Origin of the sequence: Salmonella sp. SJTUF15581 (assembly GCF_043356775.1) — a bacterium.
Classification (GTDB): domain Bacteria; phylum Pseudomonadota; class Gammaproteobacteria; order Enterobacterales; family Enterobacteriaceae; genus Salmonella; species Salmonella enterica.
Window position 1 is genome coordinate 459,610 of the sequence record NZ_JBEUJY010000002.1, and the last position, 56,720, is coordinate 516,329.

Here is a 56,720-nt window from a genome sequence, read left to right on the forward strand (position 1 = left end):
TTTGATGCTTTTCGTCGCGTTGATGCAACTTTTTATTTGGATAATCATACCGCGCTTTGAAGCGAAAGATCTGCTGGCTTGAACACACTTCAGCCACCATCGCATCATGGTAGAGGCGCACCGTCAGCGACGGCAGGCTCCAGTAGGTGATGGCTGGCGCCGTTTGCTCGATCGTTACAAGCGTAGTGTATCGGGTCGATTCCACAATCGTTAACCGATATTGTACGTTGCCCACCTGATAGCTCACCGTTTCACCGGGGGCGTCATTGCGCGGCAGCAGGCGGCGCAATTGCGAAAAATTGGTTTCGCACAAACGCATCATTTCTGGGAAGTCAGGTGTATAACGCTTCATTTTTTCCACTCGTTTTTTAACTCTTGATGATGCAACTGAAGCCATTGCAAAGCGATGACTGCGGCTGCGTTGTCGATTTTCCCCTCTTCTACCCACTGGTATGCCTGTTCCCGGCTTACCACATGAACCCGAATATCTTCGTTTTCATCCGCCAGACCATGAATACCTGCCGCGGTCGTGGCGTCCACTTCACCCACCAGAATAGATGAGCGCTCGCTGGTTCCTCCTGGACTCGCCAGGTAACTGATGACCGGTCGGGTGCGGCCTACGGTCAGCCCCGCTTCTTCCATCGCCTCCCGCCGGGCGACCGCCTCAATGGTTTCGCCTTCTTCTATCATGCCGGCGACCATCTCCAGCAGCCACGGCGTAACGCTTGTGTCGTACGCGGCAATACGAATCTGTTCGACCAGCACCACCTCGTCGCGTTCAGGGTCAAAGGGTAGCAAGACGGCGGCGTGCCCGCGCTCAAAAATTTCGCGCTTTACCTCGCCACTCATTTCTCCGTTGAATAAACGATGGCGGAATCGATACACATCCAATGAAAAAAAACCGCGATAGCGCGTTTCCCGTGCAATAATTTCTACATCGCTTTTGGTGAAAGTAACTGGCAAGTTGTCTGATTTACGCATTGTGCTGCCCTGCTAGCAATAATGATTAAATGATGAATTTCAAGGGTGGTTGACTGCTGTTTTATCACCCTTGTGGTAAATTGGTGCCAATTAAGGCTCGTATGGCACGTAACGCCAACTTTTTGCAGTGGCGGATTCTGCTAGAATCAGCAATTATTTTTACAAATTGATCAGCGCTAAATACTGCTTCACAACAAGGAATGCAAATGAAGAAATTGCTCCCCATCCTTATCGGCCTGAGCCTGTCGGGGTTCAGCACACTAAGCCAGGCAGAGAACCTGATGCAAGTTTATCAGCAAGCACGCCTGAGCAACCCGGAATTGCGTAAATCCGCTGCCGATCGCGATGCTGCATTCGAAAAAATTAACGAAGCGCGTAGTCCTTTACTGCCGCAACTGGGTTTGGGTGCCGACTACACCTACAGCAACGGTTATCGCGATGCGAACGGTATCAACTCCAATGAAACCAGCGCTTCCCTGCAATTAACGCAGACGCTATTTGATATGTCGAAATGGCGTGGGCTCACCCTGCAAGAAAAAGCAGCAGGCATTCAGGATGTCACCTATCAGACCGATCAGCAGACGCTGATCCTCAATACCGCGAACGCGTATTTTAAGGTATTGAACGCTATTGATGTGCTTTCCTATACCCAGGCGCAAAAAGAGGCTATCTACCGTCAGTTAGATCAAACGACGCAACGTTTTAACGTGGGTCTGGTCGCCATTACCGACGTGCAAAACGCCCGTGCACAATATGATACCGTACTGGCGAATGAAGTGACCGCCCGCAACAACCTGGATAACGCGGTAGAAGAGCTGCGCCAGGTAACCGGCAATTATTACCCGGAGCTGGCGTCGCTTAACGTCGAGCATTTTAAAACCGACAAACCCAAAGCTGTTAATGCGCTGCTGAAGGAAGCGGAAAACCGTAACCTGTCGCTGTTGCAGGCGCGTTTAAGTCAGGATCTGGCGCGCGAGCAAATCCGTCAGGCGCAGGATGGCCATCTGCCGACGCTGAATTTAACGGCCTCAACCGGCATTTCTGATACCTCTTATAGCGGTTCTAAAACCAACTCCGCCCAGTACGACGATAGCAACATGGGGCAGAATAAAATCGGCCTGAACTTCTCCCTGCCGCTGTATCAAGGCGGGATGGTTAACTCGCAGGTAAAACAGGCGCAGTATAACTTCGTCGGCGCAAGCGAACAGCTGGAAAGCGCGCACCGTAGCGTGGTGCAGACCGTACGTTCTTCCTTTAACAATATTAACGCCTCCATCAGTAGCATCAACGCGTATAAACAGGCAGTCGTTTCCGCGCAAAGTTCTTTGGATGCAATGGAAGCCGGTTACTCGGTCGGTACACGTACCATTGTTGACGTACTGGATGCCACCACCACTCTGTATGATGCCAAGCAGCAACTGGCCAACGCGCGTTATACCTATTTGATTAATCAGTTAAATATCAAATATGCGCTCGGTACGCTGAACGAGCAGGATCTGCTCGCGCTTAACAGTACGTTGGGTAAACCTATCCCGACGTCGCCGGAAAGCGTAGCGCCGGAAACGCCAGAGCAGGATGCTGCCGCAGACGGTTATAATGCCCATAGCGCCGCGCCGGCAGTACAGCCGACCGCCGCTCGCGCCAACAGCAATAACGGCAATCCATTCCGGCATTGATAAGTTATTCGCTGGCGCTGCGCTTATCAGACCTGTGCCCTTGTAGGTCTGGTAAGCGCGGCGCTACCTGTCATAAAGCCGCACCTGAACGTAAGACAACGTAAAGATCCTGCTATTCCGCCGCATTCTCGCCTTTTCTCGCTTCAATTTCGACCAGTCATCCTCTATTCTGAACGCATGTTGTATTTACCACTGGGTCCTGGAAGACAAATATGAAACGGACAAAATCCATCCATCACGCATCATTTCGCAAAAGCTGGAGCGCGCGGCATTTAACGCCGGTCGCCCTGGCGGTTACGGCTGTTTTTATGCTGGCTGGCTGTGAAAAAAGCGATGAAACCGTATCGCTGTATCAAAACGCTGATGACTGTTCAGCGGCGAATCCGGGCAAAAGCGCGGAGTGTACAACCGCGTATAACAATGCGCTGAAAGAGGCCGAACGTACTGCGCCTAAGTACGCTACACGCGAAGATTGCGTCGCTGAGTTTGGCGAAGGTCAGTGCCAGCAAGCGCCCGCACAGGCTGGCATGGCGCCGGAAAATCAGGCGCAGGCCCAACAATCCAGCGGCAGTTTCTGGATGCCGCTTATGGCAGGTTACATGATGGGGCGTCTGATGGGCGGCGGCGCAGGCTTTGCGCAACAGCCGCTGTTTAGCTCGAAAAACCCGGCCAGCCCTGCATACGGCAAATATACCGATGCGGCAGGTAAAAACTACGGCGCGGCGCAACCGGGCCGGACAATGACCGTACCGAAAACCGCGATGGCGCCGAAACCGGCCACCACAACAACCGTTACCCGCGGCGGTTTTGGCGAATCCGTCGCCAAACAGAGCACCATGCAGCGTAGCGCTGCCGGTACTTCAACACGTTCGATGGGCGGCTGATACGCATGGAAAGAGTCAGTATTACCGAGCGCCCGGACTGGCGCGATAAAGCGACTGAATACGGGTTTAATTTTCACACTATGTATGGTGAACCGTACTGGTGTGAAGACGCTTATTACAAGTTAACGCTCGCCCAGGTGGAAAAACTGGAAGACGTTACCGCCGAGCTGCACCAGATGTGCCTCAAGGTAGTAGAACGCGTCATCGCCAGCGATGAGCTGATGACGAAGTTTCGTATTCCAAAACATACCTGGGGTTTTGTTCGCCAGTCCTGGCAAACGCAACAACCGTCGCTCTATTCCCGCCTCGATTTGGCCTGGGACGGCATCGGCGAGCCTAAGCTGCTCGAAAATAATGCCGACACGCCAACATCGCTGTATGAAGCGGCGTTTTTTCAGTGGATTTGGCTGGAAGATCAGATCAACGCGGGCAATCTGCCGGAAGGCAGCGATCAGTTTAATAGCCTGCAGGAAAAGCTGATTGAACGCTTTGCTGAACTTCGCGAGCAGTACGGTTTTCAGTTGCTGCATCTCACCTGCTGTCGCGATACGGTTGAGGATCGCGGCACCATTCAGTATTTACAGGACTGCGCGGCCGAAGCGGAAATCGCCACCGAATTTCTCTATATCGACGATATTGGTCTGGGGGAAAAAGGCCAATTTACGGATCTGCAGGATCAGGTCATTGCGAACCTGTTCAAGCTCTATCCGTGGGAATTTATGCTGCGCGAGATGTTTTCCACCAAGCTGGAAGATGCCGGCGTGCGCTGGCTGGAACCGGCCTGGAAAAGCATTATCTCCAATAAAGCGTTGTTGCCGCTGTTGTGGGAGATGTTCCCGGACCATCCGAATCTGTTGCCTGCGTATTTCGCCGAAGACGAACATCCACAAATGGATAAATATGTCGTGAAACCGATCTTCTCCCGCGAAGGGGCGAACGTATCGATTATTGAGAACGGTAAAACGATCGAATCCGTGGAAGGCCCGTATGGCGAAGAGGGTATGATCGTGCAACAGTTCTATCCGCTGCCAAAATTCGGCGACAGTTACACCCTGATTGGTAGCTGGCTGATTAACGATCAGCCCGCCGGAATTGGTATCCGTGAAGATCGGGCGCTGATCACCCAGGATCTCTCCCGCTTCTATCCGCATATTTTTGTCGAAGGATAAATTTTCCTGTAAGCCCGATGCGCGTAGCGCCATCGGGCAATCATTCAGCGCCTTATCCGGCCTACCCCACCTGCACCGACAACATACTTATACTGCCCATCTCAATACCGTCGACCGGGATGGTGATAGGTTCCTTGCCGTCCCAGGCGCCAAGTACATACAGCAAAGGCAAAAAGTGCTCCGGCGTCGGGTTCGATAAGGCGCCCCCTTCATGTTGCAGATAATTCACCAGCGGGTGCTGTTCTACCGGCCCCTGCCACGTCAGGTTAGCTTTCACAAAGTCATTAAATGACGCCGCCCAGGGATACGGTATATTGTCACCGTGCCAACGCACAGTCCGCAGGTTATGAACCACATTCCCGCTAGCCACCAGCATCACGCCTTCGTCACGCAGCGTCGCCAGTTTACGCCCCATCTCAAAATGCCATGCCGCCGGTTTGGTACTATCAACACTAAGCTGCACCATCGGGATATCCGCATTCGGGTACATCTTGATCAATACGCCCCAGGAGCCGTGATCAAATCCCCACGCTTCTTTATCGAGCGCGACGGGAACGGGAGCCAACAGTTCAACCAGACGCTGCGCCAGCGCAGGCGATCCAGGGGCCGGATAATGCGTGTCATACAGCGCCTGCGGAAAACCGCCAAAATCATGGAGAGTTTGCGGCCTTTCCATCGCTGTGACGCCCGTCCCGCGGGTATACCAATGCGCCGACACCACCACTATCGCCTGTGGTCGCGGCAGGGCTTCCCCCAATCGCCGCCAGGCGCGGGTATAATCATTATCGTCCAGCACGTTCATCGGGCTGCCATGCCCCAAAAACAATGCTGGCATACACGTTAAAGACATGATGTTATCCTTACAGGAAAGACATTTTGTTAACATCACCATACGCTTTCTTCACAGAGGAAGAACTCAGATAACTATGATGAAGATCATCAGTTATTTTGAAGGTCAGGTTCGGACGGCAAATTGATAAGGAGTAATGGATGTCAGTACCACTTATTCTGACCTTACTGGCGGGCGCCGCCACCTTTATTGGCGCATTTCTTGGCGTTCTCGGCCAAAAACCGTCTAACCGCGTGCTGGCTTTTTCGCTGGGTTTCGCCGCAGGGATCATGCTGCTTATCTCGCTGATGGAGATGCTGCCCGCCGCGCTTGATACCGAGGGGATGTCGCCTGTACTGGGCTACGGGATGTTTATTATCGGCCTGTTGGGCTACTTCGGGCTGGATCGCCTGCTTCCTCACGCTCATCCGCAGGATCTGGTGCAAAAAAGGCAGCAGCCGCTTCCCGGCTCGATAAAACGCACTGCGATTTTATTGACGCTCGGCATTAGCCTGCACAACTTTCCGGAAGGGATCGCCACCTTTGTCACTGCCAGCAGCAATCTTGAACTGGGTTTCGGCATCGCACTGGCGGTGGCGTTGCACAATATTCCTGAAGGTCTGGCGGTTGCCGGTCCGGTTTATGCCGCGACGGGCTCAAAACGTACCGCGATTTTTTGGGCCGGTATCTCCGGCATGGCGGAAATTCTTGGCGGCGTGCTGGCGTGGCTGATTTTGGGCAGTCTGGTTTCGCCAATCGTTATGGCGGCTATCATGGCGGCAGTCGCCGGTATTATGGTGGCGCTCTCCGTCGATGAACTGATGCCGCTGGCAAAAGAGATCGATCCTAACAATAACCCCAGCTATGGCGTGCTTTGCGGTATGTCCATCATGGGGCTCAGTCTCGTCATTTTGCAGACTATAGGTATCGGTTAAGAGAAACGTCGCGCCGGATGCAGGCCTTTAGCCAGGCAACATCCGGCTTCCCGTCAAGGATATGCGCTATTTCTGCTCATTCATCACGCTGTCGCCTTCGCTCGTCTGGCGAAAACGTTTCGTTCGCGCTTCAAGTAATGCATCTCTGTCCTGCCGAAACGCTCTGCAATAACGCTTCATATGGCAAATATACCCTACTACCACCAGAACGATTAATATTATCCAATACCAGGCAATAAACATCCTTTTTACCCTTAAAATTTAACATCACTAAACATTTAACGTTAAAATTTTACATACCCTTATTTTGACGTATTCATATACTGGCATATTTGTGGAACAAATAAATGATTTTGATCATATAAATCAGTGGTGAAACACAATAATGAAAGAGGTATTAAGCAGAAAACAATGTCGATAAGATCACACTTCGTACTAATTTATATTGTTCTTAAAATATCACACTCCTACTATCGACTCACTCAGGCAATTAAAAAATATTGATACAGAATATACTTTAAAATAAGTAATAGCATTATGACTTATATTTAAAGACCAATCATTTACCTCATTTATCATTCATAAAAACATAGTATATTCAGAAATATTATATTTATAAGTTGTATATAAGGAGATATATCCATGTTTGACCAATACCGGAAAACAATACTTGCCGGTGCCGTCGCACTGACATGCGGACTCACCGCAGCCAGTACGTTTGCCGCAGGTTTTCAACCGGCGCAGCCCGCAGGGAAATTAGGCGCAGTCGTTGTCGATCCTTACGGTAATGCCCCTCTCACCGCACTGGTGGAATTAGATAGCCATATTATTTCAGACGTTAAAGTTACTGTACATGGCAAAGGGGAAAAGGGCGTTCCCGTTACTTATACCGTTGGGAAAGAGTCTTTAGAAACCTATGACGGTATTCCTATTTTTGGCCTTTATCAGAAATTTGCCAACAACGTCACGGTAGAATATAAAGAAAACGGCAAAGCCATGAAGGATGACTATGTGGTGCAGACGTCCGCCATCGTCAACCATTATATGGATAACCGTTCTATTTCAGATCTCCAGCAAACGAAAGTTATTAAAGTCGCGCCAGGATTTGAAGATCGCCTTTATCTGGTAAATACCCATACCTTTACGCCGCAGGGCGCTGAATTTCACTGGCACGGCGAAAAAGATAAAAATGCGGGCATTCTTGATGCCGGTCCGGCGGGCGGGGCTTTGCCTTTCGATATCGCCCCTTATACGTTTGTGGTCGACACCCAGGGTGAATATCGCTGGTGGCTGGATCAAGATACCTTCTACGACGGCCACGATATGAATATCAACAAACGCGGCTATCTGATGGGTATTCGTGAAACGCCTCGCGGCACCTTTACCGCGGTGCAGGGCCAACACTGGTACGAGTTTGACATGATGGGGCAAATTCTTGCCGATCATAAACTGCCGCGCGGGTTCCTGGATGCGTCTCATGAATCCATCGAAACCGTGAACGGCACCGTACTGCTGCGCGTCGGCAAACGCGATTACCGCAAAGAAGACGGCATACATGTTCATACTATTCGTGACCAAATCATTGAGGTCGATAAGTCTGGCCGCGTAGTAGACGTTTGGGATTTAACCAAAATCCTCGACCCTATGCGTGATGCGCTGCTCGGCGCGCTGGATGCGGGCGCAGTATGCGTGAACGTCGATCTGGCCCATGCCGGACAGCAGGCGAAACTTGAACCGGATACGCCGTATGGCGATGCGCTTGGCGTTGGTGCCGGTCGTAACTGGGCGCACGTCAACTCTATCGCTTATGACGCGAAAGACGACTCCATCATCCTTTCTTCCCGCCATCAGGGTATTGTAAAAATTGGTCGCGATAAGCAGGTGAAATGGATACTGGCACCGTCTAAAGGCTGGAATAAGCAGCTAGCCAGTAAATTGCTGAAACCGGTAGACGATCATGGTAAGCCGTTGACCTGTGACGAAAACGGCAAGTGTAAGGACACCGATTTCGATTTCACCTATACCCAACATACGGCATGGCTTTCCAGCAAAGGCACGTTAACGGTCTTTGATAACGGCGATGGTCGCGGCCTAGAGCAACCGGCTCTACCGACCATGAAATATTCCCGTTTTGTCGAATATAAGATCGATGAGAAGAAAGGCACCGTACAACAAGTTTGGGAATACGGTAAAGAACGTGGATATGATTTCTATAGTCCTATTACCTCGGTTGTTGAATATCAAAAAGACCGCGACACCATGTTCGGCTTTGGCGGTTCTATTAACCTGTTCGACGTTGGTAAACCAACAGTCGGCAAACTGAATGAGATTGACTATAAAACGAAAGAAGTGAAAGTTGAAATTGATGTGCTGTCGGATAAGCCCAACCAGACTCACTATCGTGCGTTACTGGTTCATCCAACGCAAATGTTTAAATAAATCACGGGAAGGAATTAATATGTCATCTAAATGGATTACCTCTTTATTTAAAAGCGTAGTATTAACCGCGGCATTGGTCACTCCTTTTGCGGCATCGGCTTTTACCGAGGGCACAGATTATATGGTTCTGGAGAAACCGATTCCTAATGCGGATAAAACGCTGATTAAGGTATTTAGCTACGCCTGCCCTTTCTGCTACAAATATGACAAAGCCGTAACAGGTCCGGTTTCTGATAAAGTAGCCGATCTCGTTACGTTCACTCCGTTCCACCTGGAAACAAAAGGCGAATATGGCAAACAGGCCAGCGAAGTATTTGCAGTCCTGATCGCCAAAGATAAAGCTGCCGGGATTTCGTTATTTGATGCTAAATCACAATTCAAAAAAGCGAAGTTCGCCTGGTACGCGGCTTACCATGATAAGAAAGAGCGCTGGTCAGATGGGAAAGATCCGGCGGCATTTATTAAAACCGGGCTGGACGCCGCAGGCATGAGCCAGGCTGATTTTGAAGCGGCGCTGAAAGATCCTGCCGTTCAGGAGACGCTGGAAAAATGGAAAGCCGCCTATGACGTTGCCAAAATTCAGGGTGTTCCGGCTTACGTCGTCAACGGCAAGTACCTTATCTATACCAAAAACATCAAATCCATCGATTCTATGGCTGAACTCGTTCGGGAACTGGCCACTAAAAAATAAGCAGGGAAACGATTATGGATTTTATTAAGGGATTATGGCGAGACCTGCGCGCAAGACCAGTAGATACGCTGGTGAGATGGCAGGAACAGCGCTTTCTGTGGCTGTTAATGGCCATCGCGATGGGAGGGTTAATTATCCTGGCGCACTCGTTCTTCCAAATCTATCTCTACATGGCGCCGTGCGAACAGTGTGTTTACATTCGTTACGCGATGTTTGTGATGGTAATTGGCGGGGTGATTGCGGCGATAAATCCCAAAAATATCGTGCTGAAGCTGATTGGCTGCATCGCGGCGTTTTATGGCAGCATTATGGGCATTAAGTTTTCTATTAAGCTTAATGGTATCCATCATGCGGTACATAATGCGGACCCCGATTCACTTTTTGGCGTGCAAGGATGTTCGACTGACCCGACCTTTCCTTTCAACTTACCGTTGGCGGAATGGGCACCGGAGTGGTTTAAACCTACCGGAGACTGCGGTTATGACGCGCCTATCGTCCCTGATGGCGTAACGCTCAGTAGCGTACAGCAGTGGTTTGTCGATCTCTACCAGCAGTCCGAAGGCTGGTATCTGCTTCCGCCCTGGCACTTTATGAACATGGCGCAGGCATGTATGTTGGCCTTTGGGTTGTGCCTGATTCTGCTGCTGGTGATGAGCGGCGCCTGGGCATTGAAACTGGCCAGAGGCAAATAACCTGAATAGATAAACCAAAGCAGAGGTCTGCATTCAGGCCTCTGCTTTTCTCACAATAATTTTACCATTCAGCTTATTCGTCGTTCTTTGAAACTGAACAATATGGCACCGAAGGAATACAAAAAAGCCGATGACATCTCATCGGCTTTTTTCAACCATGATCCGTTCGATCAGCTGGCTTTGCGCTCATGCGCCTGGCGGTAAGCCACCAGATCTTCAATCGTGACTACCGCCATATTATGCTGGCCTGCAAACGCGATACACTCCGGCGCGCGCGCCATCGTCCCATCGTCGTTAGTCAACTCGCACAGTACACCTGCAGGTTTAAAACCGGCCAGCGTCATCAGATCGATGGTCGCCTCCGTATGACCGCCGCGCGTCAGCACGCCGCCCGCCTGAGCGCGCAGTGGGAAAACGTGCCCCGGACGGTTAAGATCGGACGGTTTTGCGCCATCCTTAATTGCCGCACGCACCGTAGTGACACGGTCAGCGGCGGAAACGCCGGTGGTCACGCCTTCTGCGGCTTCAATGGTCACGGTAAAACCGGTACCGTAGGCGCTGGTGTTGTTTTCCACCATCATTGGTAAGTCGAGCTGCTTACGACGGTCTTCAGTAATACACAGGCAAACAATACCGCTACCGTGACGAATGGTTAACGCCATCTGTTCTACGGTCATCGTCTCTGCGGGGAAAATCATATCGCCTTCGTTTTCACGATCTTCATCATCAAGCACCATCACACCGCGTCCTTCACGCAGCGCATCCAGTGCAAGTTCAACACGTTCAAAAGGCGTACCAAAAGAGGAAAGTAGCGTCTGATTCATGGTAAAAAAACCTCATTAACATTATGGTTACCAGAATCAGGGCAGTCTTAGGAGTGCCGACAAGCGGCAAAAAAATAACGTGAGCGGGTCCATGCCCGACTGGATCGTTACCCTCTCCCATCCGGACTTTAACCGTCGGCCCCGGAATTACACCGGATCTGCTGACCTTTTCGCTATGGCAAAAAGCGCTCGCGGGCTTTCAACCTGCTCTCCGCGTTCCGTCACGGCGCGCCGTGATGAGAAATGCGTTAAACATCGCTGATTTACCGCCGGTGGGGAATTTCGCCCCGCCCTGAGAATAAGCGGGTTAACTATAACGCTATTGATTACCTTCATCAACGCCTTTACTCCGTATGACGTCACACAATTCTGGTTTATGGCGTCCACATATCGCACTACAATAAGAGCTAACACTTACCAGTTCAGGGAAACCACAATGATTGACCCGAAAAAAATTGAGCAAATCGCACGCCAGGTTCATGAGTCAATGCCGAAAGGTATTCGCGAGTTCGGGGAAGATATCGAGAAAAAAATCCGTCAAACGCTGCAATCTCAACTGACGCGTCTCGATCTGGTGAGCCGCGAAGAGTTTGATGTCCAGACTCAGGTCTTGCTGCGCACCCGGGAAAAACTGGCGCTGCTGGAGCAACGCCTCAGCGAACTGGAAGCTCGCGACAAGCCTGAAGAAGTAAAACCTGCGCCCGCCATCCCGCCAGTCGATCCACAAGAGTAAAAACGTGAACGGGCCTGACGGCCCGCTCATATAAGATCTGAATAATGTCCTGCGCCTGTATAAGGGAGCCTGCATTAGTGTTCTAATTCTAACCTTTTCGCCTGAGTCGCCTGCTGGCAGTAAAGCGCGTAACGCTTGCAAAACCAGTCGCGATGCTCCTCGTCCATATTGCCGGTTACCGCCTGGATATCAACAGGACGCCCCTCCGCCTGCATTCTGGCAAAACTGCGCGCCAGAAAATCAAAATTATTTAGTGAATAGACGTTATTGTTGTTCATCAGCATACCCTCCAGTTATTGAATTCTGTTAAGGCTATATGCTTTTTCTGATTTCAGTATTTCCCTATATGTACGGCGGTTTTATACATAACGTGCGCAAATTTAATGCGCAAAATCACAATATTCACCAAAGATAACGACGGATAAATCGCTTTTCGGACTTAAGGAGATATGGGTCACATGATATTGTAACGCAGTGAAATAACAAGCATGAAAATTATCACGCGAACCCCCTTCTGAAGGCGGCGACAAGGATAGAAAATATGACCTTATTTGCGGAGTATAACAGCCCCTATCTGTTTGCCATTGCGTTCGTTTTCTTTATCGGCGTGCTGGAGATGATTTCTCTGATTTTTGGCCACTTTCTTTCAGGCGCGCTCGACGCCCATCTCGATCATTATGACGCCCTGTCATCCGGCCCTGCGGGCCAGGCGCTTCATTATCTGAATATTGGACGCGTTCCCGCCCTGGTCGTCCTCTGTCTATTGGCCGGCTATTTCGGCCTCTTCGGTATCCTCATCCAGCATGGCGGGATCATGCTCTGGCAGGCGCCGCTCAGCAATCTGCTGCTGGTCCCGTTAAGCATTGTCCTGTCGGTCTTTGCCGTGCATTACAGCGGAAAAATCCTCGCGCCCTGGCTACCCAGAGATGAAAGCTCCGCCCTCAGGGAAGAGGAATTTATCGGCGGCATGGCGATTATTACCGGCCACGCCGCCGTCGCCGGTACACCTTGCGAAGGAAAATTTACCGATAAGTTCGGCCAGATTCACTATTTACTGCTGGAACCCGAAAAGGGAAAAGAATTTAAAAAAGGAGACAAGGTGCTGATTGTCTGCCGACTTTCCGCAACGCGTTATTTGGCTGAGTGTACCTTCTATGTTTAATTGAGAGGAACTTACATAATGGATGATGTTTTTGGCATATTGCCATCATGGATGTTTACCGCCATCGTTGCGGTTATCGTCTTACTAATTATCGGGATCATTTTTGCTCGCCTTTATCGCCGCGCATCTGCGGAACAGGCGTTTGTCCGTACCGGGCTTGGCGGGCAAAAAGTGGTGATGAGCGGCGGCGCTATTGTGATGCCAATCTTTCACGAAATTATTCCGATCAATATGAATACCCTAAAACTTGAAGTCAGCCGTGCTACCGTCGACAGCCTGATCACCAAAGATCGTATGCGCGTTGACGTGGTCGTTGCTTTCTTCGTGCGTGTAAAACCCTCTGTTGAAGGTATTGCCACCGCCGCACAAACGCTTGGCCAGCGAACGCTGTCGCCGGAAGATCTGCGTATGCTGGTTGAGGATAAATTCGTTGACGCCTTACGCGCTACCGCGGCCCAGATGACGATGCATGAGCTACAGGATACGCGTGAAAACTTCGTTCAGGGCGTACAAAACACCGTTGCGGAAGATTTGTCGAAAAACGGCCTGGAGCTGGAAAGTGTCTCATTAACCAACTTTAACCAAACGTCCAAAGAGCATTTCAATCCAAACAATGCCTTTGATGCCGAAGGTCTGACGAAACTGACGCAGGAAACCGAACGCCGCCGTCGTGAACGTAATGAAGTGGAACAGGATGTGGAAGTGGCGGTGCGCGAAAAGAACCGCGACGCGCTTGAGCGCAAGCTGGAAATCGAGCAACAAGAAGCCTTTATGACTCTGGAGCAGGAGCAACAGGTTAAAACCCGCACCGCCGAACAAAACGCCAAAATTGCCGCTTTTGAGGCCGAGCGCCATCGTGAAGCAGAACAGACGCGCATTCTTGCTGAGCGGCAGATCCAGGAGACGGAGATCGAACGTGAGCAAGCAGTACGGTCCAGGAAAGTTGAGGCCGAGCGTGAAGTACGTATTAAAGAGATCGAACAGCAACAGGTGACAGAAATCGCCAACCAGACGAAATCTATCGCCATTGCCGCCAAATCCGAGCAGCAATCACAAGCAGAAGCGCGCGCCAACGACGCGCTGGCCGATGCGGTTCGCGCCCAGCAAAACGTAGAAACCACCCGCCAGACCGCCGAAGCGGATCGCGCCAAGCAGGTCGCTCTGATCGCCGCGGCGCAGGATGCGGAAACCAAAGCGGTCGAACTGACCGTTCGGGCAAAAGCAGAGAAAGAAGCGGCAGAATTGCAAGCCGCCGCCATCATCGAACTGGCGGAAGCAACGCGTAAAAAAGGTCTGGCGGAAGCCGAAGCGCAACGGGCGCTGAATGACGCTATCAACGTGCTTTCTGACGAACAAACCAGCCTCAAATTTAAACTAGCGCTCTTACAATCGTTGCCTGCTGTTATTGAGAAGTCTGTTGAACCGATGAAATCCATCGACGGCATTAAGATTATTCAGGTCGATGGCCTCAATCGCGGCGCGACGGCGGGCGACGTCGCCGCTGGCGGCGCTAACGGGGGAAACCTGGCGGAACAAGCGTTATCTGCCGCGCTCACCTATCGTACCCAGGCGCCGCTGATCGATTCGCTGTTAAACGAGATTGGCATCGCTGGCGGCTCGCTAAAGGCGCTGACCACACCGTTGGTTTCATCGGCAACGGATGAGATTAATCGCGAAGCAACGGTAAAAGAGCAATAACCCCCCGCTATATCTCCTGTCCCTGGCCATAAGGCCGGGGATTTTTTTATCTTTTTTCCACCTTGTCTGTACAAAGCGTTATGACCAGCAGGCCATTTTGCGTGGGCGATCCAGTAACGCAAAATCGGCGGGAGAAAGCCCTTGCGCCAGACAGGCCACTCACCAACAATCGCGATGTCAGCAAGGGGCTGAAACGGGAAAGCCCCTCCCGAGGAAGGGGCTTTAATAAGGAAAGGGTTATGATGCAACAGGTCATCATACTGATTGTTCTGTTACTGATAAGTTTCGCAGCTTACTAACAGCCAATCAGAGGGGGGAGAGATCCCCTCTCACCCTTATTCCTTTACTTTAGGTCGAAAAAAAAGCAGCGTCAACCGCGAGATACGCGTCGAAACAAAATGTCCGACGCGCCTTCAAAATCAGCGCCCGCCGCGTCTGTAACGCCTGATGTCGCGGTTTTACTTCTCGCTCTCGGTCTGGATCTTTTTGATGATATTGGTCGTGGAACAACCATCTTCGAAGTTCAGCACCATGACTTCGCCGCCGTTGGCCCAGACCTCTTCGCTGCCCGCGATCTCTTCCGGCTTATAGTCGCCGCCTTTTACCAGCAGATCCGGCAGAATACCGGCAATCAGTCGTTGCGGCGTATCCTCTTCAAAAGAGACAACCCAGTCGACTGACTCCAGCGCGCCCAGCACGATCATACGCTGTTCGAGCGGATTAACCGGACGGCTTTCGCCTTTCAGACGTTTAGTCGAGGCGTCACTATTGACCGCAACAATCAGGCGGTCGCCCAATTTGCGCGCGTTCGCCAGATAAGAGACGTGGCCCGCGTGCAGAATATCGAAAACGCCGTTGGTCATGACCACTTTCTCGCCACGCTTACGCGCGCTGGCGACGGCCTGTCTCAACTCCTCTTCGGTCATAACGCCGAAGCCGGTATCCGCGCGTCCGCGCACTGCGTTTTCCAGCTCAATAGGGGAAACCGTCGACGTCCCGAGTTTACCTACCACTACGCCCGCCGCCGCATTGGCGAAATAACACGCCTCCTCCAGGGTATTTCCCGCCGCCAGCGTCGCCGCCAGCACGCCGATCACCGTATCGCCCGCACCGGTAACATCATAAACTTCCTGCGCCTGCGTCGGCATATGTAGCGGCGCTTTATTCGGTTGCAGCAGCGTCATTCCCTGTTCGGAACGCGTGACCAACAGCGCGGAAAGGTCGTAATCGGTAATAAGCTTCATGCCGCGTTCAACCAGTTCGTCTTCGCTTTTACATTTCCCCGCAACCGCCTCGAATTCAGAAAGGTTTGGCGTCAGCAGCGTGGCGCCGCGGTAACGTTCAAAATCCGTTCCTTTCGGATCGATGAGCACCGGCACGCCCGCCTGGCGCGCCAGGGAAATCATAGTCTGCACGCTGGTCAGAGCGCCTTTGGCATAATCGGACAATACCAGCGCGCCGATCGATCCCAGCGCCTGGTTGATACGCTCATGCAACGGTTGCGGGTCCACGCCCTCAAAGCCTTCTTCAAAATCAAGACGAATGAGCTGCTGATTACGTGATAGCACGCGCAGTTTGGTAATCGTCGGATGCGTCGGCACAGAAACGAAGTCGCACTTCACATTGACCTCTGCCAACGTTTTGCTCAGCGCGCGCGCGGCGTCATCAATACCCGTCAGGCCGACCAGACGGGCGTTCGCTCCCAGAGACGCAATGTTCATCGCCACGTTCGCCGCGCCGCCCGGGCGTTCCTCAACGGTATTTACCTTAACCACGGGCACCGGCGCTTCCGGTGAAATACGGCAAGTGGGGCCATACCAATAGCGATCCAGCATTACATCACCCACAACCATGACGCCTGCACGTTCAAACGCTGGCAGATTTACTTTCATTCCTGTCTCCTGAGAGATTCAAAATTTGCGCGCGATAATAGCATAATTCAAACGGCTACCAGCCACTTCCGCCAGCTTGCCTGCACCAGTGCGCGCTCTTTGCTAAAACACGTCTGTGCCACATGACCGGGAAGCTCCTGCAACGCCAGGTGGTGCAGTTCATCACGCAGTGTGGTGTAGGCTACCGTCAGCGCCTGCGCCTCGTGTTCATCCATAATGCCGTTTTGCGCCAGAAGCTCCAGGATGCGCACGTTATCAGACCAGCGCGTTAATTTAGGTTTTTCATGAGCGTAGCGCAGTACCAGATATTGCGCGATAAACTCAATATCCGTAATACCGCCTTCATCAGCTTTAATATCAAAACGATCGCGATGCTTATTGCCGAGATGCGCCCGCATTTTCTCGCGCATTTCACGCACTTCAGTCTGCAATGTCTTGCCGTCGCGCGCCGTCGTCATGATAGTGCGGCGTACCGCATCAAACTGTGAGGTAAGCTGCGGGTCGCCATATACCACGCGAGCGCGTACCAACGCCTGATGTTCCCAAGTCCAGGCTTCATGCTGCTGATAATCGGCAAACGCGTCCGCTGAAGTCACCAGCATTCCCGCCGCGCCAGAGGGGCGTAGACGCGCATCCACCTCATACAAAATGCCGGAGGAGGTGCGCGTACTGAACAGATGCATAATGCGCTGCGCCAGGCGCAGATAAAACTGCCGCCCGTCGATTTCGCGTTCGCCGTTGGTCATGACGTCCATCGGACAGTCATGCAGGAAGATGAGATCCAAATCGGAACTGTAGCCCAGCTCCCATCCGCCCAACTTGCCATAACCGACAACCGCAAACCCCCGCCCCTGGCGCTCGTCCAGATGCGCTGGCTGACCATAACGCGCAACCATTTGCGTCCACGCCTGCTGCACCACAGCATCAATCATCGCCTCCGCCAGCCATGTGAGGTGATCGCTCACTTTCATCACCGGCAGCGTACCGGCAATATCCGCCGCCGCAATCCGCAAAAGCTGTGCCTGTTTAAACTGGCGTAATGCCTCCAGTTGTTGTTCTTCGTCTTCTTCCGGCACGCGCAGTAAATATTGGCGTAATTCGTCGCGGTAAGCGTCGGTAGCCGTCGGCTGATAAAGCGTGCCGGGGTCGAGCAGTTCATCAAGCAACAACGGATAACGCGCCAGTTGGCTCGCTATCATTGGCGAAGCGGCGCAGAGCATAATCAGGTGTTTCAGCGCGCCGGGAAATTCGCTCAGCAGCTCCAGATAGGTGGTGCGAGTGACAATCCCCGCCAGCAACGGCGTTATCCGCGATAGCGTAACAGCGGCGTCTTCGCGAGAGCAGACATCAGCAAGCAGGTGCGGCATCAGTTGGTCCAGCACTTGCCGCCCGCGCGGGCCGATAGGGCGTTTATCCAGTTCCTTACGGAAGTCAGCGATGAGGGTCAGAACTTGTCGCCGATCCTCATCGGCTAAATGCGCCAGCACTGGCGTCGAATCATCCTCCTGTAGCGCATCCTGCCATACTTCACGCCACGGCTCTGAACGCTCTTCTTCTTGCGGGGTATCGGCTTCATCATCGCCAATTAATTCGTTGAATACGCGGCGTACATTAGCCATATGATCCGTCAGTTTGCCAACAAGCTGCGGCCAGTTCTCCGCCTTCATTCCCCAGGCCAGCCGCGCCCGATTCAGATCGTCGGCAGGCAACGTTTGCGTCTGTTCGTCATTGATGCTTTGCAGCAGATTCTCCAGACGACGTAGAAAAAGATAGGCCACGCGCAGTTGCGCCACGTCATTCTCAGGCAGCAAATGCAGCGCAGCGATAGCATCCAGCGTTGGCAGTAACGAACGCGACTGTAGCGACGGCTCGCGTCCGCCGCGGATGAGCTGGAATACCTGCACGATAAACTCAATTTCCCGAATACCGCCCGCGCCAAGTTTAATGTTGTCCTTCAAACCGCGGCGTCGCACTTCGCGGGCGATCATCCCTTTCATATTACGTAGCGACTGGATGACGCTGAAATCGATATATCGGCGGAAAACGAAAGGCCGCAGCATGGCGCGTAATTCACGAGACCAGGCGTCGTCGTTATCGCCCATTAGCCGCGCTTTCACCATGGCGTAGCGTTCCCAGTCGCGTCCTTGCTCCTGATAGTAATCCTCCAGCGCGGCAAAACTCAGTACCAGCGGGCCGCTGTCGCCAAACGGTCGCAGGCGCATGTCCACCCGATAGACAAAACCATCCATTGTGGGCTGATCCAGCGCTTTGATCAGCCGCTGCCCGAGACGCGTAAAAAACTGGGCGTTATCGAGTTCACGACGCCCGCCCCGGGTCTCGCCATGTTCCGGCCAGGCGAAAATCAGATCGATATCAGACGAAAAATTCAGTTCGCCGCCGCCCAGCTTGCCCATGCCTAAAATCAACAGCGGCTGCGGAACGCCCTGCGGGTTACAGGGGGTTCCCCATTCGCGGCAACAGGCGGCATACAGCCAGTCGCGCGCCCCCACAATGAGCGTCTCCGCCAGATGGCTCAACTGTTGTAAAATAGTCTCATCGTCCACCAGCGACAGCGTCTGCGCCCAGGCGATGCGTACCATGATGCGACGACGAAAAAGCCTCAGTTCACGCATCAGCGAGGCGTCGTCACAGACACCTGCCAACGCCTCCTGTAACCAGCCAGCATAATGTCGCCATTCATCAGCCTGCGGCGATGCGGATTCCAGTTCGGCAAGCCACTCCGGATGCGCTATCACGCTATCCAGCGCAAAATCGCTAAATGTAAGTACTGACTTCGCCTGCACGCTAAGCGATGTCTCAGTAAATCCTTCTGGTAGGCGCTCAACAACGGTCTGCCAGTACTGCGATAAGGGTGAAGAGAGCGGCGTCATTTAGGGGATATCCTTTAAATAATGCCGGATGGCGGCATTTCGCCTGACCCGGCCTACAAGTCCGCATACCGTAAGCCTGATAAGCGCAGCGTCATCAGGCGCTTTCTACGGTTCTGATTATCGTTTTCCGCTGTGCAACCAGAACGGCTGCTGGTTAATGGCCTCATTACGGAAATGTTCAATTTCAATACGTTGCCCGGTAATAATGGCGTGACGCAATCCCTGCCAGTTCTCCAGCCATGCCTGCGCGACCATCGCATCATAATACCCGGCCAGCAGTAAAACGCTGTCGATATCGCGAGTCAAACGCGGCAACTGGTCGCGATACTTATCACCCAGCGGTTGTCCAAAAACTTTTTTTAATTCAGCAGCATGACGAGAAAGATGAATGTCGGCGAAACGCTTAAAAGAATCGGCCATTTTGGCCTGCGCCTTCGCGTCCAGAAATGGCTGCCAGGCTTTCGTCACCAGCCATTCCGTCAATGCCAGTTTCGCCATCGCCGTTTGCGTACTATAAACGGCTGTGACGGCGGACACCGCGGATGTCATCGTCGCTTCCGCCTGGGTAAGTAGATCACGTAAGTGAGCGCTCGCTTTACGCGGAACAATGCCCCCAAAAAGCATTAAGGCATGGCGCACGAATCCCATAGCATCCAGCACGTGTTCTTTCGCCGACTCGTCGCCGCGCAGCCAGAGCTCTTCATGGTACTGCCACTGTGACAACGCCAGATCCAGCGAGGCCTCCAGCCCTTGCTCTACCGTGGCTTTCGCGGCGGTCCGCAGAATTGCCGTTGGTGTATTCTCTCGCGGCGCATTCCCCTGCGCCAGGTGATAACCTCGCGCCGCCTTACTCAGACTGCCCTGACGCAAACCGGTTAGCGACAGCAGTTGCTTCGCCAGTTTTAACACGGCGCGCGTATCGCCGCGAAGCAACTCAAGCTCCAGCTCACAAATCGGTTCGGCAAACTCGCCCGCTTTTACGTCGCCGAGATCGAGCGCAATTTCAATCCTGCTGCCGTCAACGTCCAGACACCATTTTTCCCGGTAAAAATCGGTACTGAACAGCGGCTGTACGCTTGATGCCAGGCCGGCGGGCAGGTTGCCATCCGGCCAGACCTCCGCCGGAAGTTGCGTCAGATCCAGCACGGGTTCGCTTAGCGCGACATTGTATTCGGGTCGCTGGTGCAGCCCGCCCGTTACCCGGCCGGCAATTTTCATGGTCATTTCATAGCGCCCATTTTCACCACGAATACGCAGCCCCATATCATGGCGGCGTAGCCAGTTATCAGGCGTTTCGAAGTAGATATTCAGCAACTGGCTGGGCGCATGATGCTCGCCGCCGAGCGTATGAAGATGATTTCGCAGCGCATCTACGGCGTCGTGATTGACGATAAACTTTAATTCGATTTCCTGAGCCATGGCCTTGTACTTATGGGTTATGTCACATCTGGGAAGATTCTTGGCGAACTTACCCGCATTATTTTTGTCAGTAGATAGTATTTTGCGCCAAATTGCCATGCAACGAGCAATTTGACGGGCGTAAAAGTTTGACGTAGCGGCAAAGGCGACACAGATGATTCCGATTGATGTCGACTACTTTGCGTAGCGACACTGATGCCGTTACTATCGTTCCACTTTCTCTGACAATAACGACAGCCTGATGCCAAAATTACGCCTGATTGGACTAACTTTACTTGCGCTTAGCGCCACCGCCGTCTCTCATGCTGAAGAGACGCGTTACGTTTCTGATGAACTGAATACCTGGGTCCGCAGCGGTCCGGGAGATAATTATCGCCTTGTGGGTACCGTCAACGCCGGCGAGGAAGTCACGCTCTTACAGAGCGATGCCAACTATGGTCAAATTAAAGACAGTTCTGGTCGTACTGCCTGGATACCGTTAAAAGAACTGAATACTACGCCAAGCCTGCGTACCCGCGTGCCGGATCTGGAAAATCAGGTCAAAACGTTGACCGATAAACTCAACAATATTGATACCACGTGGAATCAGCGCACCGCCGATATGCAGCAGAAAGTGGCGCAAAGCGACAGCGTCATCAACGGGCTAAAAGAAGAGAACCAGAAGCTGAAAAACGAGCTGATTGTCGCGCAGAAAAAAGTGAGCGCCGCGAATCTGCAGCTGGATGACAAACAGCGCACCATTATTATGCAGTGGTTTATGTATGGCGGCGGCGTATTGGGTATTGGCTTGCTGTTAGGGCTGGTGCTGCCGCATATGATCCCAAGCCGTAAACGCAAAGACCGCTGGATGAACTAAATCGCCTTCTCTGCGGCACTGTCTTATCATTAGAGGATGATCGTTTTTAAAAGGAAAGTGGCGTGAAGATTTATCTGGTCGGTGGTGCGGTTCGGGATGCGTTGTTAGGGCTACCGGTTAAAGATAAAGATTGGGTCGTTGTCGGCGCCACGCCGCAGGAGATGCTTGATGCGGGCTACCAGCAGGTAGGCCGTGATTTTCCTGTGTTTCTCCATCCGCAAACTCACGAAGAATACGCGCTGGCGCGTACCGAGCGTAAATCCGGTTCCGGCTACACGGGTTTCACCTGCTATGCCGCGCCGGACGTTACCCTGGAAGCCGACCTCCAGCGTCGCGATCTGACCATTAATGCTCTGGCGCGCGACGATGATGGCCAGATTATCGACCCTTACCACGGGCGCCGGGATCTGGAGGCGCGTCTACTGCGCCATGTCTCTCCCGCGTTTGGCGAAGATCCCTTGCGCGTATTGCGCGTGGCGCGTTTTGCTGCCCGTTACGCCCATCTTAGTTTCCGTATCGCCGATGAAACACTGGCGCTAATGCGCGAAATGACCGCGGCAGGCGAGCTGGAACATCTGACGCCGGAACGGGTATGGAAAGAGACGGAAAATGCGCTTACCACCCGCAATCCGCAGGTTTACTTCCAGGTATTGCGCGACTGCGGCGCCCTGCGCGTCCTGTTTCCGGAAATCGACGCCCTGTTTGGCGTGCCCGCGCCGGCAAAGTGGCATCCGGAAATTGATACCGGAGTTCATACGCTGATGACGTTGTCGATGGCCGCTATGCTCAGTCCGCAGCTTGATGTCCGTTTCGCCACGCTTTGTCATGATCTGGGCAAAGGCTTAACGCCGAAAAACCTCTGGCCGCGCCATCATGGCCACGGCCCGGCGGGCGTGAAACTGGTCGAACAGTTATGCCAGCGTTTGCGCGTCCCCAATGACCTGCGTGATTTAGCTAAACTGGTCGCCGAATACCACGATCTGATCCACACCTTTCCGATACTCCAGCCGAAAACGATCGTTAAGCTGTTTGACGCCATTGATGCATGGCGTAAACCGCAGCGCGTCGAGCAGATTGCGCTGACCAGCGAAGCCGATGTCCGTGGACGTACCGGATTTGAAGCGTCGGATTACCCGCAGGGGCGCTGGCTGCGCGAAGCCTGGCAGGTGGCGCAGGCGGTACCGACGAAAGAGGTGGTGGAGGCCGGATTTAAGGGCATTGAGATTCGCGAGGAGCTGACGAAGCGACGAATTGCAGCGGTCGCCAACTGGAAAGAGAAGCGCTGCCCGAACCCCGCCAGCTAAACGCCATCCGGCACGATAAATTGCCTGATGGCGCTGCGCTTATCAGACCGGCAAAACAGTTAGGCCGGACAAGGCGGTACGCCGCCATCCGGCACGGTCAATCATCAGAAGAAGACAACGTAAACGGCAGCCGCCACCACAAAGCGGTAAATCGCAAACGGAATAAATGAGATACGCTTAATCAGTTGCAGGAAGGTCTTGATGGCGATCAGTGCCACCACAAACGCCGTCACAAAGCCCACCGCGAACATTGGAATATCCGCTGCGGTCAGGAATGACCAACTTTTGTAGAGATCCAGAACCGTTGCGCCCATCATCATCGGCACAGCCAGTAAGAACGAGAACTCAGAGGCGGCGTAACGGCTGACGCCCATCAGCATCCCACCGGAAATGGTCGCTCCGGAACGCGAGAAGCCCGGCCACAGCGCCAGACACTGGAAACAGCCAATCATAAAAGCCTGACGATACGTCATATCATCCAGCCCCGGCGCGCGCGGTTCTTTCGGCTTCAGGCACTCGGCGGCAATCAGCAACAGACCGCCTACCACCAGCGCGTACATCACGTTAATCGGGTTAAATAGCGACTTGATCGTGTCATGAAAGACTAACCCCAGCACCACCGCCGGAATCATGCCCAGCAGGATGTGAATCAACGTTAATCGACCTTTACTTTCACCTTCACGCTGTAGCGGGCGGCCAAAGTGAATACCGATGAGGCCAAACAACCGCCGCCAGAACATCACCACGACCGCCAGAATAGATCCAAGTTGAATCACCACTTCGAATGTCTTGGCCGTATCGCCTTCAAACCCCAGCAGATGACCCACAATAATCATATGGCCCGTGCTGGATACCGGCAAAAACTCCGTCAATCCTTCGACCACACCCAAAATTGCCGCTATCAGCAGCGAGTGCATATCGCTCATCAATAAACCCCTAAAATGAAAAACACTGCAAAAATGGATCTCGCGTTAAGACCCCATATATAACCGTTTGGTTTAAAAAATATAAAATTATTTATTTTTATTTCAGATTATTGCCACGCTCAATAATTACCCCTACGTTCGCCGCGCGCGCGACGGCGCCAGGCTTGCTCAGTTTGATGCGAACCCACGGAGAATTGAATCGGCTAAGCAGCAGATCCGCCACCTCTTCCGCCACGCGCTCGACCAGAGCAAAACGCCCGCCTTCGACATGATTTATCACCGTGTCGGCGATATCCGCATAACTTAGACAATCTGCGACATCATCGCTTTTCGCCGACTTACGGTTATCCCACGCCATTTCGATATCGAACACCAGTTTTTGCTCGATAGTCTGTTCCCAGTCGTAAACACCGATAGTGGTGATTACCGAAAGTTGCTCTATAAATACAATATCCATCACGACCTGCCTGCTTTTTGGCTAACCCGGATACCACTTCCGGCGAAATGTGCGTATTATCCACAGAAATAGTAAATAAAACGACACTTTCAATACGGAACAGCTTATGAGTGCAATCGCGCCTGGAATGATCCTCTTCGCGTACCTCTGCGGCTCAATTTCCAGTGCCATTCTGGTTTGCCGCATCGCCGGGCTGCCCGATCCGCGAGAAAGCGGCTCCGGCAACCCGGGCGCGACGAACGTATTACGAATCGGTGGCAAGGGAGCGGCTGTCGCGGTACTTATTTTTGACATCCTTAAAGGCATGTTGCCCGTCTGGGGCGCGTATGCGTTAGGCGTTACCCCTTTCTGGCTGGGGCTTATCGCTATCGCCGCCTGTCTGGGGCATATCTGGCCGGTCTTTTTTGGCTTTAAAGGCGGGAAAGGCGTAGCAACCGCGTTTGGCGCCATTGCGCCCATCGGCTGGGATTTAACCGGCGTCATGGCTGGCACCTGGCTGCTGACGGTCCTGTTAAGCGGTTATTCATCGTTAGGGGCGATTGTCAGCGCCTTGATTGCGCCGTTTTACGTCTGGTGGTTTAAACCGCAGTTCACCTTCCCGGTATCGATGCTGTCATGTCTCATTTTGCTGCGCCATCATGACAACATCCAGCGTCTGTGGCGTCGCCAGGAGACGAAAATCTGGACGAAGCTGAAAAAGAAACGCCAGAAAGATTGAGCTGGAACTGCGTCTGGAAGAGGGCCTCAACCGTCTGGGGATCGGCTCACAAGGGTTGACCGGCAATAGCTTGGTGATGGGCGTACATATCGAATCCGCCGCGCGTCACCCTTCCACCATTGGCGTGGTTAGGCGCGATTTTCGGCCTGATCTTCCTGGTGCTGCTGATCGTCACCGGGCTGTTGTGGATGCCCGTCGTTTTGCTGTAAACCCGTTGGGGCGGCATGATGTCGCCCCCCTTTTTCCGCTTTTACGCCGCCGGCAGCTCGGCCAGCGGCCAGCGCGGACGTACCGTTACGCCAAGATCCGCCGTAACGCCCGCCTTAAACCGCACCATTCCGGCATAGGCGATCATCGCCCCGTTGTCAGTACAAAACTCCGGGCGCGCATAGAACACTTCGCCGCGGCGTTTTTGCATCATTTCGGCAAGCTTCGCGCGCAGCGTGCGGTTAGCGCTGACGCCGCCCGCCATGACCAGACGCTTAAAACCGGTGCTTTCCAGCGCGCGCTTGCACTTGATCATCAGCGTATCCACGACCGCATCTTCAAAAGCGCGCGCGATATCAGCGCGAGTTTGTTCGTCGCCGCCATTACTACGAATGGTGTTAGCGGCAAAGGTTTTCAGACCGGAAAAACTAAAATCCAGCCCCGGACGATCGGTCATCGGGCGCGGAAAGACAAAACGTCCCGCCGTCCCCTGCGACGCCATTTTCGACAGCATCGGGCCACCAGGATAATCCAGCCCCAACAATTTGGCAGTTTTATCAAACGCTTCGCCGGCGGCATCGTCAATCGACTCGCCCAGCAGTTCGTACTGACCAATTCCGGTCACGCTAATGAGCTGCGTATGTCCGCCGGAGACCAGCAGCGCCACAAACGGGAAATCCGGGGGATTATCTTCCAGCATCGGCGCCAGCAGATGCCCTTCCATATGGTGTACAGGAATGGCCGGCACATTCCAGGCAAATGCCAGCGAACGCCCGACGGTTGCGCCGACCAGCAGCGCGCCGACCAGGCCCGGGCCTGCGGTATAGGCCACCGCGTCGATATCGCTCGCCGTCAGACCGGCTTCTTTTAATGCAGCCTGAATCAGCGGCACGGTTTTACGCACATGATCGCGGGAAGCCAGTTCAGGCACTACGCCGCCGTAGTCAGCATGTAATTTCACCTGACTATACAATTGGTTGGCTAACAGACCTTTTTTGTCGTCGTAAATAGCGATGCCGGTTTCATCGCAGGATGTTTCAATACCCAGTACACGCATGACTTGTTTTACCTCGCTCTAATACCGCGCAGTGTAGGTCGAATGCGGGTGGATGTATACCCTCAGTCCCGACTTCGTGTATACTCCCTCCCCTTATAAAAGTCCCTTTCAAAAAAGGCCGCGGTGCTTTACAAAGCAGCAGCAATTGCAGTAAAATTCCGCACCATTTTGAAATAAGCTGGCGTTGATGCCAGCGGCAAACCGAATTAATCAAAGGTGAGAGGCACATGCCGGTAATTAAAGTACGTGAAAACGAGCCGTTCGACGTAGCTCTGCGTCGCTTCAAGCGTTCCTGCGAAAAAGCAGGTGTTCTGGCGGAAGTTCGTCGTCGTGAGTTCTATGAAAAACCGACGACCGAACGTAAGCGCGCTAAAGCTTCTGCAGTGAAACGTCACGCGAAGAAACTGGCTCGCGAAAACGCACGCCGTACTCGTCTGTACTAATCTTTTGAGAGCGGGCTGCTCTCAATTCAGATCGAGTTGTAGTTGTAAGGCCGTGCTTCCGAAAGGAATGCGCGGCTTGTTTTCGTTTATGCATTAGCATATACACAAAATCATTCATGCTGCGTCCAGGCGGCAAGAGAGCAAGTCCCCGGCGCTTACGCAAGTCAGCGACAGGGGTGAGCGAACGTAGCCAACACTACGGCAGCCTGAAGAATGACGTGTATAAAAGGGGCATATGGCTGGACGAATCCCACGCGTATTCATTAATGACCTGCTGGCGAGAACCGATATCGTCGATCTGATCGACGTGCGCATAAAACTCAAGAAACAGGGCAAGAACTATCACGCGTGTTGTCCATTCCATAATGAGAAAACCCCTTCTTTCACCGTAAACGGTGAAAAACAGTTTTATCACTGCTTTGGATGCGGCGCGCATGGCAATGCGATCGACTTTTTGATGAATTACGACAAGCTCGAATTTGTCGAAACCGTCGAAGAATTAGCGGCCATGCATAACCTGGAAATTCCCTATGAAGCAGGCACCGGGCTTAGCCAGATAGAGCGCCATCAACGGCAAAACCTCTATCAGTTGATGAATGGTCTGAATGACTTTTATCAGCAGTCGCTTACCCATCCTGCGGCAAAACCTGCGCGTGACTATCTGCAAAAGCGCGGTCTGAGCGCTGAAATTATTCAGCGTTTCGCCATTGGCTTCGCGCCGCCAGGTTGGGATAACGCGTTAAAGCGCTTCGGTAATAACAGCGATAACAAGGCATTGTTGCTGGATGCCGGAATGCTGGTCAATAACGAGCAGGGCAGCACTTACGATCGTTTCCGTAATCGGGTCATGTTCCCTATTCGGGACAAACGCGGCAGGGTGATTGGTTTTGGCGGTCGAGTTCTGGGGAACGACACGCCGAAATACCTTAACTCTCCGGAAACGGACATTTTCCATAAAGGCCGCCAGCTATATGGTCTTTATGAGGCTCAGCAATATAGTGCTGAACCGCAACGCTTGCTTGTGGTCGAAGGTTATATGGATGTCGTCGCACTAGCGCAATACGACATTAACTATGCGGTTGCTTCGCTGGGTACCTCAACCACGGCAGACCATATGCATATGTTATTCCGGGCGACGAACAACGTGATTTGCTGTTACGACGGCGACCGGGCTGGCCGTGATGCCGCCTGGAGAGCGCTGGAAACAGCAATGCCTTATATGACCGACGGTCGGCAGGTACGCTTTATGTTTTTACCTGACGGCGAAGACCCGGATACGCTGGTGCGTAAAGAAGGCAAGGCGGCTTTTGAAGCGCGGATGGAGCAGGCGCAGCCGCTCTCTACGTTTCTGTTTAATAGCCTCCTGCCGCAGGTGGATTTAAGCTCGCCGGATGGCAGCACGCAGTTAGCCGCGCTGGCGCTGCCGCTCATTAATCAGGTGCCTGGCGACGCGCACCGTATTCAGCTGCGCCAGACGTTGGGGCTGAAGTTAGGCATTTTCGATGATAGTCAGCTTGATCGTTTAGTGCCAAAACAGGCGGAAAGCGGCGTTTCCCGCCCGGCTCCGCAGCTAAAACGCACGACCATGCGTATACTGATAGGATTACTGGTGCAAAATCCGGATCTCGCGCCGTTAGTGCCGCCCTTAGACGCGCTGGATCAGAATAAGCTGCCTGGACTTGGCTTATTTAAAGAATTGGTCAAAACTTGTTTGGCTCAGCCAGGTCTTACTACCGGACAACTTCTGGAACTCTACCGTGGCACAAATGATGCTGCGACCCTTGAAAAATTATCGATGTGGGACGATATAGCAGATAAGGCGATTGCCGAAAAAACCTTTACCGACTCACTCAACCATATGTTTGATTCGCTGCTGCAACTGCGACAAGAAGAGCTGATCGCTCGCGATCGCACTCACGGTTTAAGCAGCGAAGAACGCCGAGAGCTCTGGACGTTAAACCAGGAGCTGGCCAGAAAATGAATTTAACGGCTTAAATGCCGCATATCGATCGGGAAGCCCCCGACAGCCGCAGTGAGAGGCAGCGGCCAAAATATAAGTATGCCCTCGCTTTAAATGTCGACAGCTATACCGTCGACACCAATCAAACGAATAAGTGTGGATACCGTCTTATGGAGCAAAACCCGCAGTCACAGCTGAAACTTCTTGTCACCCGTGGTAAGGAGCAAGGCTATCTGACCTATGCTGAGGTCAATGACCATCTGCCGGAAGATATCGTCGATTCAGATCAAATTGAAGATATCATCCAAATGATCAACGACATGGGTATTCAGGTAATGGAAGAAGCGCCTGATGCCGATGATCTGCTGCTGGCTGAAAATACCACCAGCACCGATGAAGATGCGGAAGAAGCTGCTGCACAAGTTCTGTCCAGTGTTGAGTCTGAAATCGGTCGTACGACTGACCCGGTACGCATGTATATGCGTGAAATGGGCACTGTTGAACTGTTGACCCGGGAAGGCGAAATCGACATCGCTAAACGTATCGAAGACGGGATCAACCAGGTTCAATGCTCCGTTGCCGAATACCCGGAAGCCATTACCTATCTGCTGGAACAGTACGATCGCGTTGAGGCTGAAGAGGCTCGTTTGTCCGATCTTATCACCGGCTTTGTCGATCCGAACGCGGAAGAAGAGATGGCGCCGACCGCAACTCACGTCGGTTCTGAACTCTCCCAGGAAGACCTGGATGATGACGAAGACGAAGATGAAGAAGACGGCGACGATGACGCAGCCGATGACGACAACAGCATTGACCCTGAACTGGCACGCGAAAAATTCGCTGAACTGCGCGCGCAATACGTCGTTACGCGCGACACCATCAAAGCGAAAGGCCGCAGCCATGCTGCCGCGCAGGAAGAGATTCTGAAGCTGTCTGAAGTGTTCAAACAGTTCCGTCTGGTACCGAAGCAATTCGACTATCTGGTCAACAGTATGCGCGTGATGATGGATCGCGTGCGTACTCAGGAACGTCTGATCATGAAGCTCTGCGTCGAGCAGTGCAAAATGCCGAAGAAGAACTTTATCACGCTGTTTACCGGTAACGAAACCAGCGAAACCTGGTTCAACGCCGCTATCGCGATGAACAAACCGTGGTCGGAAAAACTGCACGATGTCGCGGAAGAAGTGCAACGCTGTCTGCAAAAACTGCGGCAGATTGAAGAAGAGACCGGTCTGACCATCGAACAGGTGAAAGACATCAACCGTCGCATGTCCATCGGGGAAGCGAAAGCCCGCCGTGCGAAGAAAGAGATGGTTGAAGCGAACTTGCGTCTGGTTATTTCTATCGCCAAGAAATACACCAACCGTGGCTTGCAGTTCCTTGACCTGATTCAGGAAGGCAACATCGGCCTGATGAAAGCGGTAGATAAGTTCGAATACCGTCGCGGTTACAAGTTCTCCACCTACGCAACCTGGTGGATCCGTCAGGCGATCACCCGTTCTATCGCGGATCAGGCGCGCACCATCCGTATTCCGGTGCATATGATTGAGACCATCAACAAGCTCAACCGTATTTCTCGCCAGATGCTGCAAGAGATGGGCCGCGAGCCAACGCCGGAAGAGCTGGCTGAACGGATGCTGATGCCGGAAGATAAAATTCGTAAGGTGCTGAAGATTGCCAAAGAGCCAATCTCCATGGAAACGCCGATCGGCGACGATGAAGATTCGCATCTGGGTGATTTCATCGAGGATACCACCCTCGAGCTGCCGCTGGACTCTGCCACGACCGAGAGCCTGCGTGCCGCCACTCACGACGTTTTGGCTGGCCTGACCGCTCGTGAAGCGAAAGTGCTGCGTATGCGTTTCGGTATCGATATGAACACCGACCACACGCTGGAAGAAGTGGGTAAACAGTTCGATGTTACCCGCGAACGTATCCGTCAGATCGAAGCGAAGGCGCTGCGTAAACTGCGCCACCCGAGCCGTTCTGAAGTGCTGCGCAGCTTCCTCGACGATTAATTCGCCGCACAGGTATAAACGCCGCCGCAAGGCGGCGTTTTTTTATCAGGCCATGCGCAAGCGCCCTATTTGGCCTGCAGAATTTCTACACAGCGCGAGTATTCGCGCCCTCATTCCCCATTGCTATAGCCCACGCATAATGAGCGCTTGATCCAGTTCGCGATAGGCCTCGACCAGTTTTTCCGTTTTAATTCGGTTTAAGCCGCTGGGATTCGGCAACACCCACACCATCGTCGCGCCAATGGCGATCTTTTGTTTACCCCAGGCGATACCGCGCTGGCTGAATCCCTGTTCAAAAGCCTGTTTACCAAGCACCGCCAGCGCCGCGGGCTGATAGTCCTCTATCTTTTCAATCAGGTTGCGTCCGCCGCTACGTAATTCATGCAACTTCACCTCAGTCGCTTGTACCGTCGGTCGGTCGACGAGTTTCGTTACCCCGCAGCGAAAATCCAGTAATTTTTCCGCCTCTTCCGGTTTCAACTGTCGATCGGTGAAACCGGCCAAATGAATAACTTTCCAAAAACGATTCGCGGGATGCGCAAACGGAAAGCCGGTATTCGCCGAGGAGAGTCCCGGATTGATGCCGCAAAAAACCACCCGTAGCCCTGGCGCCAGTATGTCCTTAACCATTATTACTCCTGAGCAATACAACGTTCTTTAAGTATAACGGGTTGAAAACACATTGTTTATAAAAACAGCACCCGCACGGTTACGGCTGGATTACAGCGTAAAGTTACATTATAATCCACCGCCACGGCCCCTTAGCTCAGTGGTTAGAGCAGGCGACTCATAATCGCTTGGTCGCTGGTTCAAGTCCAGCAGGGGCCACCAAATTTTAGCTTTAAAATCATATAATTAAGCCACTCTAAAGAGTGGCCTTTTTGTTTCTGACAGGGCTCGCCCCATACCGCTATTTACGATGCCAATAGGCTGCCGCACGTACCAGGTGTGGATCAAACCCCTTTTCAAAGCACTGACTTAAACGTTTTACCGTTTTGCCTTCGCCAGTAATCCAGATGAAATAGTCTGATTCTGGTATTGTCAGCTGCGACAGGCGCGTTTGCATTGCCTGTTCATCGCCGCCAACAACATATTCCACAGTAATGTCCGTCAAATGGGCGAGATAATCGCAGTATGCCGCATCCTGAATGCTCACCAGCGCGGTTACCGCAGGGCGCGCAGGCAGACGGCTAAGCGATTCCAGACGACGACGTAGCGCAGGCATACCGGACTCATCGCAGACATAAACCTGACAAGCATAATCTTCCGGCACCACCAGCGAACCGCGCGGCCCGCCAATCGTCAGTGTATCGCCTTCACGGGCTTCCATTGCCCAACGGCTGGCTACGACGCCATCGTGGATAAAGAAATCCAGCGCCAGCTCGCGACGCGCCTCGTCATACAGCGGCGTGTAATCCCTGGAGACCGGACGAACGCCCTCCCCACAGATAATGCCTTCCTCAGTGACTGTCGGGGGCGTAAAGTGACAGCCTGGCTCAGGGAAAAAAACTTTCGTGTGATCGTCAAAGCCCAGGGAGGTGAAACCGTCCAGCGCCTCGCCGCCAAGTACGATCCGCTGAAATCCTGCGCTAATACGTTCTACCCGCAGAACGGTCAGCTCGCGAAAACGCAGTTCATTACGAACACGCTGTGGATAGCGTGCGGATGATGTCGTCATTTTTTGCCTTCGTGAAGTAATACGATATATCTAAATTAAAGTTTTAAATGATAATGATTGTTAATCAGTAAAAATGCAACTGTTTTTTGATAGTGTTCTGGCAACACGTCGCTAACTATAACCTTAAAATAAAAACTTATAAATTAATGGCTTATAGAAACAATCGCTTTTACCCTTGCTAAAAAGCATCATTTAGATATAAATTAGATATATCTAAATAAGCAGGAGGCAATGATGCAAAATCAACATGAAGGGTGTTGCAAAAACCGGGATCATAAGCACGACGGCTGCTGTAAAGATCGAGAACATCAGCATGAAGGCTGCCATAGCGCGCATCAGCATGAGAACGCCAGTTGCGGCGGCGAACACCGTCACGGACACGGCTGTGGTCGTCATGGACAGGGCGGTGGTCGACGCCAGCGATTTTTTGGCCACGGGGAACTTCGGCTGGTCATTCTTGATATCCTGACCCGGGACGCCAGCCACGGCTATGAACTGATTAAAGCGATAGAAAACCTGACGGGGGGCGGCTATACGCCAAGCGCTGGTGTGATCTACCCTACGCTGGATTTTTTACAGGATCAGCAATTTATCACGATTAGCGACGAAGAAGGCGGGCGGAAAAAAATCGCGATTACCGCAAACGGCGCGCAATGGCTTGATGAAAATCGCGAACACCTGACGCATATTCAGGCGCGGCTAAAAGCCCGTTGTGTGGGCATGGAGTTACGTAAAAATCCGCAGATGAAGCGGGCGCTGGATAACTTCAAGGCCGTGCTGGATCTGCGGATAAACCACAGCGATATCAACGACGCGCAAATCAAACGCATTATCGGCGTGATTGATCGCGCGGCGCTGGAAATCGCCGAACTGGATTAAGCGGGCTGCGTGTCCTCTTCGCGGACGCGGAACACGTTAACCAGCTCTTTTAAATGTAACGCCTGTTCGTTCAGCGACGCCGCGGCGGCAACAGACTCTTCCACAAGGCAGGAGTTTTGTTGCGTGGCGGCGTCAATCAGGCCAATCGCGCTGTTAATCTGCGAAATACCGTCAGTTTGCTCGCGGCTGGCCTGCCCAATCTCACGTAATATCACATCCATCTCTTCGACGTTATCCACCATGCCATTAATCAGGGCGCTGGCTTTCTCCACCAGGTGCATCCCTTCCTGAGTCTGACTGGTTGAATCTTCAATCAAATTACGGATTTCACTGGCTGACGAGGCGCTCTTTTGCGCCAACTGGCGAACCTCTCCGGCGACAACGGCAAAACCACGCCCATGTTCGCCCGCGCGCGCCGCTTCAACCGCCGCGTTCAGCGCCAGAATATTGGTCTGAAAGGCAATAGAATCAATGATATTGATGATATCCGACATACGATTTGCCGTATCGTTAATGACGCGCATTTTCTGCGTCACTTGATTCATCATCTCCCCATTGTTTTTCACCACGCTGGCGGCGCCGGCAGAGAGTTTGGTCGCTTCACTGGTATGATCGGCTGTGTTTTTAACCGTGGCGGTAATCTGTTCCATCGACGCCGCCGTTTCTTCAACCGAGCTGGCCTGCTCTTCCGTACGCGCCGCCAAATCCTGGTTACCGGCGACAATTTGCGCCGCCGCCGTGGAGATACTCTCCGAACCGTTTTGCACTTCCTGTACGATATCCAGCAGACGCGTTTTCATCGCCATTAATGCTTGCAGTAGTACGCCTGTTTCATCTTTATAGTCGGTGGTGATATGACGAGTCAGATCGCCATCGGCAATCGCCTCGGCAAAGCGTACTGCGTCATCAAGCGGCCGGGTAATAGAACGCACAATATACCATCCCATTACGCCTCCGGCGGCGATGCTTATCAGCGCCAAAGTGATTAACAGCGTCCGATTATTTTTAAAATCCTCTTTGACCTGCACGCTCGCTTCATGCATCTGCGCGTCCTGAACAGCGATAAGTTCCTGGACTTTGTCCTTATAGACTTTTTGCACCTGCACCGTTCTGGTCATCATCTCCTGAATGGCCGCCTGACGATTATTGCTTTGAATATCTTTCAAAATACGGAATCTGGACTCCAGGTATTGCTGGCGCGCTTCACGGATCTCATTAATGATTTTCTGTGAATCCGCATCGTGACTATTTTCCCTGGAAAGCTCATCCAGTAGCGCCGAAATGCGCTGGCTTATCTCACTGAGTTCTTTCTGCGAGCTCTGGCTCCAGCGCCCCTCTTCATCCAGTAACATGAGCTGCTGCGCGATGATGAAATCATTAAAATTATCGATTAACAGATTGGCTTTTACCGTGGTGGGATAATCATTGGTAATAATGTCCTGCATACCCGTATTAGCCCGATCAAGGCTAAACAAAGACAGAGCGGAACTCACCACCATGAGAACAATGAATAAGCCAAAGGCCATAAATAATTTTGAACGTATTTTAATGTTATGCAAAAACATATTTTCTCCCTGGGATTGCATATCCTCATACAGGAAGATTTATCGGCAATAATGTTACTAACTTTATGATATTGATCGCTTTTTATTTCGGAACATTATTAGTAAGTAATATTTATTGTTCACAGAAAGATGAACCAAAAGTGACATAAATTGGCACTAATAATGAAAGAAATACGCTAAAAGGTTAACCATTTCTTATTTATTAACTGAGTTTATACCTATTAATAGGTAGACAAGGGAGAAGGAATAAATATCACATTATTTTTAACATCACAGGCCACTGGTACTCTCTATGATGGCAGGCACCGCCTTCTATCAGAGCACATCCGCCCGGTAAGCTTGTTGCTACCGGGCGGATGTCATTACCGTTGCTACCTACAAATAAACTTAATGCAGTACCGTGACCGCATCCTCCAGCCGGCTGGCACGGTGTTTTACCATCGCGGAGACTTGTGCGCTCTCTTCCACCAGCGCCGCATTCTTCTGGGTTATGCGGTTCAACTCGTCCACGGCGCGAGTCAGGCTGGAAAGCCCATCTGTCTGTTCCTGAGTCGACTGGCTGATCCGTGCGATAAGCAGGGTGACATTTTGCACCTGGGCTACAATGTCATCCATGGTACGGCCTGCGGCGTGAACCTGCTCGGAGCCTGACTGCACCTTTGTTGCGCTGGCGTCAATTAATTTACGAATATCGTTCGCCGCGTTAGCGCTGCGGCTGGCAAGATGGCGTACCTCGCCAGCAACCACGGCAAACCCTTTCCCCTGCTCGCCCGCTCTCGCCGCTTCTACCGCCGCATTCAGCGCCAGGATATTCGTCTGAAAAGCGATATCGTTAATTAGCGTGGTGATCGTCCCGATACGTTGCGTACTGTGAGCGATATCATCCATCGTTTTAATCACCGTATCCATCGCCTCACCTCCCTGAGTCGCCGCGCTACTGGCCGCCATGGAAAGCTTATCCGCAGCGGAAGCCGTCTCGGAATTGAGCTTCACGGACTCCGCCATCTGGTTCATGGTCGTTACCGTTTCCTGAACATTCTCCACGGTCTGACGGGTGTGTTCGTTCAGATCATTGTTACCCTTCGCCAGCCTTTCACTGCCGTTTCTGACGCTGGAAACCTGACTTGATACGTCATTGATCAGCCAGCGGCACATCAAGCCAAGCTGCCCCACGGCCCTCAGCGTCAGCCCCAACTCATCGCTACGATTAAGATGTTGTACGCTGTTGCGTTCGCCGGTCGCCACTTTCAGCGCCTGCGTCGCCACATTTTCAATGGGACGCACAATTTGCCATTCAAATAGCGCCGTACCTGCCAGCATCGCCAACGCGCCCAACAACAACGCCTGCCATGAGGCATCCGTACCGAACAGCGCCAACGCCAGCATTACGGCCATTAGCCCCATAATGCTACGCACTCGCCAGCGAACAGGCATCGCGGGCAGTTTGCCCAGCAAACCCTGACGAACCACCAGGCCTTTATGAATACGTTTACTACACCGCCCTTCATTTAGCGCCTGATATAAAGGCTCGACGGCGGCAATCTCATCATCCGTGGCGCGGGTACGGATCGACATATATCCCGTCACACGCCCTTTACGTATCATCGGTACCGCGTTGGCCCGCACCCAGTAATGGTCGCCGTTTTTACGCCGGTTTTTCACAATGCCGCTCCACGGTTCGCCCTGTTTTAGGGTGTACCACATATCTGCGAAGGCAGCTTTCGGCATATCCGGATGACGCACCAGATTATGTGGCTGCGCCAGTAACTCGTTTAACTGATAGCCGCTCACCTGGACAAAAGTGTCATTGGCGTGAGTGATATAGCTTTCCAGGTCGGTCGTAGACATCAGAGTGGTATCATCATCCAGCGGGGTATTTAGCTGGCTGACGTAGGGATGAGAAGACATGATAGCGTCCTGTGCAGGTTATCTGGATGTTAATTTTTCGCTCAGATGTTATTTCGGCGCTAATCTATTTATCTTTAGTTGTTAAAATTGCTCTGGATCGCAATTTGCGATTAATCCTTAATATTTGTACGATTTTCACCTCATCCTGCGCCTTATTTTCATTATGAAATTGTTTAGCATGGACAACCTTTTTCTTTAAAATCTGCCCTGGCTCACCTTTTTCTCACGCCGCCGCTAACGCAACACACCGTAAACCGTAAAACAAGATCTGCTCAAAATGCATCCAATTGTTAACGCATGACATTAAATGTTGTGTAAATGTGATTATTCCTGGTGTTTATCCCGATTTTCACTATGGGCTTAGACCCCCGCTAATCCCTGCAATACTTAATTCAGTATCATGTGATACACGGCCCTCTGGAGCTCATTTTGAACAGGTTACCTTCCAGCGCATCGGCTTTGGCCTGTAGCGCGCACGCACTGAATCTCATCGAGAAGCGAACGCTAAACCATGAGGAAATGAAAGCACTAAACCGAGAGGTCATTGACTACTTTAAAGAGCATGTAAATCCAGGATTTCTGGAATACCGGAAATCTGTTACCGCCGGCGGGGATTACGGAGCCGTAGAGTGGCAAGCGGGCAGTTTGAATACGCTTGTCGACACCCAGGGGCAGGAGTTTATCGACTGTCTTGGGGGGTTTGGCATCTTTAACGTGGGGCACCGTAATCCTGTTGTGGTATCCGCCGTCCAGAATCAACTCGCAAAACAACCTCTCCACAGCCAGGAGTTACTTGACCCCTTGCGGGCGATGCTGGCAAAAACGCTGGCGGCGCTGACACCGGGGAAACTCAAGTACAGCTTTTTCTGTAACAGCGGCACCGAATCCGTCGAAGCGGCGCTAAAACTGGCAAAAGCGTATCAGTCGCCGCGCGGCAAGTTTACCTTTATCGCCACCAGCGGCGCATTTCACGGCAAATCATTGGGCGCGCTCTCCGCCACGGCCAAATCCACCTTCCGCAGACCCTTTATGCCTTTACTGCCGGGCTTCCGCCATGTGCCGTTTGGCAATATCGACGCGATGAGCATGGCATTTAGCGAAGGCAAAAAAACGGGCGACGAGATAGCAGCCGTGATTCTGGAGCCTATTCAGGGTGAAGGCGGCGTGATCCTGCCGCCGCAGGGATACCTGACAGAGGTACGTAAGCTCTGTGACGACTTCGGCGCGCTGATGATTCTGGATGAAGTACAAACCGGCATGGGGCGTACCGGCAAGATGTTTGCCTGTGAGCACGAAAATGTGCAGCCTGATATTCTGTGTCTGGCGAAAGCCCTGGGCGGCGGCGTGATGCCGATTGGCGCCACCATCGCGACTGAAGAGGTGTTTTCGGTTCTGTTCGACAACCCCTTCCTGCATACCACCACTTTTGGCGGTAATCCACTGGCTTGTGCTGCCGCGCTGGCGACCATTAACGTCCTGCTGGAACAAAATCTCCCGGCCCAGGCGGAACAAAAAGGCGATACGCTCCTGGATGGTTTTCGACAACTTGCGCGTGAATATCCCAATCTGGTACACGATGCGCGTGGCAAAGGTATGTTGATGGCCATTGAATTTGTCGATAACGAAACGGGCTACCGTTTTGCCAGTGAGATGTTCCGTCAACGCGTGCTGGTCGCTGGTACGCTGAATAATGCGAAAACAATTCGTATCGAGCCACCGCTCACGCTAACCATTGAACTGTGCGAACAGGTATTGAAATCAGCGCGTAATGCGCTGGCGGCGATGCAGGTGAGCGTTGAAGAGGTTTAAAAACGATGCCGGATGGCGCTATGCTTATCCGGCCTGTTTTCCCCGGGTCGCGGCCTCTTTTTTGAATCCCATCACAATCACCACATTCCCCTTTTCCCTTTTACCTCGCGACGGCTACAGTAGTAACTCATCCGACCACATAACAATAATTTTACATACTGGATACGCTTATGAGCTACCCGTCGCTGTTCGCCCCGCTCGATCTGGGCTTTACTACTCTCAGAAACCGCGTGCTGATGGGATCGATGCACACGGGTCTGGAAGAACATCCTGATGGCGCCGAGCGCCTGGCGGCATTTTATGCCGAGCGCGCGCGACACGGCGTAGCGTTAATCGTCACCGGCGGTATTGCGCCTGTTCCTTCCGGGGTCGTGATGACCGGCGGCGCGATGCTGAACGATGCCAGCCAATTAACGCCTCACCGCGTGGTGACCGATGCCGTACATGCGCAAGGCGGTAAAATCGCGCTGCAAATTCTGCACACCGGACGTTACAGCTATCAGCCGCACCTGGTCGCGCCGTCGGCAATTCAGGCGCCAATCAACCGCTTTATGCCGCATGAACTGACGCATGATGAAATCTTGCAGTTAATCGACGACTTCGCGCATTGCGCGCAACTGGCGCGGGAAGCAGGCTACGACGGCGTAGAGGTGATGGGATCAGAGGGCTATCTGATTAATGAATTTCTCACGCGGCGAACTAACCATCGCGATGACGAATGGGGCGGCGACTATGCCAGCCGTATGCGCTTCGCGGTTGAGGTAGTACGCGCGGTACGCCAGCGGGTAGGGAACGACTTTATTATTATCTATCGCCTGTCGATGCTCGATCTGGTGGAAAATGGCGGCACGTTCGACGAAACGGTACAGCTGGCGCAAGCCATTGAAGCCGCAGGCGCAAGCCTAATTAATACCGGCATTGGCTGGCATGAGGCGCGAATCCCGACCATCGCCACGCCAGTACCGCGTGGCGCCTTTAGCTGGGTGACGCGGAAACTCAAAGGTCATGTGTCGGTTCCGCTGATCGCGACCAATCGCATTAACGATCCGCAGGTCGCCGAGACGATCCTGACGCGCGGCGATGCCGATATGGTGTCGATGGCGCGTCCCTTCCTTGCCGATGCCGAATTCCTGACTAAAGCGCAATCCGGACGCGCAGATGAGATCAACACCTGTATCGGCTGTAATCAGGCCTGTCTGGATCGGATCTTCATCGGCAAAGTGACCTCCTGTCTGGTGAACCCACGCGCCTGTCACGAAACCCACATGCCGATAACGCCGGCCATACGCAAAAAGAACCTGGCCGTTGTCGGCGCAGGCCCGGCGGGGCTGGCTTTCGCGATTAACGCCGCGTCGCGCGGCCATCATGTCACGCTGTTTGACGCCCAGAGTGAAATTGGCGGTCAGTTTACTATCGCCAGGCAGATCCCGGGTAAAGAGGAGTTTTACGAAACGCTGCGCTACTACCGTCGAATGATCGATGTTACTGGCGTCACGCTGAAACTGAACCAACGGGTGAACGCAGAGGATCTTCAGCCGTTTGACGAAGCGATCCTCGCCTGTGGAATAGTACCGCGCCGCCCGCCGATAGACGGTATCGATCATCCAAAGGCATTGACCTACCTGGAGGTATTGCGCGATAAAGCGCCGGTTGGTAAACGAGTGGCGATCATCGGCTGCGGCGGGATCGGTTTTGACACGGCCATGTATCTGAGCCAGCACGGCGAATCCACCAGCCAAAATATTGCTGAATTTTGTACGGAATGGGGAATTGATACCAGCCTGCAACAGGCAGGCGGTCTGCGCCCGGAAGGCCCACGCCTGGCACGTAGTCCACGGCAAATCGTCATGCTGCAACGCAAAGCCAGCAAGCCGGGCGAAGGATTAGGTAAAACCACCGGCTGGATCCATCGCGCGACGTTACTGGCGCGCGGCGTGAAGATGATCCCGGCGGTCAGTTACCAGAAGATCGACGACGACGGATTACATCTCTTGATCGGCGGCGAACCGCAGTTGCTGGAAGTGGATCATGTGGTGATCTGCGCCGGACAGGAACCTCGCCGCGAGCTGGCGGACCCGTTACGCGCCGCAGGTAAAACGGTACATCTTATCGGCGGATGCGATGTCGCGATGGAGCTGGATGCCCGACGGGCGATTGCCCAGGGCACCCGACTGGCGCTGGAGATTTAACGACTTTGCCTGATGGCGCTGCGCTTATCGGGCTTACGCCGTCATACCGGTTTTATAGGCCGGTATGACGCTTGAGCGCCTTATCGACGGCGTCCCTGCTTCACCGCTTTCAAAATAACAAATTTATTGTTGGTTGCTATCGTCGCGCAATTACCGAAAATCTTCTTCAGCTTGTGGAAATAGTCCAGATGGCGGTTCGCCACAATATACAGTTCGCCGTTGATTTTCAGGCAGCGGCGGGCGTGATGGAACATCTCCCAGGCGATATTGTCCGTCAGCGCATGTTTCTGGTGGAACGGCGGGTTGCAGAACACAGCGTTAAAACGGAACGGCTCCACGCCGGAGAGCGCGTTGTTGATCATAAATTCGCAGCGTTCGAATGCTTCCGGCAGGTTCGTTTCTACATTCAAACGGCTGGAATCTACCGCCATCGGCGATTCATCGACAAATACCACGTTCGCCTGCGGATTTTTCGCCAGTAAGCTCAGGCCAATCACCCCATTGCCGCAGCCGAGATCGACAATCTCCCCGTCGAGGTTTTCCGGCAAATGCTGCATAAAGAAGCGCGCGCCGATATCCAATCCGGTACGAGAAAACACATTCGCGTGGTTGTGAATCGTCCAGCCTGTATCTTCCAGTTTCCAGCTTAGCGTTTGCGGCGCGTCGGCCAGTTGCGGATGACTGAAGGTACAGTTAATCAGGCGCGCTTTCTTCCACGCCAGCGTCGTCGTGGTTGGGCCCAGCACTTTTTCAAACAGTTCCAGCGTAGAGGTATGAATATCACGCGCTTTCGCGCCGGCGATAATACGCGTTTGCGCCGTAACGACCTTACGCAAAGCGCGTAACTGCTGTTCCAGCAACGCCAGTGTTTTCGGTACTTTAATCAATACCACGCCCGGTGCCTGCGGGTAGTCAGCGGTACTGTCGAGAAACGTTACGCTGGACTCCGCGATGCCGTTATGGCGTAAATTCTCTCGCGTACCCAGTTCGCTTAAATATGAATCGCCAATACTGTATGGCGAATGCTCCGCCAGCGCACAGCTTAGCGCGCCAAACGTATCATTCAGGATCAGCACCGGGCCGCGAATTTCCGTCTCATCCAACTGTTGCAGCAGATACTCATCGGCCGCCTCCCACGCCAGAAGCGGGTTAACATCATCCGTTTGCGGAAAACGTTTCAGCGTCAGTGAACGGAAACCGTCGTCTACGTGGCTCATTAGGCCTCCTGAATGGTAAAATTGCGGCGTTATCCCTGAAAAGGGTGCGTGAGTATACACTTTTTATCAGCAACATGGAGCTTTGATGACCTCACTAACTTACCTTCAGGGGTATCCGGAACATCTCCTTGCCCAAGTGCGCGCCTTAATCGCCGAGCAGCGCCTGGGGGCGGTGCTGGAAAAACGTTATCCCGGCGCGCATGATTACGCTACTGACAAAGCGCTATATCACTATACTCAGGAACTGAAAAGTCAGTTTCTGCGCAATGCGCCGCCCATCAATAAAGTGATGTATGACAGCAAGATCCATGTGCTGAAAAATGCGCTGGGACTGCATACCGCTGTCTCGCGCGTTCAGGGCGGCAAGCTCAAGGCAAAGGCGGAGATCCGCGTCGCCACCGTGTTTCGTAACGCCCCGGAGCCATTCTTACGGATGATTGTGGTTCACGAACTGGCACACCTGAAAGAGAAAGATCATAACAAAGCGTTTTATCAGCTCTGTTGCCATATGGAGCCGCAGTACCATCAACTGGAGTTTGATACGCGCCTGTGGCTGACGCATCAGGCGCTGTCGGCACAATAAATTCTGAAAATGCCCCTTCCCCCGTATCTTTTTAACGGCGTGGGCATAAAATCGACGCGTTCACATTTCGCTCATTGCCTGCCGCCACGTCAAGGATGACGATCTGTAGAGGGTATTTTTTATCCACCGCCAACGGAACCGCGCAACGACCATGCTCTCACAATGTGCCCGTTTTATCCGCCGCCTCTGTTTTACACGCCGGGCGTTAACAGTGGCGTGTTTTCTGCTTGTCGCAGCAGGCGTCGCGCTTTTCTATTCCAACTGGCTTATCGTCAACGCCTCACAGCATCTGACATGGAATGACATTCAGACCGTTCCCGCCCGCAACGTCGGGCTGGTGTTAGGCGCCAAACCCGGCAATCGGTATTTTACCCGGCGGATTAATACTGCCGCCGCGTTGTATCACGCCGGTAAAGTGAAGTGGCTGTTAGTCAGCGGCGATAATGGCAAAAAAGAGTACGATGAACCTTCGGCGATGCAGCAGGCGCTGATGGCGAAAGGTGTGCCGGAGGCGGCCATTTTTTGTGATTATGCCGGATTCTCCACGCTGGACTCCGTGGTTCGCGCCCGGAAAGTGTTTGGCGAAAGCCGCATTACGATTATCTCGCAAGCATTTCATAATCAACGGGCGATCTGGCTGGCGCAACAATATGGCATTGACGCTATCGGCGTTAACGCGCCGGATCTGAATAAAAGGCACGGAACCTACACACGACTTCGGGAAAAGCTGGCGCGGGTTAGCGCGGTGCTGGATGCCAAAATTTTGCACCGTCAGCCTAAATATCTGGGCGCTGGCGTCACTATTGGGGCTGATAGCGCACACGGGTGCCCTTCTCGCCAGTAATAATGCCAGAGTGCGTCGCAGCGCACTGGCAAGGGCGGAAAGGCGTGCTACATTGACGAAAAATCCCTTTCTGGAGTCCGCTGACGTTTATGATACGTTTCGCTGTAATTGGGACTAACTGGATCACGCGCCAGTTTGTCGACGCCGCCCATGAAACCGGCAAATTCAGGCTCGCCGCCGTTTACTCCCGTAGTCTTGAACAGGCGCAGTCTTTCGCAAATGATTATCCCGTCGAGCATCTGTTTACCTCGCTGGAAGCGATGGCGCAAAGCGACGCGATTGAGGCGGTTTATATCGCCAGCCCGAACTCCCTGCATTTCTCCCAGACGCAGCGCTTTTTGCAGCATAAAAAACATGTCATGTGCGAAAAGCCGCTGGCTTCTAACCTGGCGGAGGTTGATGCCGCTATCGCCTGCGCGCGCGATAATCAGCGGGTACTGTTTGAAGCCTTTAAAACCGCCTGCCTGCCCAATTTCCTGCTGCTGCGGGAATCGTTGCCGAAAATCGGCAGAATGCATAAAGCATTCCTAAATTACTGCCAGTACTCTTCACGTTATCAGCGCTATCTGAACGGTGAAAATCCGAATACGTTTAATCCGGCCTTCTCCAATGGTTCGATTATGGATATCGGGTATTACTGTCTGGCGTCGGCGATCGCGCTATGGGGCGAGCCGCGCAGCGTTCAGGCGTCGGCGAATTTATTGGAAAGCGGAGTAGATGCGCACGGCGTCGTGGTTATGGATTACGGCGATTTTAGCGTCACGCTACAGCATTCCAAAGTCAGCGACTCGGTACTGGCCAGTGAAATTCAGGGCGAGAGGGGATCGCTGGTCATTGAAAAGCTGTCGGAATGCCAGAAAGTGTGTTTTGCGCCGCGCGGCGCGCTGATGCAGGATCTGACCCAGCCTCAGCATATTAATACCATGCTGTATGAAGCCGGGGCGTTTGCCCAGCTTATTGAAAACCATGCCGTGGAACATCCGGGGTTGTCGCTAAGTCGCGCCACGGCAAAATGGCTGACAGAAATACGCCGTCAAACCGGGGTCATCTTCCCGGCGGACGATCTGACTCATCCCCTTACTGCGTAAAATTATGTAAATCATATGTTACAGGCCATTGACTCTACGCGTGGCCTGTCATACTTTGTTACGCGCAAAGGGGAGTAACTTCATTGCCGGTCGATCGTCATTACGATGTGTGCAAAACCACATCCGGTCACCGGGCAGCCATAAAGGAATGCGTCAGCGTATTCCTTTATTGTTGTAAGTGAGACCTTGCCGAATGGCAAGGTCTATGCATAAAAGCAGCGGCTAATGCCATTCGGCGTTAGCCGTTTTTTTTTGCATGGGGAGAAATAATGAATACTGTTGGTACGCCATTATTATGGGGTGGATTCGCGGTTGTTGTGGTGATAATGCTATCCATCGACCTGTTGTTGCAGGGACGCCGTGGCGCACATGCGATGTCGATGAAACAAGCGGCAGGATGGTCAATCCTGTGGGTAACGCTCTCGCTACTGTTTAACGCCGCTTTCTGGTGGTATCTGGCTGAAACGCAAGGGCGCGAAGTTGCTGACCCGCAGGCATTGGCGTTCCTTACCGGCTATCTGATTGAGAAGTCGCTGGCCGTAGATAACGTCTTTGTCTGGCTGATGCTGTTTAGCTATTTCTCCGTCCCTCCGGCTCTGCAACGCCGGGTGCTGGTGTATGGGGTTCTTGGCGCGATCGTGTTGCGTACTATCATGATTTTCGCCGGTACCTGGCTTATCACTCAGTTCGAATGGCTGCTGTATGTGTTCGGTGCCTTCCTGCTGTTTACCGGCGTAAAAATGGCGCTGGCGAAGGAAGACGAATCCGGCATTGGCGAAAAACCGATGGTGCGTTGGCTGCGCGGGCATCTGCGCATGACCGATACGATCGAGAACGAGCACTTTTTCGTACGTAAAAACGGCCTGCTGTATGCCACGCCGCTGCTGCTGGTGCTGATTATGGTTGAGTTCAGCGATGTGATCTTCGCCGTTGACAGTATTCCGGCGATCTTTGCGGTCACCACCGACCCGTTCATCGTACTGACCTCTAACCTGTTTGCCATCTTAGGACTGCGCGCGATGTACTTCCTGCTGTCCGGCGTGGCGGAACGCTTCTCGATGCTGAAATATGGTCTGGCGGTCATTCTGGTCTTTATCGGCATTAAGATGCTGATCGTCGACTTCTACCATATTCCTATCGCGATTTCGCTGGGCGTAGTGTTTGGCATTCTGACCATTACGCTGGTGATTAACGCCTGGGTTAACCATCAGCGCGATAAGAAACTACGAGCGCAATAATCTTTTATCGGGGTAAACCTGCCCCGTCAAAAACGCCCGGCAGCGCACACCTGCCGGGCGTTTTTGTTTAACATGTCACAATACTGTTAATATAAAGTTATAAAACATGATCACAGCAAAAAATCCAGGATATTTCGCTTCCCGAACCTTCAACTTTCCTTATACTCAACCAGGCAAACACTTTGTTACATCCTGAAAGATGCGCCGTAAGAGCGTGCAGGGGATGACCAGCAACACAATACAAGGAACATGAAATGGCTACGCAACGAGCATCAGGGCTACTGCAGCGTTTAGCGCAAGGCAGTCTGGTTAAACAAATTTTAGTGGGTCTGGTACTGGGGATTTTACTGGCATGGATTTCTAAGCCTGCGGCAGAAGCGGTTGGCTTGCTTGGCACCCTGTTCGTCGGCGCCTTAAAAGCGGTCGCCCCCGTTCTGGTGCTGATGCTGGTAATGGCCTCGATCGCCAACCACCAGCACGGCCAAAAAACCAATATTCGCCCTATTCTCTTTCTTTACCTGCTAGGCACCTTTTCAGCCGCGCTGGCGGCCGTTGTGTTCAGCTTCGCCTTCCCTTCAACGCTGCATCTGTCCAGTAGCGCCCAGGATATCGTGCCGCCGTCCGGCATTGTAGAAGTCCTGCGCGGTCTGCTGATGAGCATGGTGTCGAACCCCATCGACGCGCTGCTGAACGCTAACTATATCGGGATTCTGGTGTGGGCCGTCGGTCTGGGATTTGCCCTGCGTCATGGTAATGAAACCACCAAAAACCTCGTGAACGATATGTCTAACGCCGTGACCTTTATGGTGAAACTGGTGATCCGTTTCGCGCCAGTCGGTATTTTTGGTCTGGTTTCATCAACGCTTGCAACCACCGGCTTCTCCACCCTGTGGGGCTATGCGCACCTGCTGGTCGTCTTGATTGGCTGTATGCTGCTGGTCGCGCTGGTGGTCAACCCACTGTTGGTATTCTGGAAAATTCGTCGCAACCCTTATCCGCTGGTGTTCGCCTGCCTGCGTGAAAGCGGTGTTTATGCCTTCTTTACCCGCAGCTCTGCCGCCAATATTCCAGTAAATATGGCGCTGTGCGAAAAACTGAATCTGGACAGGGATACTTACTCCGTTTCCATTCCGCTGGGTGCCACTATCAATATGGCCGGCGCGGCAATTACCATTACGGTTCTGACGTTGGCGGCAGTCCATACGTTAGGCGTCCCGGTGGATCTGCCTACAGCGCTGCTGCTGAGCGTGGTGGCCTCGCTGTGTGCTTGCGGCGCCTCCGGCGTGGCAGGCGGTTCATTGCTGCTGATCCCGCTGGCGTGCAACATGTTTGGCATTCCGAACGATATCGCGATGCAGGTAGTGGCAGTCGGCTTTATTATCGGCGTATTGCAGGATTCGTGTGAAACGGCGCTGAACTCATCTACCGATGTTCTGTTCACTGCGGCAGCCTGCCAGGCAGAGGACGAACGTCTGGCGAATAACGCCTTGCGTAGCTAAGTGATTATCGATGCCGGATGGCGCGTGCCATCCGGCGTGACGATAAATCTGAATCTCCTAATCCATAGGCTGTGACGGAAAGCGAATTGATGTTCACGCGCGACATCCTCGCGTAACGTTATATGTAGATGGCGTCTGCCGCGGCGCTCGGTCAGCGTAAAGTATAAAGTGTCAGCCTGTGTAAATCCTCTCGCCACCCTCCCTTGCGATAAGCAAAATCAAAGCTCAACGACGCGTAATTTCTATAACGGACTTCGTTGACCTTTGTTACAATTAGATGCATTTTGAATTTTTGTGTGTTAGTGCTTGCTTACTTCACAACTTAACAAGGAATAGTTCAGGCCGCGAATTTGCCGTTTCCGCAACGCTGATAAAAACTCCAACTCTGTTGCGGCAGTGCAAACCTCAGATCACCGGCGTGACGTTAACCGATTCTCCAGGAATACTGAATGGAACTACTGACTCAATTGCTGAATGCCCTGTGGGCTCAGGACTTTGAAACACTGGCCAATCCTTCCATGATTGGCATGTTATATTTTGTGTTATTTATGATTTTGTTTCTGGAAAATGGGCTGCTCCCTGCCGCCTTTTTGCCTGGCGACAGCCTGTTGATCCTGGTCGGCGTGCTGATCGCCAAAGGCGCGATGGGTTATCCACAAACCATTTTGCTGCTTACCGTCGCGGCCAGCCTGGGTTGCTGGGTGAGCTATATTCAGGGCCGCTGGCTGGGGAATACCCGCACCGTGCAAAACTGGCTCTCTCATCTCCCCGCACATTATCATCAACGCGCCCATCACCTTTTCCATAAACACGGCCTGTCGGCATTATTGATAGGCCGTTTTATCGCGTTTGTCAGAACACTGCTGCCCACCATTGCCGGCATATCCGGCCTGAATAACGCGCGCTTTCAGTTCTTCAACTGGATGAGCGGCTTGTTGTGGGTGCTTATCCTGACGTCGCTGGGCTATCTGCTGGGCAAAACGCCCGTCTTTATGAAGTATGAAGATCAGTTAATGTCATGCCTGATGCTGCTGCCCGTGGTGCTGCTCTTTTTTGGCCTGGCGGGTTCACTGGTCATGCTGTGGAAAAAGAAGTATGGGAGCCGGGGATAACTTATGCTTAAACCACGCATAACTGCCCGACAACTCATTTGGATCAGCGCTTTTCTACTGATGCTGACCATACTCATGATGACGTGGTCAACGCTGCGTCAGCAAGAGTCGACGCTAGCCATTCGCGCGGTTAACCAGGGCGCCAGTATGCCAGACGGCTTCTCAGTTCTGCATCATCTGGATGCGAACGGCATTCATTTTAAAAGCATTACGCCTAAAAATGACATGTTGCTCATTACCTTCGATTCCCCTGCGCAAAGCGCCGCAGCAAAAACGGTACTGGATCAAACGTTACCACACGGTTATGTCGTCGCTCAGCAGGACGATGACAACGAAACGGTACAGTGGCTGTCCCGCTTACGGGAAAGCTCACACCGCTTTGGCTAACCTCCAGGAATCCGAATCATATCACTCACTTTGGTGATTTCATTGTTTAATGACTATGATTAATAAAGCGGTGTTTAACCCACCGCGTTATTATCGGGATCACCGCCCCGGACAACGGGTCCGAACATAAGGGAAAGTTCAGGAATGAAATACCGCATCGCTTTGGCTATCACGCTTTTTACACTTAGCGCCGGTAGCTACGCTAATTCGCTTTGTCAGGAAAAAGAGCAGGATATACAAAAGGAAATTAGCTACGCTGAAAAGCACAACAATCAGCGCCGTATTGAGGGTCTGAACAAGGCGCTCAGCGAAGTACGCGCCAATTGTACTGACAGCAAGCTGCGCGCCGAGCATCAGAAAAAGGTCGCTGAGCAAAAAGAAGAGGTAGCCGAACGCCAACGTGATTTAGCCGAGGCAAAAGCAAAAGGCGATGCGGATAAAATAGACAAACGTGAACGTAAGCTGGCCGAGGCTCAGGATGAGCTAAAAAAACTTGAGGCCAGAGACTACTAAATTAACGCCGAATGTAAATACTCACTCACCTGGAGAAAACTATGTCGAAAGATAACACTACGGAACATCTGCGCGCTGAGTTGAAATCCCTGACCGATACGCTTGAAGAAGTGCTGAGCTCTTCGGGCGAAAAGTCGAAAGAAGAGTTGAGTAAGATTCGTAGCAAAGCCGAGCGCGCGCTGAAAGAGAGCCGTTACCGCCTGGGTGAAACGGGTGATGTGATTGCCAAACAGACTCGCGTCGCCGCCGCCCGTGCCGATGATTATGTGCGCGAAAATCCCTGGACAGGCGTAGGCATTGGCGCCGCTGTCGGTCTGGTGTTGGGCGTACTGCTGACGCGTCGTTAATTATGGCGGACTCTCGACAGGCACAAGGACCAGGCAAAAGCGTACTGGGTATCGGGCAGCGGATTGTCACCATTATCGTTGAGATGGTGGAAACCCGGCTGCGACTGGCGGTAGTAGAACTGGAAGAAGAGAAAGCGAACCTCTTTCAGCTTTTGCTGATGGTAGGTCTTACCATGCTCTTCGCGGCGTTTGGCTTAATGAGCCTGATGGTTCTGGTCATCTGGGCTATCGATCCTCAGTACCGTTTGAACGCGATGATCGCTACCACAGTTGTGCTGTTAGTGCTTGCGCTAATCGGCGGCATCTGGACTTTGCGCAAAGCGCGTCAGTCCACGCTATTGCGCCATACGCGGCACGAACTGGCTAACGATCGGCAAATTCTGGAGGACGATCAGTCGTGAGCAGCAAAGGCGAACGCGAAAAACGTAAAGCGCTGCTTCTCAGTCAGATCCAGCAGCAACGGCTGGATCTGTCCGCCAGCCGTCGCGACTGGCTGGAGACCACCGGCGCGTACGATCGCGGCTGGAATACGGTGTTAAGCCTGCGCTCCTGGGCGCTGGTCGGTAGCAGCGTAATGGCCATCTGGACCATCCGTCATCCTAATATGTTGGTACGCTGGGCGAAACGCGGCCTGGGTATCTGGAGCGCCTGGCGCCTGGTAAAAACTACCCTCCGTCAACAACAGCTCCGCGGTTAATATCTTTTCTTTTATAGCATCGCGCCATCAGGTTATCGCCCGATTACACCGGGTGGCGCGATACTTTTATGCATATCGTCTCTTTAGCAATCACTCAAATTTTTTGAAAAAATTTGGCAATTTTCCTTGCTAACAATTCCTGTACGCCACGTTTATGATTCTCTCCAGCGATAACAATGATGCGCTAAACCGCGCCATTGCTCATGAAAATAGCAGCAGCCGCCGAATCGGCCTCCTGGAGAATAAAATGAAAAAATTAGAAGATGTTGGTGTACTGATAGCGCGTATTTTAATGCCAGTTCTGTTTATTACTGCAGGATGGGGAAAAATTAGCGGCTATGCGGGCACACAACAGTATATGGAAGCGATGGGCGTACCAGGATTCCTGCTGCCGCTCACCATACTGCTTGAGTTCGGCGGCGGTCTGGCGATTCTGCTGGGGTTCCTCACCCGCACCACTGCGCTTTTCACCGCTGGTTTTACGTTGCTGACGGCATTGATCTTCCATAGCAATTTTGCAGAAGGTGTAAACTCGCTGATGTTTATGAAAAACCTGACCATTGCCGGCGGATTCTTATTACTGGCGTTAACCGGGCCTGGCGCGTTCAGCCTTGACCGTCTGCTGAATAAAAAGTGGTAAGCAATCTATACTCAATTAAAAAAGTGAGGGAATAGCGCCTCGCTTTTGTCATCTGAAGGAGAGAGACATGGGACAACTGATCGATGGCGTCTGGCACGATACCTGGTATGACACCAAATCTTCCGGGGGGAAATTTCAGCGTTCAGCGTCGGCTTTCCGCAACTGGCTTACCGCTGACGGCGCGCCCGGACCTTCCGGCGAAGGCGGATTCGCCGCAGAAAAAGATCGTTACCATCTGTACGTTTCCCTTGCCTGCCCTTGGGCGCATCGCACGCTCATTTTCCGTAAACTGAAAGGTCTGGAGCCGTTTATTCCGGTTTCCGTCGTGAATCCATTGATGCTGGAAAACGGCTGGACGTTTGATGATAATTTTCCGGCGGCCACCGGTGATACCCTCTATCAGCATGAATTTCTCTACCAGTTGTATCTGCACGCCGATCCACACTACAGCGGCCGCGTCACCGTACCGGTCTTATGGGATAAAAAAAATCATACTATCGTCAGCAACGAGTCCGCCGAAATCATTCGTATGTTTAACTCCGCCTTCGATGGGCTGGGCGCTAAAGCCGGGGATTACTATCCCCCCGCGCTGCAAAGCAAAATTGACGAGTTAAACGGCTGGATTTATGACAACGTTAATAACGGCGTTTATAAAGCAGGCTTCGCCACCAGCCAGCAAGCGTATGATGAAGCGGTAGAAAAGGTGTTTACTGCGCTGGCGCGCCTGGAGCAGATTCTCGGACAGCACCGCTATCTGACGGGCGACCAGTTGACCGAGGCGGATATCCGCTTATGGACGACCCTGGTACGCTTTGATCCGGTTTACGTGACTCATTTCAAATGCGACAAATACCGAATCAGCGACTACCTGAATCTGTACGGTTTCCTGCGCGATATCTATCAAATACCGGGCATTGCTGAAACCGTTAATCTTGACCATATTCGTCACCACTATTTCCGTAGCCATAAAACGATTAACCCCACGGGTATCATTTCCATCGGACCGTGGCAGGATCTGCTCGAACCTCACGGGCGCGACGTACGCTTTGGCTAATTTCAGGCGTCCTCCGGGACGCCTTATTAATAAATACCACAAATATTTACCAACATTTCATTCGCGGCTATTCTTAGTTTGATTACTTTAAAAACAAGTGATTGAACCATTATTGAGGCGAAAATGGATTGGTATTTAAAGGTTTTAAAAAATTATCTGGGATTTGGCGGCCGCGCGCGACGCAAAGAGTACTGGATGTTTATTCTGGTCAATATCATCTTTACCTTTGTGTTGGGCCTGCTGGACGCCATGCTTGGCTGGCAACGCGCCGGGGGTGAAGGCGTTCTGACCACCATTTACGGCGTTCTGATCTTTTTACCGTGGTGGGCCGTGCAGTTCCGTCGTCTGCATGACACTGACCGCTCCGCATGGTGGCTACTGTTGCTACTTATCCCCATTATCGGCTGGCTTATCATCATCGCGTTCAACTGCCAGAATGGTACGCCGGGCGACAACCGCTTCGGCCCCGATCCGAAACGTTTTTCCTGATGGCGGCGCGGCGCCGCTTTTAAAGCGCCGCGCGCTATTTATTTTCCGGCGAATAGCTTAGGTATTTCCCGCAGGCACCAGGCTTTTGCCTCCCCCATACTGTCGCGCCGCCAGGCCATAATAATATCGATTTCGCTGGTCGATTCCGGGCTGACCACGCGTAGCCGCCCTTCGGCAATATCCTGTTCCACCATCGAATATGGCATGGTCGCGACGCCAAGCCCGGCCAGCAGCGCCTGACGTTTATCTTCAATCGTGCTTACCGTCAGACGTGGCTGCTTATCCAGCAGTTGCACCGTTAATACCGGCCGCTCGCGCGCGGTATCCGCTACCGCTACGCCGCGGTATTTAACCCGCGTCACTTCCGAAAGCGGCTCCGGCTCCTGATGAATAGGGTGGTCAGGCGCGGCGACATACACATTCATTAACGTATACAACTTACGGGAGTTAATTTCCGACGACGATCGAAAATGCATATCCGGGGCGATAACGATATCCGCCCGTCCCTGCTCAAGCCGCTCCCATGCGCCAGCCAGTACTTCGGTAATCAATGAAAGCTGCGTATTGGCTTTAGCGGCCAGCCGGTCGATCAGCGGAAAAAAAGCAGGCGTCGGTACCAGAGCTTCAGTGACCAGCGTCAGATGCGTTTCCCAACCGCGGGCCAACGCTTCAGCATCCGTCGTTAACTTGTCTGCCGCTTCCAGCAATACCCGCCCGCGTTCCAGCAGCATACGTCCGACGTTGGTGAATTTTGTACGATGGCCGGAGCGATCGAACAGTACAACGTCCAACTCTTCTTCCAGCTTCTGCATGGTGTAACTCAGCGCGGAGGGCACCCGCCCCAACTCATCAGCCGCTGCGGCAAAACTGCCCCGGCGGTCAATGGCGTCCATCACACGCAATGCTTCAAGCGTCAGCGCTCTCTCTTTAGCCATAACGTTCTCATTCAGGAAATTTGAACATACCGGGCAGAATATCTGGCTAACAATGCAGCGTCCAGCCCCTTAACATAAAAGGAAGTAAAGAGAGGTTAATAACGATGATTACGACCCGAACCGCCAAACAATGTGGACAGGCAGACTACGGATGGCTACAGGCCCGCTATACCTTCTCCTTTGGACACTATTTCGACCCTACACTGCTGGGCTACGCGTCGTTGCGCGTACTGAACCAGGAAGTGCTGGCGCCGGGCGCCTCTTTTCAGCCTCGAACTTATCCAAAGGTGGATATTTTAAACCTGATTCTGGACGGCGAAGCGGAATACCGCGACAGCGACGGCAACCATGTACAGGCTAAAGCGGGCGAAGCGTTACTGCTCGCCGCGCAGCCGGGCATTAGCTACAGCGAACATAATATCAGCAAAGTTAAGCCGTTAACCCGAATGCAACTGTGGCTTGACGCCTGTCCTGAACGGGAAAACACGCTGGTACAAAAAATCCCACTCCTGGCGGCGCAACAACAGCTTCTTGCCTCGCCCGACGGTGAGCAAAACAGCTTACAACTGCGCCAACAGGTCTGGGTACATCATATTACGCTGGAGAAAGGCGAATCGCTTAATTTCCAGCTTCACGGGCCGCGCGCCTATTTGCAGTCGATTCACGGTACGTTCCACGCGATGACGCACAACGAAGAACGCGAGGCATTAACCTGCGGAGATGGCGCATTTATTCGTGATGAACCTAACATTACGCTGGTTGCCGATACGCCGCTGCGCGCATTACTGGTAGATTTACCGGTGTAGTCAGCCAGAAAAGGAGTCACAAGATGAGCAAAAAATCGGCGAAGAAACGTCAGCCCGTGGTAAAACCTACCGTACAGGAGGCGATGAGCGCCACTGTGCCGCTGGGCTATGAAGAGATGCTAACCGAACTGGAAGCCATCGTGGCGGACGCCGAAGCCCGGCTGGCAGAAGAAGAGGCCGCAGCCTGAAATCATGCCGGATGGCGACGCAAGCGCCCGATCCGGCTGATAACAGGTAGACCCGATAAGCGCAGCGCCATCGGGCAACACGCTGCCCCGACGACATGCCGGGGCGTTATTATTAATGCGCTTTACTGGCCATAATCTCGATGATCTGCTTGTCTGTCTGCTGCATTGAGCGACACGCCAGCGAACACAAATTCGAAATAGATTGTTCGACATTGTGCGCCACAATCCCTTCGTTTCCGGTCACCGCCGTATCATCCAACGCCATCAGTACGGCTTTCCACGCCGCCGACGCGCTGGTAGAGACTTTCATCGCGCAGCTATTCGACGCGCCATCGCAAATCATCCCGCTGACATCGCCGATCATACTGCTGATAGCCATTGCGATAGTGTCATAACGACCATCTATCAGCCACGCCATACCCGCCGCCGCGCCCATCGCCGCCGTGGTTGCCGCGCACAGAGCCGACAAACGCGGAAGCTGATGGTGAATATAGATAGCGCTCAAATGCGATAACATTAGCGCGCGCGCCAGGCGTTCGTCATCGGCGCCGACATGTTCAGCAACCACCATGACTGGCACCGTGGCGGTAATCCCCTGGTTGCCGGAACCGGAGTTGCTCATCGCGGGCAACGTGGCGCCGCCCATTCTGGCGTCTGACGCCGCGCTGGTACGGATCAAAATCGCCGTGGAGAGATCTTTCGCCAGCAGACCGCGATCGCACTGTTTGGCCAGCGTCGAACCGATATGCAGCCCCCAGGAACCACGCAGTCCCTCCTGCGACAACGCGCCGTTTAGCCTGGCCGCATCGAGAATAAAGCGAATAGCGTCAAAGGGCACCGCATTCACAAACGCCAGGATCTCTTCCAGCGAGGTATGAGACAGCACTCCCAGCGGCGAGGTTTTTTCTTCTTCCTGCGCATTATCGGCTTGGGTAAATACCACGCCCCTGTCGGTTTCTATCCGCACAATGTTTGTATGATCGCCGACGATCGTGACACATGCCCAGCTATCGCCGCTATACACTTTCGCCCGTGAAAACAGGATATCGTTACATGGCTCCTGCAACATCACTGCGACATGTCCGGCGGCCAGCATCGCTTTTGCATCGGCAACGGCTTTAGCGGAAGCGTCTTTTAACACCTCCAACCCGGCTTTCGCATCACCGCCCAACGCGCCAAGCGCCGCGGCGATCGGCAGCCCTACCATTCCCGTTCCTGGAACGGTAACGCCCATACCATTTTTCATCAGATTAGGCGAAACCCACGCGTCAATGCGTTCAACTGTGCCGTCAAGTTCAGCCGCCGCCGCCGCTGCCGCCAGCGCCAGTGAAATTGGCTCAGTACACCCCAGCGCCGGTTTTACTTCTTCCTGTACGGCCAGGATAAAACTTTGCCACAATGGATTTATTTTAGATTCAAACATAACAACAACCTTAATCTCAGGTATATCAAGAGAATGCCAGGAACGGAGAAACGCATAGCAGCAGACCGGTAATAATAATCAGGTACAACGAAGCGCCTTTATATTTGTGCAATGCGGGAACCTTGTAGACCAACCATGCCGGAATTAAACAGCCCACCATACCGAAGATAGGGCTACAAATAGAGGTGAAGCTCAGTACCGGCGCGTTGAGCACAATGGCGCTCCAGGCCAGCAAAATAGCGAAAATCATAATGCCGCGCTGTACCAGATTTTCCTTAATCTTCTCGGCGGGCATTTTGCGGCGCAGGATATTCATCACAATGCCTTGCGTCGCTTCGCGGAATCCTAAGTAAACGCCAAAGAAGGCGGTCATGACGGCAAAGATGTTCAGAATTACGCTAACCACTTTGACCCAGCCTGCGCCATCGCCGCTAATAAATTGCGCGGCGATCGCCAGGGCGGAAATATTCTGCTCATAGGCTTTCACCGCTTCGTCATGCCCCATCGCCAGGGTAAAGGAAACCGCATAGAAAAAGACGGTAACGAACAGGACGCCAAACGCGATATTCATGGCGCGCAGCGCTTTATGACGTGCGACCTCAATAGATTTTTCGCGTGAACGGTAAGAGATCACCATTGGGCTTAACGTCTGGATAAATAAAATCGAGGTCAGCGTAAATGGCAGGGTAATAATGGCGTTTTTAATCAGCAGGGCCATCGGCGGCAGCGCGCCAATGTTATACAGATGCCACATACCCACCATAGAGACGC

56 protein-coding genes, 1 tRNA gene, 1 pseudogene and 1 riboswitch (2 of these 59 only partly in view) are annotated in these 56,720 nt (G+C 52.8%); of the genes and pseudogenes, 38 read left to right on the forward strand and 20 right to left on the reverse strand.

What is annotated here, in order from left to right; all coding sequences use genetic code 11:
* Both ABVN36_RS05725 and nudF read right to left on the reverse strand, forming a co-directional pair.
* A protein-coding gene (locus tag ABVN36_RS05725) for a DUF1249 family protein (RefSeq protein WP_000833404.1) crosses the window boundary here: on the reverse strand, positions 1-352 show its 5' portion. It extends 71 nt beyond the left edge of the window; only the first 352 of its 423 coding nucleotides appear in the window; it begins with the start codon at positions 350-352; its stop codon lies beyond the left edge, outside the window.
* Positions 349-981 (reverse strand): ADP-ribose diphosphatase, encoded by a 633-nt coding sequence (nudF, locus tag ABVN36_RS05730; protein WP_001231950.1) that lies wholly within the window; start codon positions 979-981, stop codon positions 349-351. Before nudF ends, ABVN36_RS05725 begins: the two co-directional genes overlap by 4 nt.
* Before the next feature lie 200 nt (positions 982-1,181).
* On the opposite strand from nudF, the gene tolC reads away from it, so the two are divergent.
* From tolC to ABVN36_RS05745, 3 genes are all read left to right on the forward strand, one after another.
* Positions 1,182-2,657, forward strand: a complete 1,476-nt coding sequence (gene tolC, locus ABVN36_RS05735) for an outer membrane channel protein TolC (protein WP_001663008.1) — start codon at positions 1,182-1,184, stop codon at positions 2,655-2,657.
* 212 nt (positions 2,658-2,869) lie between these two features.
* Positions 2,870-3,541, forward strand: a complete 672-nt coding sequence (locus ABVN36_RS05740) for a DUF1190 family protein (RefSeq protein WP_000831528.1) — start codon at positions 2,870-2,872, stop codon at positions 3,539-3,541.
* A 5-nt stretch (positions 3,542-3,546) separates the two neighbouring features.
* The gene (locus ABVN36_RS05745; RefSeq protein ID WP_000442834.1) at positions 3,547-4,710 is read left to right on the forward strand and encodes a glutathionylspermidine synthase family protein; all 1,164 of its coding nucleotides are present in this window, start codon (positions 3,547-3,549) and stop codon (positions 4,708-4,710) included.
* 61 nt (positions 4,711-4,771) lie between these two features.
* Here the strand turns inward: ABVN36_RS05745 and ygiD are convergent, their stop codons facing one another.
* Positions 4,772-5,560 carry a 4,5-DOPA dioxygenase extradiol gene (ygiD, locus tag ABVN36_RS05750; RefSeq protein WP_001518640.1) on the reverse strand — a complete coding sequence of 263 codons (789 nt, stop codon included), beginning with the start codon at positions 5,558-5,560 and terminating at the stop codon, positions 4,772-4,774.
* Positions 5,561-5,700: 140 nt separating this feature from the next.
* On the opposite strand from ygiD, the gene zupT reads away from it, so the two are divergent.
* Positions 5,701-6,474 carry a zinc transporter ZupT gene (zupT, locus tag ABVN36_RS05755; protein WP_000115874.1) on the forward strand — a complete coding sequence of 258 codons (774 nt, stop codon included), beginning with the start codon at positions 5,701-5,703 and terminating at the stop codon, positions 6,472-6,474.
* A 66-nt stretch (positions 6,475-6,540) separates the two neighbouring features.
* Here zupT and ABVN36_RS05760 read toward each other — a convergent pair whose 3' ends face one another.
* On the reverse strand, positions 6,541-6,717 hold the full coding sequence (locus tag ABVN36_RS05760; protein ID WP_000469259.1) for a hypothetical protein: 177 nt from the start codon (positions 6,715-6,717) through the stop codon (positions 6,541-6,543).
* Positions 6,718-7,116: 399 nt separating this feature from the next.
* On the opposite strand from ABVN36_RS05760, the gene ABVN36_RS05765 reads away from it, so the two are divergent.
* Genes ABVN36_RS05765 through dsbI form a run of 3 tightly spaced genes read left to right on the forward strand, consistent with a single transcriptional unit; the run spans position 7,117 to position 10,296 of the window.
* A complete protein-coding gene (locus ABVN36_RS05765; protein WP_000460259.1) occupies positions 7,117-8,913 on the forward strand; it encodes an aryl-sulfate sulfotransferase in 1,797 nt (598 codons plus the stop codon).
* Between the two features lie 19 nt (positions 8,914-8,932).
* The gene (locus ABVN36_RS05770; protein ID WP_000096230.1) at positions 8,933-9,604 is read left to right on the forward strand and encodes a thiol:disulfide interchange protein DsbA/DsbL; all 672 of its coding nucleotides are present in this window, start codon (positions 8,933-8,935) and stop codon (positions 9,602-9,604) included.
* 14 nt (positions 9,605-9,618) lie between these two features.
* The gene (gene dsbI, locus ABVN36_RS05775) at positions 9,619-10,296 is read left to right on the forward strand and encodes a protein-disulfide oxidoreductase DsbI (RefSeq protein ID WP_000345576.1); all 678 of its coding nucleotides are present in this window, start codon (positions 9,619-9,621) and stop codon (positions 10,294-10,296) included.
* 170 nt (positions 10,297-10,466) lie between these two features.
* On the opposite strand, the gene ribB is transcribed toward dsbI, so the two are convergent.
* Positions 10,467-11,120: a 3,4-dihydroxy-2-butanone-4-phosphate synthase gene (gene ribB / locus ABVN36_RS05780; RefSeq protein WP_001076978.1), complete on the reverse strand. Its 654-nt coding sequence runs from the start codon at positions 11,118-11,120 to the stop codon at positions 10,467-10,469.
* Positions 11,121-11,225: 105 nt separating this feature from the next.
* Positions 11,226-11,424, reverse strand: a riboswitch (FMN riboswitch).
* A 132-nt stretch (positions 11,425-11,556) separates the two neighbouring features.
* Between ribB and ubiK the strand changes: the two genes are divergently transcribed.
* Positions 11,557-11,853 (forward strand): ubiquinone biosynthesis accessory factor UbiK, encoded by a 297-nt coding sequence (gene ubiK, locus ABVN36_RS05785; protein ID WP_000566824.1) that lies wholly within the window; start codon positions 11,557-11,559, stop codon positions 11,851-11,853.
* Between the two features lie 74 nt (positions 11,854-11,927).
* Here the strand turns inward: ubiK and glgS are convergent, their stop codons facing one another.
* Positions 11,928-12,137, reverse strand: coding sequence for a cell surface composition regulator GlgS (gene glgS / locus ABVN36_RS05790; protein ID WP_000928927.1), 210 nt, complete (start codon positions 12,135-12,137; stop codon positions 11,928-11,930).
* Positions 12,138-12,394: 257 nt separating this feature from the next.
* On the opposite strand from glgS, the gene ABVN36_RS05795 reads away from it, so the two are divergent.
* From ABVN36_RS05795 to ABVN36_RS05805, 3 genes are all read left to right on the forward strand, one after another.
* Positions 12,395-13,015: an OB-fold-containig protein gene (locus ABVN36_RS05795; RefSeq protein ID WP_001524033.1), complete on the forward strand. Its 621-nt coding sequence runs from the start codon at positions 12,395-12,397 to the stop codon at positions 13,013-13,015.
* A gap of 18 nt (positions 13,016-13,033) precedes the next feature.
* On the forward strand, positions 13,034-14,713 hold the full coding sequence (locus ABVN36_RS05800; RefSeq protein ID WP_000342879.1) for a flotillin family protein: 1,680 nt from the start codon (positions 13,034-13,036) through the stop codon (positions 14,711-14,713).
* 239 nt (positions 14,714-14,952) lie between these two features.
* Positions 14,953-15,012 (forward strand): type I toxin-antitoxin system Ibs family toxin, encoded by a 60-nt coding sequence (locus tag ABVN36_RS05805; protein WP_111754053.1) that lies wholly within the window; start codon positions 14,953-14,955, stop codon positions 15,010-15,012.
* Positions 15,013-15,171: 159 nt separating this feature from the next.
* Here the strand turns inward: ABVN36_RS05805 and hldE are convergent, their stop codons facing one another.
* The 3 genes from hldE to ABVN36_RS05820 form a co-directional block, all read right to left on the reverse strand.
* The gene (gene hldE, locus ABVN36_RS05810; protein ID WP_023138724.1) at positions 15,172-16,605 is read right to left on the reverse strand and encodes a bifunctional D-glycero-beta-D-manno-heptose-7-phosphate kinase/D-glycero-beta-D-manno-heptose 1-phosphate adenylyltransferase HldE; all 1,434 of its coding nucleotides are present in this window, start codon (positions 16,603-16,605) and stop codon (positions 15,172-15,174) included.
* Between the two features lie 47 nt (positions 16,606-16,652).
* Entirely contained in the window at positions 16,653-19,496 is a 2,844-nt protein-coding gene (gene glnE / locus ABVN36_RS05815; protein WP_023138723.1) for a bifunctional [glutamate--ammonia ligase]-adenylyl-L-tyrosine phosphorylase/[glutamate--ammonia-ligase] adenylyltransferase, read from the reverse strand.
* Between the two features lie 117 nt (positions 19,497-19,613).
* A complete protein-coding gene (locus ABVN36_RS05820; protein WP_023138722.1) occupies positions 19,614-20,915 on the reverse strand; it encodes an inorganic triphosphatase in 1,302 nt (433 codons plus the stop codon).
* Between the two features lie 241 nt (positions 20,916-21,156).
* Between ABVN36_RS05820 and ABVN36_RS05825 the strand changes: the two genes are divergently transcribed.
* A complete protein-coding gene (locus tag ABVN36_RS05825) occupies positions 21,157-21,771 on the forward strand; it encodes a TIGR04211 family SH3 domain-containing protein (RefSeq protein WP_001125344.1) in 615 nt (204 codons plus the stop codon).
* Positions 21,772-21,833: 62 nt separating this feature from the next.
* Positions 21,834-23,075 (forward strand): multifunctional CCA addition/repair protein, encoded by a 1,242-nt coding sequence (locus ABVN36_RS05830; RefSeq protein WP_000708447.1) that lies wholly within the window; start codon positions 21,834-21,836, stop codon positions 23,073-23,075.
* Between the two features lie 104 nt (positions 23,076-23,179).
* On the opposite strand, the gene bacA is transcribed toward ABVN36_RS05830, so the two are convergent.
* Together bacA and folB are read right to left on the reverse strand one after the other, a co-directional pair.
* On the reverse strand, positions 23,180-24,001 hold the full coding sequence (bacA, locus tag ABVN36_RS05835; RefSeq protein ID WP_001281933.1) for an undecaprenyl-diphosphate phosphatase: 822 nt from the start codon (positions 23,999-24,001) through the stop codon (positions 23,180-23,182).
* Between the two features lie 97 nt (positions 24,002-24,098).
* A complete protein-coding gene (gene folB / locus ABVN36_RS05840) occupies positions 24,099-24,458 on the reverse strand; it encodes a bifunctional dihydroneopterin aldolase/7,8-dihydroneopterin epimerase (RefSeq protein WP_000355776.1) in 360 nt (119 codons plus the stop codon).
* A gap of 106 nt (positions 24,459-24,564) precedes the next feature.
* On the opposite strand from folB, the gene plsY reads away from it, so the two are divergent.
* Positions 24,565-25,176 carry a glycerol-3-phosphate 1-O-acyltransferase PlsY gene (gene plsY / locus ABVN36_RS05845; protein WP_001272784.1) on the forward strand — a complete coding sequence of 204 codons (612 nt, stop codon included), beginning with the start codon at positions 24,565-24,567 and terminating at the stop codon, positions 25,174-25,176.
* Positions 25,160-25,303 (forward strand): annotated as a pseudogene (locus tag ABVN36_RS05850) (fumarate hydratase); the annotation flags it as partial. The gene plsY and the pseudogene ABVN36_RS05850, both read left to right, overlap by 17 nt.
* Before the next feature lie 123 nt (positions 25,304-25,426).
* Here ABVN36_RS05850 and tsaD read toward each other — a convergent pair.
* On the reverse strand, positions 25,427-26,440 hold the full coding sequence (gene tsaD, locus ABVN36_RS05855) for a tRNA (adenosine(37)-N6)-threonylcarbamoyltransferase complex transferase subunit TsaD (protein WP_001264390.1): 1,014 nt from the start codon (positions 26,438-26,440) through the stop codon (positions 25,427-25,429).
* 227 nt (positions 26,441-26,667) lie between these two features.
* Here tsaD and rpsU point away from each other — a divergent pair, with 227 nt between their 5' ends.
* The 3 genes from rpsU to rpoD all read left to right on the forward strand — a co-directional run bounded on the left by rpsU (position 26,668) and on the right by rpoD (position 30,861).
* A complete protein-coding gene (rpsU, locus tag ABVN36_RS05860; protein ID WP_001144069.1) occupies positions 26,668-26,883 on the forward strand; it encodes a 30S ribosomal protein S21 in 216 nt (71 codons plus the stop codon).
* Between the two features lie 235 nt (positions 26,884-27,118).
* Entirely contained in the window at positions 27,119-28,864 is a 1,746-nt protein-coding gene (dnaG, locus tag ABVN36_RS05865) for a DNA primase (RefSeq protein ID WP_023138721.1), read from the forward strand.
* A gap of 14 nt (positions 28,865-28,878) precedes the next feature.
* Positions 28,879-30,861 (forward strand): RNA polymerase sigma factor RpoD, encoded by a 1,983-nt coding sequence (rpoD, locus tag ABVN36_RS05870; RefSeq protein WP_001120159.1) that lies wholly within the window; start codon positions 28,879-28,881, stop codon positions 30,859-30,861.
* A gap of 123 nt (positions 30,862-30,984) precedes the next feature.
* Here rpoD and mug read toward each other — a convergent pair whose 3' ends face one another.
* Positions 30,985-31,491: a G/U mismatch-specific DNA glycosylase gene (gene mug / locus ABVN36_RS05875; RefSeq protein ID WP_000237776.1), complete on the reverse strand. Its 507-nt coding sequence runs from the start codon at positions 31,489-31,491 to the stop codon at positions 30,985-30,987.
* 125 nt (positions 31,492-31,616) lie between these two features.
* Here mug and ABVN36_RS05880 point away from each other — a divergent pair.
* Positions 31,617-31,692: transfer RNA gene (locus ABVN36_RS05880), tRNA-Ile, on the forward strand.
* 79 nt (positions 31,693-31,771) lie between these two features.
* On the opposite strand, the gene ABVN36_RS05885 is transcribed toward ABVN36_RS05880, so the two are convergent.
* Entirely contained in the window at positions 31,772-32,539 is a 768-nt protein-coding gene (locus ABVN36_RS05885) for a siderophore-interacting protein (protein ID WP_023138720.1), read from the reverse strand.
* A gap of 231 nt (positions 32,540-32,770) precedes the next feature.
* On the opposite strand from ABVN36_RS05885, the gene ABVN36_RS05890 reads away from it, so the two are divergent.
* Complete coding sequence (locus ABVN36_RS05890; RefSeq protein ID WP_000983434.1) at positions 32,771-33,418, forward strand: PadR family transcriptional regulator; 648 nt, start codon at positions 32,771-32,773, stop codon at positions 33,416-33,418.
* Here ABVN36_RS05890 and ABVN36_RS05895 read toward each other — a convergent pair.
* The gene (locus ABVN36_RS05895) at positions 33,415-34,983 is read right to left on the reverse strand and encodes a methyl-accepting chemotaxis protein (protein ID WP_000478462.1); all 1,569 of its coding nucleotides are present in this window, start codon (positions 34,981-34,983) and stop codon (positions 33,415-33,417) included. The two genes, ABVN36_RS05890 and ABVN36_RS05895, sit on opposite strands and share 4 nt — an antisense overlap.
* Positions 34,984-35,370: 387 nt before the next feature.
* The gene (locus tag ABVN36_RS05900; protein ID WP_023138719.1) at positions 35,371-36,891 is read right to left on the reverse strand and encodes a PAS domain-containing methyl-accepting chemotaxis protein; all 1,521 of its coding nucleotides are present in this window, start codon (positions 36,889-36,891) and stop codon (positions 35,371-35,373) included.
* 429 nt (positions 36,892-37,320) lie between these two features.
* On the opposite strand from ABVN36_RS05900, the gene ygjG reads away from it, so the two are divergent.
* Positions 37,321-38,700 (forward strand): putrescine aminotransferase, encoded by a 1,380-nt coding sequence (gene ygjG, locus ABVN36_RS05905; protein WP_075321906.1) that lies wholly within the window; start codon positions 37,321-37,323, stop codon positions 38,698-38,700.
* 170 nt (positions 38,701-38,870) lie between these two features.
* On the forward strand, positions 38,871-40,889 hold the full coding sequence (locus tag ABVN36_RS05910) for an NADPH-dependent 2,4-dienoyl-CoA reductase (protein ID WP_000121522.1): 2,019 nt from the start codon (positions 38,871-38,873) through the stop codon (positions 40,887-40,889).
* Between the two features lie 80 nt (positions 40,890-40,969).
* Here the strand turns inward: ABVN36_RS05910 and rlmG are convergent, their stop codons facing one another.
* A complete protein-coding gene (gene rlmG / locus ABVN36_RS05915; RefSeq protein ID WP_000019989.1) occupies positions 40,970-42,106 on the reverse strand; it encodes a 23S rRNA (guanine(1835)-N(2))-methyltransferase RlmG in 1,137 nt (378 codons plus the stop codon).
* An 85-nt stretch (positions 42,107-42,191) separates the two neighbouring features.
* On the opposite strand from rlmG, the gene ABVN36_RS05920 reads away from it, so the two are divergent.
* The 14 genes from ABVN36_RS05920 to ABVN36_RS05985 all read left to right on the forward strand — a co-directional run bounded on the left by ABVN36_RS05920 (position 42,192) and on the right by ABVN36_RS05985 (position 52,597).
* Complete coding sequence (locus ABVN36_RS05920; RefSeq protein ID WP_000202966.1) at positions 42,192-42,689, forward strand: M48 family metallopeptidase; 498 nt, start codon at positions 42,192-42,194, stop codon at positions 42,687-42,689.
* A gap of 151 nt (positions 42,690-42,840) precedes the next feature.
* On the forward strand, positions 42,841-43,533 hold the full coding sequence (locus tag ABVN36_RS05925; protein ID WP_000951049.1) for a vancomycin high temperature exclusion protein: 693 nt from the start codon (positions 42,841-42,843) through the stop codon (positions 43,531-43,533).
* 89 nt (positions 43,534-43,622) lie between these two features.
* Positions 43,623-44,621 carry a Gfo/Idh/MocA family protein gene (locus ABVN36_RS05930; protein ID WP_000617682.1) on the forward strand — a complete coding sequence of 333 codons (999 nt, stop codon included), beginning with the start codon at positions 43,623-43,625 and terminating at the stop codon, positions 44,619-44,621.
* 269 nt (positions 44,622-44,890) lie between these two features.
* Positions 44,891-45,859, forward strand: a complete 969-nt coding sequence (locus ABVN36_RS05935) for a TerC family protein (RefSeq protein ID WP_001098833.1) — start codon at positions 44,891-44,893, stop codon at positions 45,857-45,859.
* A gap of 254 nt (positions 45,860-46,113) precedes the next feature.
* Positions 46,114-47,358, forward strand: coding sequence for a serine/threonine transporter SstT (gene sstT / locus ABVN36_RS05940; protein WP_000235363.1), 1,245 nt, complete (start codon positions 46,114-46,116; stop codon positions 47,356-47,358).
* Between the two features lie 449 nt (positions 47,359-47,807).
* Positions 47,808-48,470: a DedA family general envelope maintenance protein YqjA gene (gene yqjA / locus ABVN36_RS05945; RefSeq protein ID WP_000422143.1), complete on the forward strand. Its 663-nt coding sequence runs from the start codon at positions 47,808-47,810 to the stop codon at positions 48,468-48,470.
* 3 nt (positions 48,471-48,473) lie between these two features.
* Positions 48,474-48,857 carry an EnvZ/OmpR regulon moderator MzrA gene (mzrA, locus tag ABVN36_RS05950; protein ID WP_000917516.1) on the forward strand — a complete coding sequence of 128 codons (384 nt, stop codon included), beginning with the start codon at positions 48,474-48,476 and terminating at the stop codon, positions 48,855-48,857.
* 144 nt (positions 48,858-49,001) lie between these two features.
* Entirely contained in the window at positions 49,002-49,370 is a 369-nt protein-coding gene (locus tag ABVN36_RS05955) for a DUF1090 domain-containing protein (RefSeq protein WP_000877300.1), read from the forward strand.
* A 41-nt stretch (positions 49,371-49,411) separates the two neighbouring features.
* Positions 49,412-49,717: a YqjD family protein gene (locus ABVN36_RS05960; RefSeq protein ID WP_000031219.1), complete on the forward strand. Its 306-nt coding sequence runs from the start codon at positions 49,412-49,414 to the stop codon at positions 49,715-49,717.
* Between the two features lie 2 nt (positions 49,718-49,719).
* Positions 49,720-50,118: a phage holin family protein gene (locus tag ABVN36_RS05965; protein ID WP_000785626.1), complete on the forward strand. Its 399-nt coding sequence runs from the start codon at positions 49,720-49,722 to the stop codon at positions 50,116-50,118.
* On the forward strand, positions 50,115-50,414 hold the full coding sequence (locus ABVN36_RS05970) for a YqjK-like family protein (RefSeq protein ID WP_000095496.1): 300 nt from the start codon (positions 50,115-50,117) through the stop codon (positions 50,412-50,414). The genes ABVN36_RS05965 and ABVN36_RS05970 overlap by 4 nt, the downstream gene beginning before the upstream one ends.
* Before the next feature lie 247 nt (positions 50,415-50,661).
* Positions 50,662-51,054 (forward strand): DoxX family protein, encoded by a 393-nt coding sequence (locus ABVN36_RS05975; protein ID WP_001592732.1) that lies wholly within the window; start codon positions 50,662-50,664, stop codon positions 51,052-51,054.
* Between the two features lie 67 nt (positions 51,055-51,121).
* Complete coding sequence (locus ABVN36_RS05980) at positions 51,122-52,108, forward strand: glutathione S-transferase family protein (RefSeq protein WP_000531150.1); 987 nt, start codon at positions 51,122-51,124, stop codon at positions 52,106-52,108.
* A gap of 123 nt (positions 52,109-52,231) precedes the next feature.
* A complete protein-coding gene (locus tag ABVN36_RS05985) occupies positions 52,232-52,597 on the forward strand; it encodes a DUF805 domain-containing protein (protein WP_000384139.1) in 366 nt (121 codons plus the stop codon).
* A gap of 38 nt (positions 52,598-52,635) precedes the next feature.
* On the opposite strand, the gene yhaJ is transcribed toward ABVN36_RS05985, so the two are convergent.
* On the reverse strand, positions 52,636-53,532 hold the full coding sequence (gene yhaJ / locus ABVN36_RS05990) for a DNA-binding transcriptional regulator YhaJ (protein WP_001041026.1): 897 nt from the start codon (positions 53,530-53,532) through the stop codon (positions 52,636-52,638).
* 104 nt (positions 53,533-53,636) lie between these two features.
* Between yhaJ and ABVN36_RS05995 the strand changes: the two genes are divergently transcribed.
* Positions 53,637-54,338, forward strand: a complete 702-nt coding sequence (locus ABVN36_RS05995) for a pirin family protein (protein ID WP_000633547.1) — start codon at positions 53,637-53,639, stop codon at positions 54,336-54,338.
* Positions 54,339-54,361: 23 nt separating this feature from the next.
* Entirely contained in the window at positions 54,362-54,526 is a 165-nt protein-coding gene (locus tag ABVN36_RS06000; protein ID WP_000039328.1) for a hypothetical protein, read from the forward strand.
* Between the two features lie 112 nt (positions 54,527-54,638).
* Here the strand turns inward: ABVN36_RS06000 and ABVN36_RS06005 are convergent, their stop codons facing one another.
* Both ABVN36_RS06005 and ABVN36_RS06010 read right to left on the reverse strand, forming a co-directional pair.
* Positions 54,639-55,949 (reverse strand): serine dehydratase subunit alpha family protein, encoded by a 1,311-nt coding sequence (locus tag ABVN36_RS06005; protein WP_023138717.1) that lies wholly within the window; start codon positions 55,947-55,949, stop codon positions 54,639-54,641.
* 25 nt (positions 55,950-55,974) lie between these two features.
* On the reverse strand, positions 55,975-56,720 hold the 3' portion of the coding sequence (locus tag ABVN36_RS06010) for an amino acid permease (RefSeq protein ID WP_000443189.1). 586 nt of this gene lie beyond the right edge of the window; 746 of the gene's 1,332 nt are visible here — the last part of the coding sequence; its start codon lies beyond the right edge, outside the window; it ends in the stop codon at positions 55,975-55,977.

Excerpts from the sequence above, each read along its gene's own strand:
- nudF (WP_001231950.1), bottom strand. The coding sequence starts at position 981 with ATGCGTAAATCAGACAACTTGCCAGTTACTTTCACCAAAAGCGATGTA.
- tolC (WP_001663008.1), top strand. The coding sequence starts at position 1,182 with ATGCAAATGAAGAAATTGCTCCCCATCCTTATCGGCCTGAGCCTGTCG.
- ABVN36_RS05740 (WP_000831528.1), top strand. The coding sequence starts at position 2,870 with ATGAAACGGACAAAATCCATCCATCACGCATCATTTCGCAAAAGCTGG.
- ABVN36_RS05745 (WP_000442834.1), top strand. The coding sequence starts at position 3,547 with ATGGAAAGAGTCAGTATTACCGAGCGCCCGGACTGGCGCGATAAAGCG.
- ygiD (WP_001518640.1), bottom strand. The coding sequence starts at position 5,560 with ATGTCTTTAACGTGTATGCCAGCATTGTTTTTGGGGCATGGCAGCCCG.
- zupT (WP_000115874.1), top strand. The coding sequence starts at position 5,701 with ATGTCAGTACCACTTATTCTGACCTTACTGGCGGGCGCCGCCACCTTT.
- ABVN36_RS05760 (WP_000469259.1), bottom strand. The coding sequence starts at position 6,717 with ATGTTTATTGCCTGGTATTGGATAATATTAATCGTTCTGGTGGTAGTA.
- ABVN36_RS05765 (WP_000460259.1), top strand. The coding sequence starts at position 7,117 with ATGTTTGACCAATACCGGAAAACAATACTTGCCGGTGCCGTCGCACTG.
- ABVN36_RS05770 (WP_000096230.1), top strand. The coding sequence starts at position 8,933 with ATGTCATCTAAATGGATTACCTCTTTATTTAAAAGCGTAGTATTAACC.
- dsbI (WP_000345576.1), top strand. The coding sequence starts at position 9,619 with ATGGATTTTATTAAGGGATTATGGCGAGACCTGCGCGCAAGACCAGTA.
- ribB (WP_001076978.1), bottom strand. The coding sequence starts at position 11,120 with ATGAATCAGACGCTACTTTCCTCTTTTGGTACGCCTTTTGAACGTGTT.
- ubiK (WP_000566824.1), top strand. The coding sequence starts at position 11,557 with ATGATTGACCCGAAAAAAATTGAGCAAATCGCACGCCAGGTTCATGAG.
- glgS (WP_000928927.1), bottom strand. The coding sequence starts at position 12,137 with ATGCTGATGAACAACAATAACGTCTATTCACTAAATAATTTTGATTTT.
- ABVN36_RS05795 (WP_001524033.1), top strand. The coding sequence starts at position 12,395 with ATGACCTTATTTGCGGAGTATAACAGCCCCTATCTGTTTGCCATTGCG.
- ABVN36_RS05800 (WP_000342879.1), top strand. The coding sequence starts at position 13,034 with ATGGATGATGTTTTTGGCATATTGCCATCATGGATGTTTACCGCCATC.
- hldE (WP_023138724.1), bottom strand. The coding sequence starts at position 16,605 with ATGAAAGTAAATCTGCCAGCGTTTGAACGTGCAGGCGTCATGGTTGTG.
- glnE (WP_023138723.1), bottom strand. The coding sequence starts at position 19,496 with ATGACGCCGCTCTCTTCACCCTTATCGCAGTACTGGCAGACCGTTGTT.
- ABVN36_RS05820 (WP_023138722.1), bottom strand. The coding sequence starts at position 20,915 with ATGGCTCAGGAAATCGAATTAAAGTTTATCGTCAATCACGACGCCGTA.
- ABVN36_RS05825 (WP_001125344.1), top strand. The coding sequence starts at position 21,157 with ATGCCAAAATTACGCCTGATTGGACTAACTTTACTTGCGCTTAGCGCC.
- bacA (WP_001281933.1), bottom strand. The coding sequence starts at position 24,001 with ATGAGCGATATGCACTCGCTGCTGATAGCGGCAATTTTGGGTGTGGTC.
- folB (WP_000355776.1), bottom strand. The coding sequence starts at position 24,458 with ATGGATATTGTATTTATAGAGCAACTTTCGGTAATCACCACTATCGGT.
- plsY (WP_001272784.1), top strand. The coding sequence starts at position 24,565 with ATGAGTGCAATCGCGCCTGGAATGATCCTCTTCGCGTACCTCTGCGGC.
- tsaD (WP_001264390.1), bottom strand. The coding sequence starts at position 26,440 with ATGCGTGTACTGGGTATTGAAACATCCTGCGATGAAACCGGCATCGCT.
- rpsU (WP_001144069.1), top strand. The coding sequence starts at position 26,668 with ATGCCGGTAATTAAAGTACGTGAAAACGAGCCGTTCGACGTAGCTCTG.
- dnaG (WP_023138721.1), top strand. The coding sequence starts at position 27,119 with ATGGCTGGACGAATCCCACGCGTATTCATTAATGACCTGCTGGCGAGA.
- rpoD (WP_001120159.1), top strand. The coding sequence starts at position 28,879 with ATGCCGCATATCGATCGGGAAGCCCCCGACAGCCGCAGTGAGAGGCAG.
- mug (WP_000237776.1), bottom strand. The coding sequence starts at position 31,491 with ATGGTTAAGGACATACTGGCGCCAGGGCTACGGGTGGTTTTTTGCGGC.
- ABVN36_RS05885 (WP_023138720.1), bottom strand. The coding sequence starts at position 32,539 with ATGACGACATCATCCGCACGCTATCCACAGCGTGTTCGTAATGAACTG.
- ABVN36_RS05890 (WP_000983434.1), top strand. The coding sequence starts at position 32,771 with ATGATGCAAAATCAACATGAAGGGTGTTGCAAAAACCGGGATCATAAG.
- ABVN36_RS05895 (WP_000478462.1), bottom strand. The coding sequence starts at position 34,983 with ATGTTTTTGCATAACATTAAAATACGTTCAAAATTATTTATGGCCTTT.
- ABVN36_RS05900 (WP_023138719.1), bottom strand. The coding sequence starts at position 36,891 with ATGTCTTCTCATCCCTACGTCAGCCAGCTAAATACCCCGCTGGATGAT.
- ABVN36_RS05910 (WP_000121522.1), top strand. The coding sequence starts at position 38,871 with ATGAGCTACCCGTCGCTGTTCGCCCCGCTCGATCTGGGCTTTACTACT.
- rlmG (WP_000019989.1), bottom strand. The coding sequence starts at position 42,106 with ATGAGCCACGTAGACGACGGTTTCCGTTCACTGACGCTGAAACGTTTT.
- ABVN36_RS05920 (WP_000202966.1), top strand. The coding sequence starts at position 42,192 with ATGACCTCACTAACTTACCTTCAGGGGTATCCGGAACATCTCCTTGCC.
- ABVN36_RS05925 (WP_000951049.1), top strand. The coding sequence starts at position 42,841 with ATGCTCTCACAATGTGCCCGTTTTATCCGCCGCCTCTGTTTTACACGC.
- ABVN36_RS05930 (WP_000617682.1), top strand. The coding sequence starts at position 43,623 with ATGATACGTTTCGCTGTAATTGGGACTAACTGGATCACGCGCCAGTTT.
- ABVN36_RS05935 (WP_001098833.1), top strand. The coding sequence starts at position 44,891 with ATGAATACTGTTGGTACGCCATTATTATGGGGTGGATTCGCGGTTGTT.
- sstT (WP_000235363.1), top strand. The coding sequence starts at position 46,114 with ATGGCTACGCAACGAGCATCAGGGCTACTGCAGCGTTTAGCGCAAGGC.
- yqjA (WP_000422143.1), top strand. The coding sequence starts at position 47,808 with ATGGAACTACTGACTCAATTGCTGAATGCCCTGTGGGCTCAGGACTTT.
- mzrA (WP_000917516.1), top strand. The coding sequence starts at position 48,474 with ATGCTTAAACCACGCATAACTGCCCGACAACTCATTTGGATCAGCGCT.
- ABVN36_RS05955 (WP_000877300.1), top strand. The coding sequence starts at position 49,002 with ATGAAATACCGCATCGCTTTGGCTATCACGCTTTTTACACTTAGCGCC.
- ABVN36_RS05960 (WP_000031219.1), top strand. The coding sequence starts at position 49,412 with ATGTCGAAAGATAACACTACGGAACATCTGCGCGCTGAGTTGAAATCC.
- ABVN36_RS05965 (WP_000785626.1), top strand. The coding sequence starts at position 49,720 with ATGGCGGACTCTCGACAGGCACAAGGACCAGGCAAAAGCGTACTGGGT.
- ABVN36_RS05975 (WP_001592732.1), top strand. The coding sequence starts at position 50,662 with ATGAAAAAATTAGAAGATGTTGGTGTACTGATAGCGCGTATTTTAATG.
- ABVN36_RS05980 (WP_000531150.1), top strand. The coding sequence starts at position 51,122 with ATGGGACAACTGATCGATGGCGTCTGGCACGATACCTGGTATGACACC.
- ABVN36_RS05985 (WP_000384139.1), top strand. The coding sequence starts at position 52,232 with ATGGATTGGTATTTAAAGGTTTTAAAAAATTATCTGGGATTTGGCGGC.
- yhaJ (WP_001041026.1), bottom strand. The coding sequence starts at position 53,532 with ATGGCTAAAGAGAGAGCGCTGACGCTTGAAGCATTGCGTGTGATGGAC.
- ABVN36_RS05995 (WP_000633547.1), top strand. The coding sequence starts at position 53,637 with ATGATTACGACCCGAACCGCCAAACAATGTGGACAGGCAGACTACGGA.
- ABVN36_RS06000 (WP_000039328.1), top strand. The coding sequence starts at position 54,362 with ATGAGCAAAAAATCGGCGAAGAAACGTCAGCCCGTGGTAAAACCTACC.
- ABVN36_RS06005 (WP_023138717.1), bottom strand. The coding sequence starts at position 55,949 with ATGTTTGAATCTAAAATAAATCCATTGTGGCAAAGTTTTATCCTGGCC.